The organism is Siccibacter turicensis LMG 23730 (genome assembly GCF_000463155.2).
Taxonomy (GTDB): Bacteria; Pseudomonadota; Gammaproteobacteria; order Enterobacterales; family Enterobacteriaceae; genus Siccibacter; species Siccibacter turicensis.
Map to the genome: position 1 here is coordinate 170,219 of NZ_AWFZ01000050.1, position 57,671 is coordinate 227,889.

Genomic DNA, 57,671 nt, shown 5'->3' on the forward strand with positions numbered 1-57,671 from the left:
GTTTCATCGTCGGCTTCCTCTTCACGGCCCGGCGTTTTCAACTGACGCCATTTGATAAGGAAGCGGAAGGAGAAGTAGTACAGGCAGAACATCACAGCACCGAGCGGAAGCATCAGCAGCCAGTTGGTTTTGGCATTACCCTGAAGAACACCGAACAGCAGGAAGTCGATAAGTCCGCCGGAGAACGTTTGTCCGACTGTGATTTGCAGAATGTGTGTGAGCATGAATGCCACACCGGTGAGCACAATGTGCACGCCGTACAGCAGCGGTGCACAGAACATGAAGGCAAATTCCAGCGGTTCTGTGATACCGGTGACAAACGCAGTCAGCGCAGCGGACAGCATCAGACTGGCCACTTTTTTCTTGTTCTCAGGACGGGCGGAGTGGTAGATGGCCAGGGCTGCACCCGGCAGACCGAACATGAAGTCCGCGAAACGTCCGGCCATGAAACGGGATACCCCAATGTAGTACTGCGTTACCGAGGGGTCGGCCAACTGAGCAAAGAAGATTTTCTGCGTCCCCTGCACCAGATGCCCGTTCACCATCTGCTCACCGCCCACGCTGGTCAGCCAGAAAGGCAGGTAGAACAGGTGATGGAGACCGAGGGGGATGAGGCATTTAAGGATCATGCCGTAGAACAGGGTGCCGATATAACCGGTTTTCTCAACCAGGCCACCCAGATGGGTAATGCCCGTCTGGATATGTGGCCAGACCCAGAACAGAGCGACGCCAAGGAAGATGGCAAAAAAGCAACTAACGATAGGTACGAAACGGGAACCGCTGAAAAAAGCCAGCAGGCTTGGCAGCTCCGTTTTACCGAACCGTTTCTGGACCCAGAAGGCCAGCAGGCCGCTCATTATCCCGCCCATCACACCGGTTTGCAGGGTGGTAATCCCCATCACACTCGCCTGCCCGGCTGCGGCCAGGTTCTCTGTCGCGAGTGTTCCGGACAGTAACAGCGACGCGTTGATCGCCTTGTTCATGACGATAAAACAAAGTACTGCCGCAAGACCGGCCGTTCCTTTGTCGCTGCGGGCCATCCCGACGGCAATACCCACCGCAAACAGCAGAGAGAGGTTATCGAAGACCACGCTGCCGCACAGTTTCATGACGGTAAAAATCGCCTGAATCACGTCACTGTTGAGGGCGGGATAGGTAGAGAGGGTAACCGGATTGGTAAAAACGCCGCCGAATCCCAGAAGCAGGCCTGCAGCAGGCAGAACGGCAATAGGCAGCATAAACGATTTACCCAGGTTTTGTGCTCCGGCAAACAGTTTGCTCATAAAGACCCCTGATGTTGGTGTTATGAAATTTATGTTTCATGTTATATTGTAATTAATGAAAACTATATTTCGATCATTTCCGGTCTAAGTCAAAACACATTGATAAAACAGTGAGCAATATCACTAATCTTCATGTGTTATTTATTCAGGAGCGACCATGAACAAACCTTTCCATCTGATGGCCAAGCCCGTCAGCTATCAGTGCAATATTGCCTGCGATTACTGCTTCTACCTGGAAAAAGAGCAAGGCACGCTGAAACCCCGCAAGCCCGCACGGCATATGGATGATGGCACGCTTGAAGCCTATGTTCGGCAGTACATTGAGGCCAACCCAGGCCCGGAGGTGGAATTCACCTGGCAGGGAGGCGAGCCAACGCTTGCGGGCATTCCGTTTTATGAAAAGGCGCTGCAGCTGCAAAGCAAATATGCCGGGAAGAAGCGTATCAGTAACAGCATGCAGACCAACGGTGTGCTGATTGATGAGGCCTGGGCTGAATTTCTGGCGAAACATCAGTTTCTGGTCGGCCTTTCGATTGATGGCCCGGCCTGGCTACATGACCGTTACCGGAAAACCCGAAGTGAACAGTCGGTGTTTAACAAAGTACTGCGGGCCATGGAATTGCTGAAGAAACACCGTGTTGATGTGAATGTTCTGACGGTCATCAACAATGTTACCGCTGAACATCCGCAGGAGATTTACGCGTATCTGACACAGGAACTGAAGGCTGAATTTGTTCAGTTTATCCCGGCGGTCGAGCAACGTCCGGCTAATGAAAAGTACGGTGAATTACTCTACCCGCAGACACTCGCCGGTTCCGTCACCGAGTGGTCTGTATCAGGGGAGCAATGGGGGAAATTCATGAAAGGGGTATTCGACGTTTGGGTACGCAGGGACGTTGGCCGTGTGTACGTTCAGCTGTTTGACAGCGCGCTGGCGGCCTGGCTGGGAGAGAAGCCATCCCTGTGTGTGATGCAGTCTTCCTGTGGCTTTGGCCTGGTGGTAGAACAAAATGGCGACGTCTACAGCTGCGACCACTATGTATACCCGGAGCACCGACTGGGAAATCTGCGGCGCGACAGTCTGGCGAAGATGGCCGCCAGTAAGCAGCAGCGTAAATTTGGGCTTGCCAAAACAGAGGTGAGTGCAGAATGCATGCGTTGTGAGTGGCGATTTGCCTGCCATGGCGGCTGCCCCAAACACCGTATCCACAAAATGGGCGAGCGCTGGCATAACCACCTGTGTGCGGGCTATAAGGCGATGTTCAGTCATATGGATCCTTACATGCGCTATATGGCCGAGCAAATCCGGATGCAGCGACCCCCCGCAAATGTAATGTATGTGGAGATGCCGGCTGGCTCACCTCTCCGCACGCTAACGCCTTGATCCTGCCAGCCTTTGCGAGCATCATCGCAGTTTACTTATTTAGCTGATGAATGCTGACGTCATGGCCACCTCCGATACGCTCGACGCCTTTGGCAAAAAACTTTCTGAACCGAAAATTTGGCGCAAGGGCGACCAGCGTGCGCCGCATAAGCCTTTGCTGTTGCTTTACGTGCTGTCGAACTACAAGCGCGGCCACGGCAGACTGTTCGATTACGGCACCGAGATCCATGAGCCACTGCTGAGCCTGCTGGAGCGCTACGGGCCGACGCGCCGCCAGCATGAACCGACGATGCCGTTCTGGCGCCTGCGCGGCGACGGGTTCTGGGAACTGGAGAACGCCGAGCGCTGCTCCACCACCGGCAGCAAAGAGCCGCCCAGACGCGAACTGTTTGATAATAAGGTTGCAGGCGGCTTCGACGTGAATCATTTCGCTCTGATCGACGAAAACCGCGCCGTGATTGATGTGCTGGCAACCCAGATCCTTGAAAAGCATTTCCCGGTGGGCATCCAGCAAACCCTCGCCGATGAACTGGGCTTCGATATCGTGTTGTCCCTTAAGCAGCGCGACCCGGCGTTTCGGCTCAACGTGCTGCGCGCTTACAACTACCGCTGCGCCATCTGCGGCTTCGACATGCGCCATGACAACGCCCCAATAGCCCTTGAAGCCGCGCATATTCGCTGGAAACAGTTCAACGGCCCGTGTGAAGTCCCAAACGGGCTGGCGTTATGCTCGATTCACCACAACGCATTCGACCGCGGCGCGATTGGCCTGGACAGCGACATGCGCGTGGTGGTGTCGGAAGGCGTAAACGGCAATGGGATGGTACAGAAGCTGTTCTGGGATTTTGCCGGAGAAGAAATTGAGCTACCGAAAGCGTCGGAAAATTATCCGCGAGAGGCGTTTGTGGAGTGGCATCGGCGGGAAGTGTTTAGAGGGTGAGTGCAAGGGGCTGAGCCTAATTTCAACATTATATGATCAGAACGTTAGCGGACATTCCATTCTGTGACCGCTGAATAAGTTTTAACTATTATCCCCTGACCTGATTATATGAATTAGTACCGGGTCAGACCCAGCGACAGAGTTCCTGACCGATAGAATCTATAACATGCTTGTAGAATCACTGCCTGCCTGTTTCACACTTGATTATTTCATGTGCTTCAGGAGAGTAAAGCTTGCGGATTAGCCAGCAACTAAAAATCACTTCATCACCTTTAAAAGGAGCCTGTCAAAAATAGCTTAATCATTTACCCTCCGGCCAAACACGAAGTAATACCCCATCTTCTTTATCAAGCTTTATTTAAAAAGGACGTGAATCACCTTACCTTTTTAAAAATAATGAGAATAAGCACCATAGCAATAATTGACCCGCTAAAAGAAACAACAAGTAACTGGTCAAAATAGCCTTCGTACAATTCGGCTATAGCTCTGCATGTTTCCGCTGGAACACTCTTATCATAAAACGATCCTTTGTATTTTATCGTGATACCAAAATCCAGAGCGATCAATATTATTTTGCCCAAGTAAACCCCGATCATCAGCAAAATCATAAACCAGCGGATAAAGAATTTCGTATTATTAGTTAACTTCATAAGATTCCTACGATTCCGCCCGTAGTAGTTTTATCACCCAGAGTAATCACTTTAAGCTTTGACATAAGCCTCTTCCTTGAAAGCTACACTCGTCCCTTAAAACGCGCATAGTAGATCCAATTGTTTCTTATGTAAATCCCTGAAAAATCGTAGCGCATAGTCGTTTATAGTTAAGATAGTCTACAAGTCACTTATATATTCATGGCATATTTAAGTTACGCCTGATATGGAATTGAATATTTTTGCGGACCAGACACATATCATTATTTTATTATTAATTATGCTGATATTTGCCTCAAATATTTACCTGGAAAAGAGGTTGCACAGTTTTCCTTTAAGAATAAACAAATTGACCTGTTACTGTTAATTAATAAACACCGATGTTAGTAATGGTTTCATTAACAACGTAAGTGTATTCATATTAAGAGACATGTTTCCGACAAACAGGCCATCAGTTTCCTACGTGAGGCCGGAGCAGTGGTTTCTACACGTTAACTCTGCCACAGACATTCTGTTTTAGACGCTACATTTTATCCCTGTCACAATGCCCGTAGGCTGGCAGGTCCTTCGATTATTCGGTTCAGCGTGCGGCTGCTAACACCAGCTATCTATAAGCATCACTGCGCTGACACTTGAACGCCGCCGTTTTAGTTACCGGCGTAATCTGGCAGCTTGTGGAGTGAAGGTCTTTGCGTTAGACACACGCGCGTGTACCGCCTTTATCATCTCAGCGGTCTGGGCGTGAAACGCGGAGCGGATTTATTGAGACGCTTTCACGATGAATGTTTGAATAAACACTGGTTCAGCGACGTCAGCCGTGCCAGGATAATCATTAATGACTGGCGGCAGGATTACAACGAGCGCCGTCCATATTCTGCACTGAATTATCAGACGCCATCAAAGGTTGCAGTACGGTGGCGGAATGGGAAATGTGAAGGTAAACAAACCGACATTACTAAATGACGGTTGTATCTAATACTTCGGGCAAGTCACAGGCGCAAAAAAAAGATGTCCGTTGAGGTCTATTGATGTTTCCATGGTGCGGAGGCCGGACTCGCCCTCATGAAGTAATTATCTGAATTACAAGAAATAAAAAAACAAAAACATTGACAATGTATACTCATCTGTATACTTAACCGCGCAGCTTCCTAGTTCATCGAATGCACGTAACGGTCAAGTATGTGCCGATTAGAACCTCCACCTTAGGAAAGTTTTGGTAATTTACATTAGTATCCGGATATGTATGTCCATAGGAATCTTAATGAACAGTCTAATCTTATAAATCCTGATCTAATTTATACCTTCTCAATACAATATAACTAAGATCACCACACCACAGTATTGGTTTACCTGTTGTAGCATATGTACAAGTACCAATAATTAGTGCATGGCATCCATCTAATTCATCAAGACTATTTTTAACCTTGAATTGCTCTTTAAATTCAACTGAAATATCACCATTAATACAAATACTTAACCCTGATTTAATGTTACCTGCATTTAACCAAATTTTGCCATCTTTTGTTTGCCCAACATCACTAATGAAGCCCCAAAAAACTCTACGAGCTCCGTCCATCCATTGTGCAACATTACTAAATTCTACAAACAGCTCCCCTCCTCGGTCCGGTAAATCATTAAATAATTGATCTTTAAACCCCACCTTTTTATCGACGTAGCATAGACCTTTTGACTGCACCAACTTGTAGAGTAGGTTTTTTAAAGTAAAATGTGCTGGATATTTTAAACTTCCACCATCAGCCGTTTTTTCACTCGTAAGCTTTTGTCCCTGAGGTGTAGTTTCAGGGTTTTCCCATGCTGTTTTAACATTAATGTCGTAGCCTTGAGTTAAGCTCAAATCTAATACTATGCCAATGTCGGCATCCGAAGCTGGCAATCCTCTATTTTCATCACCCTCGCCTACAGCTTCGTATGTAGTCCCTAATGAGCAGTTTTCTTGGTGATGGGCACAAAAATGCGGTGAGTCATTTCCGTAACTTGAACGTCTAAACCATGCATCACCCTTACATTCGATACAAAGTAAACTCCGTCTCTTTCGTTGGATCTCAGCAACAGGCAACGCATAAAAAGCATCCGCGCCCCATTCCTTTTCATCAATAGTACAGAAAGCTTTTTCCACTACGACTCCCTCCCTCAAGCAACATATCAATCCTACCATTACTCATAAAAAAATTTAATTAGATGGTATGATCCAGTTCAAATTGTTGGAAAAAGCTATCTTCATAATTTCAGATGTCGAATATCACTTTGTAACTTTAACGTGCTGCAGAGAAAACTGCGATTATGTTTAACCTCTCGTCAAAGCCATCCTCTTTCAACAAAAAATAGCACATCACCTGATCTGCTCACCGTTGATTAATACACCGCGATGTTAGTAATGTCTTCATAAGCCACATGAGGACATCCCCATGATGAAGCGTTTTTCCGACGACCAGATCATCAGTATCCTTCGCGAGGCTGAAGCCGGGGTTTCTGCCCGTGAGCTCTGCCGCAAGCACGCCATTTCCGACGCCACCTTTTATACCTGGCGTAAGAAGTATGGCGGTATGGAGGTGCCCGAAGTTAAGCGTCTGAAATCGCTTGAGGAAGAGAACACCAGACTCAAGAAACTGCTTGCCGAAGCCATGCTGGATAAGGAGGCACTTCAGGTGACTCTGGGGCGACCTTTATCATCTGAGTGGGCTGGGCGTAAAACGCAGACGACGTCGTAAAGGGCTGGCAACAGAACGTCTGCCGCTGCTCCGCCCGGCGGCGCCCAACCTGACTTGGTCAATGGATTTTGTCATGGACGCGCTCGCCACCGGTCGCAGGATCAAGTGCCTGACCTGTGCGGACGACTTCACGAAGGAGTGCCTGACAATTACCATCCCATTAGGGATTTCAGGCGTTCAGGTCACGCGTATTCTGGACAGCATTGCACTGTTTCGAGGCTATCCGGCAACGATAAGAACTGACCAAGGGCCGGAGTTCACATGCCGCGCACTGGATCAATGGGCCTTTAAGCATGGTGTTGAGTTGCGCTTAATCCAGCCGGGCAAGCCAACGCAGAACGGATTTATTGAGAGCTTTAACGGACGATTTCACGATGAATGTCTGAATGAGTCCTTGTTCAGCGATATCGTTCCCGCCAGGAAAGTCATTAATGACTGGCGGCAGGATTATAAGGAGTGTCGTCCACATTCAGCACTGAATTATCAGACGCCATCAGAGTTTGCAGCACGGTGGCGAAATGAAAAATGTGAAGGTAAACAAACCGACATTACTAACTGATAGTTGTAACTCATACTGGGGGCAGGTCACGCTTTACGCACCTTGAGCTCCAAGAGCGCTACAACAGATATGTACTATCAGTGCATTCATGGGGGTTAACCTGACTCGTAAGACAAAAACAACTGGGTAAGAGATACCGTCAACAACTAAGAAACAATAAACTAAAATTTTCAAAGGCTTAAAAAATACGTCATAGTGTTATGTACCTAAAAATATCCGATACCTGAAGATTTCTGCTGCTGTTAACAATCTACAGACAAAGATGTTTTCATAATACACAAATAGGTAGTAAAGTATCCATCATGACAACCCAACACCATAATTCCCATGAATAAAGTGACTTGTATGTTTGCTTTTTTGCTTTTAACATACGCAGCACCTCATATTGCATACGCTGAGGCGGCAACACCGGTGGCTGAAGGAGCGACACAGCCAAACATCAGGACCCCAGTTGTAGAATCAGGCAGAATGAAATCAGGCTCAGAAGAAGTCGTCTCACAGAGCTTACAATCTCAAGATATATCAGCATTAAATTCATTGGTTAATGATCAAAGCAAGCAAATTTTATACATGCAAAAAAAAATTGATAACCTAGAAAATAATAGTGGCCTCAATTTTGCTGTATGGACAGGCATTTTATTAACTTCTGTTGCAGTCATTCTTACTATCTTAGGTATTGTAATGGCGCTATTTTCATTTTTGGGCTATAAGAAAATGATTGCAAGCGCTAAAATTGCAGCTGAACGGATTTCTACAAAAAAAGCATCAGAGGTGACGGAGAGATTAGCTCCATCAGTTACTGAAAGCGTATTGCTGAAGTTAATAAATGAAGGTAATTTCGACGCACTAATTTTTGATGCGGTTCAAAAAGTAACCTACCGTGGAACTGCATTCTCTTCTGGTGATTTACTAGAAGAGAATAACAAGGAGATTACTGAATGAAATTTAATAATTCAAGCGAATGGATTTCTCTTACAGAAGAACAAGCCTTGTTAATAAAAAAATATCAATGCCAGTTCCCAATCGCAGTTGGGGCTATAGCTAGGGAATTAGGTATTACTGTAAAAAAATCCACTTTAGCTGCTGGCATTTCAGGAGAGATAAAGGAAGAAAATGGGAACGTCATTATTAGAGTCAATAGGCATGATGTTAAAGAACGCCAGCGATTCACACTTGCACATGAAATAGCTCACTTCTTACTTCATAGGGATCGTATCGGTGATGGAATTACGGATGATATTTTATACCGGTCTAAACTTTCCGATTTTATGGAAGTTCAAGCAAATCGTTTAGCAGCAGATATCCTTATGCCCGGCCACTTAATAAAAAAGGAACTAGATGAATTAAAAGAGTCTGGTGAACTCAGAGATGAAGAAAAATATGAAAAACTTGCTAACGCTGCTGAAGTATCTACAACAGCAATAAAAATTCGTCTTGGTAAAATTTAAGGAGGATAGGAATGTTTCTCTTAGAAGATCGTTTTGATTTTAAATACGCTCCCATTCTCTCATTAAGTCCTTCTGAAATGGAAGCATTAGAGCAACTTCCAGAAAAAGATAAAGATCTAATCTTACCTTTATTTCCATTAAAAGGATGGATGAGTTCACAGTTATTAGAAAACTCTTTAAAAAAAATAAAAAAGACTATCGGAGATAGAAAATGGGTTGCATTTTTTGATAATGAATATTTGTCAGGAAATAAAGACTTCCTGCTAACAGGAACTTATCCAAGAGAGGTTTTTAACCAATTAGCAGCGTTAAAAAAATCAGATCATGGATATAATAACTGGTATAGCTTCTTGAAAGAGATCCCCGAAGCTATCCCTACAGTTTTTCTTGATGATTTATCTGAACTCGAACTTCAATTAACCAAGTTGATTAGTTTAAATAGAGGTTTAGTATTCGTATTTGAAGTAAAAAAACTACCACTAACTTCTTACAATAAAGTTATTGCTGCTGTTGCAAAATTAAAAATATCTGATTTATTATTTGTATATGATCTTGGGACTATTAGTGTTGACTACAATGAATATTATCAGCCTTTGTTAAATCTAATAAATAAGACTAAAGATGTTGTTCCATTTGCAAGAGTTGCAGTATCTGGAACATCTTTTCCTTTTAATTTTGCGGGTTACCATAAAGGTGAAAACTCTATTTATGAAAGGATATTATTTAACAAATTAAAGAATGCAATTAGTGTTTATCCTACTATATACTCTGATCGCGGAAGTGCTAGGATTGATAAACAATCAGGAGGTGGCAACCTTCCACCTCCAAGAATAGATTATGCATTAAAAAACGATTGGCGTTTTATACGACGTGAGTTTGAAGACCCCAAATCGCCAGGTGATGGTGAGAAAGAGCATCTTTACTATCTTTGTGCCAAAGAAATTATGGAGCAAGAATATTGGTCCAAGAGCCTGCACTTATGGGGAACGCAGATGATTGAGTTAACTTCTAAAAAAGAAAAGTTTGGTATAAATACCCCGCAAAAGGCCACTGCTGTTAGAATAAACATTCATCTATATACTCAACTTCATTATGATTATGTGCTTGAAGAAATTGATACTGATGAAGACTGGGAAGACTAGAAGATCTTTAGCCGAAGATTTAACTTTTATTTATAAAAATCTCTTCGGCCATCATCTACTTTAATTGTTCTAACATACTTCCTTTTAAAATAACATTGCTATTTTTTATTTTGCAATAAGGACTAAGGAAATCCAAATCATTAACAGTAACTGTTCCCTTGACTTTTACATTTTCTAGGAAATTATCTGACGTTAGTTTATATCTTTGCGAAATTACATTTATTACAAATGCTTTTAATTTATCATACGAAATCCCATTAATATTATCTGCTAACATTTTTTTTATATCAGCCTTTCTCCCTTTACCCAGCGAAATGTTAAAAACGCTGGCTAACTTCCGCATATCCCGGACCCTTAACAAGTCTAGATAGTCAGACTTATTCTTTATTCTAGAAGCCTTCCCTCTTTTTTTTATCGTCACGTCTTGCTCTATAACCTCCCAAACTTCGATATTATCACTAACCATTCCCAATATGGTTTTAAGATGTTTAGATGTCGTAACAACAATAGTTTTATCGAAATATTGCTGATATTTTACGAGTTGCCCAGATAATCTGTAAAGACTATCGGCGTCACTTTTTATCTCATATGCTATTATTTTTTTATCCGTTAAGACTGCAAGATCTACACGTCTTGCAAATGAATCTATTGTTAACTCGTTAATAACTGTAACATTACCATCTAAATCATGTTTATTCAGCAAATGATTTAGAACGGTTTTTTTTATTTCTTTTTCAAAAACATTAAAATTACTCATACTGCCGCCATTAAACTCTTTTCATTTCGTTTAAATACATATCCGTATAATGCTGCATAATATTTAATCTTCCTTCTACATCGCTCCGCCTAATACTGCCACATCTGCCATTTTCTGACGGGTGGTATGTTATGTATGGGCAACACACTTCAAGCCCCATGCACGCAGTCAGGCAGAGAAAACCGCCCTGATGCCATAATCTGCAGGAGATAGCCTAAAGTAGAGCATTCTTCCGCGAAGATATTTATATACTGTATGTGATATTAAGTCCCACAAAACTCTCTCTTATACATTTGAGCAAGCTACGTTTCAACCTAAGCCGACATTAAAAAATGTTTGATGTAGGAAAAACATTATCGTTTGGAGGGTAGCAAGGGCAGCCCTACTTCCCCGCAACGCCCAATCTGATTAATTCTTTCCTTTGAAATCAAACGCACTTATTCCCTTTTCCTTGCTAACATCTAGAAAATCCGCCCACCATTGCAGCATCAATCGTCGTTCGTCCAAATACTCAGCCTTATGAATGTAAGAAGCTCTTACAGAATTACGCTCCATATGACTTATCTGCCGCTCTTCTGCATCCATCGACCATAACCCTGATTCAATCAGCGAACTACATGCCATGGTCCTGAAGCCATGTCCACAAACTTCTACCTTCGTGTCATACCCCATCACACGCAGCGCTTTGTTTACCGTATTTTCACTTATGGGTTTGCGAGAGTTATGATCTCCAACGAAAACAAAATCACGACTACCACTGATCTTGTGAACTTGTTTAAGGATGTCCAGTGCGTGCCGAGATAAGGGCACAAAATTTGGTGTACGCATTTTCGAGCCACGCTGCGAATGCTTCTCTCCTTCGATAGCTTCTCGTTCTGCCGGTATTGTCCACATTGCCGTATCGAAATCGATCTCAAACCAACGGGCAAAGCGCAATTCACTGGATCGAATGAATATTAACAAGGTGGACTCAACGGCCAAGCGGGTCAAAGGACTTCCCATACAACCGTCAATTATGTGGAGTAGTTCAGGTAGGCGTTACAGCTCAAGCGCTGGACGATGGACACGGTTACTGGAAGCAACTGCTCCAGCCATCTCTTGGGCGGGGTTGTAATCAATCAAGCCACTTTGAACGGCATAACGCATGATGGCTGTTGTGCGTTGTTGAAGACGAGAAGCTACTTCAAAACGGCCTGTAGCTTGTACAGCTTTGATAGGAGCAAGCAGATCGCGAGTTCTCAGCTCCTCAATACTACGTTTACCGGTTGCATGGAACAAATTATCATCCAGACTTTTAAGCACCCGCCGACTATGTTCCTCTGACCATTTCTTGTTAGTTGCATGCCAACCTCTGGCAACAGACTCAAAGGTAATTGCCTCTTTCGCCTGTTCTTCTTTCACAGCACGTTTGTGTTCGCGAGGATCGATTCCTGCAGCAACAAGCTTTCTGGCCTCTTCCCTCTTTTGAGGAGCATCAGCTAATGACGTTTCAGGATAAACTCCAAACGCCATTAGGTGCTGCTTACCACCAAAACGAAAGCGGAACCGCCAGTATTTTGAGTCGTTAGGGTGAACCAGCAAAACAATGCCTTCACCGTCAGTTAGTTTATAGGCTTTAGCTTCAGGCTTAGCCGAACGAACCTCCACATCACTTAGAGCCATGATGAGTATCCTTTCAAGGGTTCTGTGTGGGTACAAACCGAACCGCGATATACCCGCAGGCGTACCCACATCAGTGGGTCGATGTAGATTGATTCAGGTTGATCAAGCCGAGTGAAACGGCGAGTAAAGCACTGTGTCGTCGAATTTCAGGCACAAAAAAAGCCACCCTAAGGTAGCTCATTTTTGCATCACATGGTGCCGAAGGCCGGACTCGAACCGGCACGTATTTCTACGGTTGATTTTGAATCAACTGCGTCTACCGATTTCGCCACTTCGGCACTGAAGGGGATGCGGAAACGTGTGGATTATACCTGTCATCGGCCACCTTGCAAGCTGCGCTGTGGGTAAGTCCCGTTGAGTGCTGAAAATTTCAGCGCCAGGCGGCGTGGTTGCTCTTATCCCCTCCCCCGTTCCCGGCCCGTCTCCACTTCCTCAACGCCCTTATCCCTCTTCCCGCCCCGTCTCCCCTTCCTCACAACATTCACCCATTCCCGGCCCGTTCTGCCCTTCCACGCCCCCACCGCACCAATCGCAACCCGCTCTCGGGTGTGGCATGTTCTACACTGCATGTCAGAGCCACAAAAAAGGAAAGCGTGATGTCCAAAATCAAAAGTTATGCCGCGCCGCAGGCCGGTGCCGAGCTTGAGCTGTACGAGTACGACGCGGGCGACCTGAAGCCGGAAGACGTTGAAATCAAGGTGGAGTACTGCGGTATCTGCCACTCTGACCTGTCGATGATCGACAACGAATGGGGCTTCTCGCAGTATCCGCTGGTGGCGGGCCACGAGGTGATTGGCCGCGTGCATGCACTCGGCAGCAGCGCGCAGGACAAAGGCCTGAAAGTGGGTCAGCGCGTCGGTATCGGCTGGACCGCAAACAGCTGCGGCCATTGCGATGCCTGTATCAGCGGCAACCAGGTGAACTGCGCGGAAGGCAGCGTGCCGACCATCATCAACCGCGGCGGCTTCGCGGATAAGATCCGCGCCAACTGGCAGTGGGCGATCCCGCTCCCGGAATCCATCGACGCGGCGTCCGCCGGTCCGCTGCTGTGCGGCGGTATCACGGTGTTCAAACCGCTGCTGATGCATCATGTCACCGCCACCAGCCGCGTGGGCGTCATCGGTATCGGCGGTCTGGGCCATATCGCCATCAAACTGCTGCGCGCGATGGGCTGCGAGGTGACGGCGTTCAGCTCTAACCCGTCCAAAGAGCAGGAGATCCTCGGCATGGGTGCCGACCGCGTGGTCAACAGCCGCGATCCGGAAGCCCTGAAGGCGCTGGCCGGTCAGTTCGATCTCATCATCAACACCGTGAACGTGTCGCTCGACTGGATGCCGTACTTCCAGGCGCTGGCCTACGGCGGTAACTTCCACACCGTTGGCGCAGTGATGAAGCCGTTCGAAGTCCCGGCGTTCTCGCTGATTGCCGGGGACCGCAGCATCGCCGGTTCCTCAACCGGGTCGCCGCACGAGCTGCGCACGCTGATGAAACTGGCGGGCCGCGCGAAAGTCGCGCCGCAGACCGAAGAGTTCCCGATGTCGCGCATCAACGAGGCGATCCAGCACGTGCGCGACGGCAAAGCCCGTTACCGCGTGGTGCTGAAAGCGGATTTCTAATCCCGCCCTGAAATAACAAAAGGCTCCGTCAGGAGCCTTTTTTGTGGGTGCTTACTTACCTTGCAGAGCGCGCCGTTACTTCGCCAGCGCGGTCAGCACTTCGGCTACCGCCATGGCGCCCGGATCGGTTACGCCGTCGAGGTTCTGGCTGTTGATGTAGGACGAACGCCCCGCGCCCGCCTTCTGCATCTGCGCCGTGCTGTCGGCACCCTTCTGCGCGGCCAGAGCGGCGGCTTTAATGCCCCCTTGCGCCAGCGCGTCCAGCGCCGGTTGCAGGGCGTCGATCAGGGTACGGTCGCCGAGATCGGCCCCGCCGTAGCGCTTCATCTGTTGCAGGCCCACCTGCAGGGCCTGCGGCAGCGCGTCGCCCTCGGCCACACGCTGGCCCGCCGAGGTAAAGAAGATCGACATCAGCACGCCGCTGGAGCCGCCCATCACCGTTGCCAGACGCTCGCCGATAAGCTGCAACAGCTGCCCGGTATTATTGAGCGGCAGTTCCTTGTTCACCAGCAGCAGGGCGATGTCCTGCGCGCCTTTGGCGAAGGTCGAGCCGGTGTCGCCGTCGCCCACTTTGGCATCAAGCGCGTTAAGGCGGCCTTCCAGCTCAATAAGCGTGGAGGTGGCGATGGCCAGCACCGTCTGCACCTGCACGTTCTCCGAGGCGTGATACTCCACCGCGTCGCGCACCATGCTGTGCTTCTGGGATTTCATCGGGGCGAACGCCACGGCGGGCTGCCAGCCGCTGGTCTCCACCGGGGCGGTGAGCGCGGCGATAAACTCGTCGTTCAGGCGCAGGGCGGTGAGCGAGAAGCCCTTCATGTCGAGGGCGCTGACCAGCGTAGCCGGGCCAACCAGATAGTCGACCTGCTCACCCAATGTCGAGTGCGCCAGCTCTTTGGTGAGCAGGGCCATCTCCAGCCCCGAGGTACCGCCGAGGTTGTTGATCAGCACCGCGAGGCGCGCGTCAGGGCCGGCCTGCTGCTGAAGCTGCTCCGCAAGATGCGCGATGAGGTCGCGGCTGTTGTGGCTCTCCACCACGCTGGCGCCCGGTTCGCCGTGGATGCCAAGCCCCAGCTCGACGTGGCCCGGTTTGATGCGGCTCTCCTCGTCGCTGCCCGGCAGGTTACCGGTCTGCATGGCGAGGCCAAGGCTCCAGAGGTTGTCGCACGCCTTCTGCGCCATCTCGCGCACTTCGCTCAGGGATTTCCCCTGTTCGGCGGCGTAACCGGCAATCTTATGCACCAGCACCGTGCCGGCGATACCGCGCGGCTGCTTGTTGTCCGGCAGGGCGATGTCGTCCCCGACGATCACCATCTCCACCTTCAGGCCGTAGCGCTTAGCTTTCTCCGCGGCAAGGCCGAAGTTCAGGCGGTCGCCGGTGTAGTTTTTGACCACCAGCAGGCAGCCGCGATCGCCGGTTAGCGCGACGATGGCGTTAAGCACCGCGTCCACACTGGGTGACGCGTAGAGGTCGCCACACACCGCGGCGGTCAGCATCCCTTTGCCGACAAAGCCTGCGTGCGCCGGTTCATGGCCTGAGCCGCCGCCGGAGATCACCGCGACCTTGCTTTTATCCCAGTCGCTGCGCGCCACTACGCGGATGGCCGGGTCGATATCGAGTTTTGTCAGGTTGCCAAAGCGGCTGCTAAGGATGATGCCTTCGAGGGCATCGTCGACGAGCCGGGTGCGCTCGTTAAAGAAGAATCTGGACATAATTTCCCACTGTTTTTTGAATCGTAGTAACAGCATAGACCCTGAGAGACAGGGCGCGGACAAAGGCAGAATTAGCTGAACGGCGGGTGAACGGAACCGCACCAGACTGACACAGATCCGACACATGCGCTTGTCTCAGCGCTCCCTTGCGGATGACGCGCGTGAGACGTTACGGGAAAATGCAGTGGCCCCACTAACGCAGGGCTGCTGCATCTTCCGGCCCTGAAAGCTAACGTCAATGCCAAAGGGATGGACTTCTCCGGCATCAAAACCGCCGCGCCGCAGGCGTTGAGTCCGGGCTGGCAGTCGGGAACCGCCAGAGGGCACGAGCCCCGGGATGGGGTATCGCGACCGACCGGAGCGAGACGCCGGAGGCAAGGGCAGCCCGCAGGGCCGGTTTTACTGGCCGGGAGCCGGGATGGCAAAGGGGGCGGCGGCGAGCCCCCTTTGCGCGTTCACGGGCGTCAGAGGTTACATGTAAGTGCGGTGTAACGGTGAACGGAACCGCACCAGACTGACATATATTCGACACGTTCGCTTATCTCACCGCTCCCTTGCGGATGACATTGCAGAGCAAATGACGCACAAAAAAAAGAGAGGCCATCGCCTCTCTTTTCTCGTTGCGCTATGCGCGCCGCATCATCAGCCACAAACTTATCAGGAAGAACGATGCGCTTGGCAGCAGCGCCCCGATAATCGGCGGGATGTTGTACACCAGGCTCAGCGGCCCAAAAATCTGATCCAGCACGTAGAACACAAACCCGAAGCTGATCCCGGTGACCACCCGCACACCCATCGGCACGCTACGCAGCGGGCCAAAGATGAACGACAGCGCCATCAGCATCATCACCGCCACCGATAGCGGCTGGAAGATTTTGCTCCACATATTGAGCTGGTAACGGCCCGGATCCTGGCCGCTGGATTTCAGGTAGTTCACGTAGTCGCGTAGGCCGGTAATCGACAGCGCATCCGGGTCCAGCGCCACCACGCCGAGCTTGTCCGGCGTCAGGTTGGTTTTCCAGGTGCCGGTGACGGTCTGGGTGCCGGTGATCTGCTCCGGGTTCTGCAGGTTCGACTCATCCACCTGGGAGAGGTGCCACACCTTCTCTTTGGTATCGAATTTCGCCGAGGCGGCATAGCGCACCGACTGCAGGCGACGCTCGTCGTTAAAGCGGTAGATGCTGATGCCGCCCAGTTCGTTGTCGCCCTTCACGCGTTCGATATAGACGAAGTTGTTGCCGTCTTTCGCCCACAGCCCCTGCTGGGTGGAGAGCAGCGAGCCGCCGTACATCATCTGCGCACGGTAGTTACGCGCCATCTGTTCGCCCTGCGGCGCGACCCATTCACCGATCGCCATGGTCAGCAGCACCAGCGGGATCGCGGTTTTCATCACCGCCAGCGCCACCTGCAAACGGGTGAAGCCGGAGGCCTGCATCACCACCAGCTCGCTGCGCTGCGCCAGCATTCCCAGCCCAAGCAGTGCGCCAAGCAGCGCCGCCATCGGGAAGAAGATCTGAATATCTTTCGGCGCGCTCAGCAGGGTGTACATCCCCGCGCCCAGCGCGCTGTAGTCGCCCTGCCCGGCTTTCTTAAGCTGGTCGACAAACTTGATGATGCCGGAGAGCGACACCAGCATGAACAGCGTCATCATGATGGTGTTGAAAATCGTTTTACCGATGTAGCGGTCAAGTACACCAAACCCAGGCATCACACCGCTCCTTGACGTGCAAATCGGGCACGCAGTTTACGCATGGGCACGGTATCCCACAGGTTAAGGCCTACCGCCAGCGCCAGATAGAGCAGGTTCACCAGCCACATCCAGATAAGCGGATCCAGTCTGCCCTTCGCGCCGTTGGAGCGCAGCGAAGTTTGCAGCAGGAAGAAGACCAGGTAGAGCAGCATCGCCGGCAGCATCGAGAGCACGCGGCCCTGACGCGGGTTGACCACCGAGAGCGGCACCACCATCAGCGCCATCACGAACACGGCGAACACCAGGGTAAAGCGCCAGTGCAGCTCGGCGCGGGCGCCGGGTGAGTCATTGCTGAGCAGGGTGCGCATATTCATCTGCGCGCTGTCGTCCGGATCGAGCGCAACGGACTGGTGCCCGACAATCGCCTGATAGTCCTTGAAGTCGGTAATGCGGAAGTCGCGCAGCATGGCGGTGCCTTCAAAGCGGGTTCCCTTGTTGAGGGTCACCACCTGGGAACCATCGGCGCGCAGGCTCAGTGCGCCGGAATCGGCGACCACCACGGAGGGGCGCGCGCTGCCTTTCGGGCGCAGCTGGGCGAGGAACACGTCGTTAAAGGTGCTGCCGTTCACGCTTTCGATAAACAGCACCGCGTTGCCGTCGGTGGCCTGCTGGAACTGGCCCTGGGCCAGTGCCGCCATACCGGGGTTGGCTTTCGCCTCCGCCAGCACTTCATCCTGATGGCGCGAGGACCAGGGTCCGGCCCACATAACGTTCACTGCCGCGACGATGCTGGTAAGAAGGGCAAGGATCATCGCGGCCTTAATCAGTACCGCTTTACTCAGACCGCAGGCGTGCATGACGGTAATTTCGCTCTCGGTATAGAGTTTACCAAGCGTCATGAGCAGCCCCAGGAACAGGCTTAATGGCAGGATCAGCTGCGCCATTTCAGGCACGCCCAGACCGAGCAGGGAAAGCACCAGATTTGTCGGGATATCGCCGTCAACCGCCGCCCCAAGAATCCTTACCAGCTTCTGACAGAAGAAGATCAGCAGCAGGATAAAAAGGATTGCCAGTTGGCTCTTGAGCGTCTCCCGGACCAGATATCTTATGATTATCACATTAATTACGCCTGTGAAAACGAGTCTTTTTGCAGGAAAATCGCTTGTTTCATGGCTTAAACGTCATTTATGCTCTTGAGTCGTTGAAAAGATCGCTAAGATTGGCTAATCCTGCGATTTCGCGACTCAGAACCTGTTCTGACGTGCCCGAAACGTAAACACGTTAAGATTAACACGAAGTCATCGCAACAGCGGAGTACGCGTTACGAAAGGTTGCAATTCTAACCGTCGCAACCGCCGTTGTCTTTAAGATTCAGGAGCGTAGTGCATGGAGTTCAGTGTAAAAAGCGGTAGCCCGGAGAAACAGCGGAGTGCCTGCATCGTTGTGGGCGTGTTCGAACCGCGACGCCTCTCCCCCATCGCCGAACAACTCGATAAGATCAGCGACGGCTACATCAGCGCCCTGCTTCGTCGCGGTGAGCTTGAGGGAAAACCGGGGCAAACGTTGTTGCTTCATCACGTTCCCAACGTGCTGTCAGAGCGTATTTTGCTGATTGGCTGCGGTAAAGAGCGCGAACTCGACGAGCGCCAGTACAAGCAGGTGATCCAGAAAACCATCAACACCCTGAACGACACCGGGTCGATGGAGGCCGTCTGCTTCCTGACCGAACTGCACGTGAAGGGCCGTAACACCTACTGGAAAGTGCGTCAGGCGGTGGAAACCGCGAAAGAGTCGCTCTACAGCTTCGATCAGCTGAAAACCAACAAGAGCGAGCCGCGCCGTCCGCTGCGTAAGATGGTGTTCAACGTGCCGACCCGTCGCGAACTGACCAGCGGCGAGCGCGCTATCCAGCACGGTCTGGCGATTGCGGCCGGTATCAAAGCGGCGAAAGATCTCGGCAACATGCCGCCGAACATCTGTAACCCGGCCTATCTCGCTTCCCAGGCGCGCCAGCTGGCGGACTCCTGGAGCAAAAACATCATTACCCGCGTTATCGGCGAGCAGCAGATGAAAGAGCTGGGCATGCACTCCTACCTCGCGGTGGGGGCCGGTTCCCAGAACGAGTCGCTGATGTCGGTTATCGAGTACAAAGGCGATCCGACCCCGGATGCGCGCCCGATCGTGCTGGTGGGCAAAGGGCTGACCTTCGACTCCGGCGGTATCTCGCTCAAGCCCGGCGAAGGCATGGACGAGATGAAGTACGACATGTGCGGTGCAGCGGCCGTTTACGGCGTGATGCGCATGGTGGCAGAGCTGCAGCTGCCGCTGAACGTCACCGCGGTGCTGGCAGGCTGTGAAAACATGCCGGGCGGGCGCGCCTATCGTCCGGGCGACGTGCTGACCACCATGTCCGGCCAGACCGTGGAAGTGCTCAACACCGACGCCGAAGGCCGTCTGGTGCTGTGCGACGTGCTGACCTATGTTGAGCGCTTCGAGCCGGAAGTGGTGATTGACGTCGCGACCCTGACCGGTGCCTGCGTGATTGCGCTGGGCCACCACATCACCGGGCTGATGTCGAACCACAACCCGCTGGCCCACGAGCTTATTGGCGCCTCCGAGCAGGCCGGTGACCGCGCGTGGCGTCTGCCGCTCGGCGACGAGTACTACGAGCAGCTGGACTCCAACTTTGCGGATATGGCGAACATCGGCGGTCGTCCGGGCGGGGCTATCACTGCAGGCTGCTTCCTGTCGCGCTTCACCCGCAAGTACAACTGGGCGCACCTCGACATCGCCGGTACCGCATGGCGCTCCGGCAAGGCCAAAGGCGCGACCGGTCGTCCGGTGGCGATGCTCTCTCAGTTCCTGCTGAACCGCGCCGGGTATAACGGCGAAGAGTAACGCGTTGCCCCTCACCCTCTCCCCCTGCGGGAGAGGGAATAAAAATCCCGGAATGCCGGAATGGCAGTGTTACCATACGGGTTTTCTCCCTCCTCCGGGATGAGAAGCCGCCCCGCCTCTGCCGGGCCTTTACATTCATCACCTGAACCCGCATATCATGAAGAACGCAATTTTCTACCTGCTGGAAAACGATACGCATCAGGACGGGCTTAACGCCGTCGAGCAGCTGGTGTGTGACCTTGCCGCAGAGCGGTGGCGCAGCGGGAAACGCGTGCTGATCGCCTGCGAGGATGAAGCCCAGGCGGTGCGCCTGGACGAAGCGCTCTGGCAGCGCGACGCCACCTGTTTTGTTCCGCACAACCTCGCCGGTGAAGGCCCGCGTGCGGGCGCGCCGGTGGAGCTGGCCTGGCCGCAAAAACGCGGCAGCGCGGCGCGGGATGTCCTGATAAGCCTGCTGCCCGAGTTTGCAGCTTTTGCCACCGCTTTCCCGGAAGTGATAGACTTCGTTCCTTACGAAGATTCTCAGAAACAGCTGGCCCGCGAACGCTATAAAGCCTATCGCGTTGCCGGTTTCCACTTGACTACGGCCACCCCGCCGGTGCCCGGAACGACATAGCAGACATGGAAAAGACATATAACCCGCAAGATATCGAACAGCCGCTTTACGAGCACTGGGAAGAGCAGGGCTACTTCAAGCCGAACGGCGACGAGAGCCAGGAAAGTTTCTGCATCATGATCCCGCCGCCGAACGTCACCGGCAGTTTGCATATGGGTCACGCCTTCCAGCAGACCATCATGGACACCATGATCCGCTACCAGCGTATGCAGGGCAAAAACACCCTGTGGCAGGCGGGGACGGACCACGCGGGTATCGCTACCCAGATGGTGGTCGAGCGTAAAATCGCGGCTGAAGAGGGTAAAACCCGCCACGATTACGGTCGCGACGCGTTTATCGAAAAAATCTGGCAGTGGAAGGCCGAATCCGGCGGCACCATCACCCGCCAGATGCGCCGTCTCGGCAACTCCGTGGACTGGACGCGCGAGCGCTTCACCATGGACGAAGGCCTCTCCAACGCGGTGAAAGAAGTGTTCGTGCGCCTGTACAAAGAAGATCTCATCTACCGCGGCAAACGCCTGGTGAACTGGGACCCGAAACTGCGCACGGCTATCTCTGACCTGGAAGTGGAAAACCGCGAGTCGAAAGGCTCAATGTGGCATATCCGCTATCCGCTGGCCGACGGCGCGAAAACCGCCGACGGTAAAGATTACCTGGTGGTTGCCACCACCCGTCCGGAAACCCTGCTCGGCGATACCGGCGTGGCGGTGAACCCGGAAGATCCGCGCTATAAAGATCTGATCGGCAAATTCGTGGTGCTGCCGCTGGTTAACCGCCGCATTCCGATCGTCGGCGATGAACACGCCGACATGGAAAAAGGCACCGGCTGCGTGAAGATCACCCCGGCGCACGACTTCAACGACTACGAAGTTGGCCGTCGTCACGCCCTGCCGATGATCAACATTCTGACCTTCGACGGCGATATCCGTGAAAGCGCGGAAGTCTACGACACCAAAGGCAACGAGTCTGACGTTTACCCAAGCGCGATCCCGGCGCAGTTCCAGAAAATGGAACGCTTCGCGGCGCGAAAAGCGATCGTGGCCGCTGTGGATGAACTCGGCCTGCTGGAAGAGATCAAACCGCACGATCTGACCGTACCCTACGGTGACCGCGGCGGCGTGGTGATCGAGCCGATGCTGACCGACCAGTGGTACGTCCGTGCCGACGTGCTGGCGAAACCGGCAGTGGAAGCGGTTGAGAACGGCAGTATTCAGTTCGTACCGAAGCAGTACGAAAACATGTACTTCTCCTGGATGCGCGACATTCAGGACTGGTGTATCTCCCGCCAGCTGTGGTGGGGTCACCGTATCCCGGCCTGGTACGACAACGAAGGCAACGTCTACGTGGGTCGTACCGAAGAGGAAGTGCGTCAGGAAAACAACCTGTCCGCCGACGTGGCGCTGCGTCAGGACGAAGACGTGCTGGACACCTGGTTCTCCTCCGCGCTCTGGACGTTCTCGACCCTCGGCTGGCCGGAAAACACCGACGCGCTGCGTCAGTTCCACCCGACCAGCGTGATGGTCTCCGGCTTTGACATCATCTTCTTCTGGATTGCGCGCATGATCATGATGACCATGCACTTCATCAAAGATGAAGACGGCAAGCCGCAGGTACCGTTTAAGACCGTCTACATGACCGGTCTGATTCGTGACGACGAAGGGCAGAAGATGTCCAAATCCAAGGGCAACGTGATTGACCCGCTGGATATGGTGGACGGTATCTCTCTGGAAGCGCTGCTGGAAAAACGTACCGGCAACATGATGCAGCCGCAGCTGGCCGAGAAAATCCGCAAGCGCACCGAGAAGCAGTTCCCGGACGGTATCGAGCCGCACGGCACCGACGCCCTGCGCTTCACCCTGGCGGCGCTGGCCTCTACCGGCCGCGACATCAACTGGGACATGAAGCGCCTGGAAGGCTATCGCAACTTCTGTAACAAGCTGTGGAACGCTAGCCGCTTCGTGCTGATGAACACCGAAGATCAGGACTGCGGCTTCAACGGCGGCGAGATGACGCTGTCGCTGGCGGATCGCTGGATCCTCGCCGAGTTCAACCAGACGGTGAAAGCCTACCGCGAGGCGCTGGACAACTTCCGCTTCGATATCGCGGCCGGCATTCTGTACGAGTTCACCTGGAACCAGTTCTGCGACTGGTATCTGGAGCTGACCAAGCCGGTCATGAACGGTGGCACTGAAGCCGAACTGCGCGGCACCCGCAATACGCTGGTGAACGTGCTGGAAGGCCTGCTACGCCTGGCGCACCCGATCATTCCGTTTATCACGGAAACCATCTGGCAGCGCGTGAAGGTGCTGAAAGGCATCGATGCGGATACCATCATGCTGCAGCCGTTCCCGGCCTATGATGCCGCCCAGGTTGACGCGGCCGCGCTGGCCGACACTGAGTGGCTGAAGCAGGCGATCGTTGCGGTGCGTAACATCCGCGCCGAAATGAACATCGCCCCCGGCAAGCCGCTTGAGTTGCTGCTGCGCGGATGCAGCGATGACGCCGTGCGTCGTGTTAACGACAACCGCAGCTTCCTGCAAACCCTGGCGCGTCTGGAGAGCATCATCCTGCTGCCAGCGGATGATAAAGGCCCGGTATCGGTCACCAAGATCATCGACGGTGCCGAGCTGCTGATCCCGATGGCCGGTCTTATCGACAAAGCCGCCGAGCTGGATCGTCTTGCCAAAGAAGTGGCGAAGGTCGAGCAGGAGATTAGCCGCATCGAGAGCAAACTGAGCAACGAAGGCTTTGTGGCGCGCGCGCCGGAAGCGGTCGTGGCAAAAGAGCGCGAGAAAATTCAGGGCTATCAGGACGCGAAAGCGAAGCTTATCGAGCAGCAGGCGGTTATCAGCGCGCTGTAATCGGTGGGATAATAAAAAACCGGGCCATGGCCCGGTTTTTTTATGGGTGTCATTCTATGGGTGTCACGCAACGGCTGCGCTTATCCGCCCGCACGTCACGCCCTTAACCGCCTGACGCCTGCCTGATACGCTCGAGGCGTGCGTCCATGTTGGGGTGCGTGCTGAGCCAGTCGGGCAACGTCAGCCCGTCATCGTCGGCGTGTTCCTCCTTCAGCGCGGAGAAAATCTGCTCCATCGCCGCAAGGGAACGCCCCTGCCGCTTCATTTCGGCAATGGCATACGCGTCGGCCTCGTCCTCCATGCTGCGGGAGTAGCGCATCTCGTTGACGAACAGTGCCGACTGCAACAGCGTGTCGCCGATGCCGTCCACGTCCCCCACCACGACCATCACGGTCAGGGTCACCAGCGATGAGCGCACCAGCATCTGCAACGAATGACGGTGCCGGTAGTGGCCGATTTCATGCAGCATCACCGCCGCCAGCGCATCGTCACTTTTCGCCCGCGCCACCAGCGCATCACTCAGTACCATGGTGCCATCGGGCAGCATCAGCGCATTGGCCTCTTCCGGGAAGCGCATAATGCGCAGCCGTAACCCGGCCTCATGCCGCATCTCCGGCGGAATCACCTGGGTAAACAGCGTCTGCAGCTGCGTCTGGCGCGCGGCACTCAGCTGGCTTGCCTCCAGGCCCTGTTCGTCGAGATAGCGGGCGCTGTACTCCCCGAGGTGCTGCTCCACCGTCACCGGAAGCTGCTGCGCAATCACGCCGCTCAGCCACGGGAGCAGGACCATCACGTACAGCACCACGGCAAGCACGACCCCCACCAACGCCGCCGCGATCCCGCCCTTATGACGCTCAAGGAAATAGACGGGTGACGGCGTACGGTGGCGGAAATACCAGTCGCGGAACCGGGTGTTGTCGGCGGGCATAAAGCGTCCGCCGTCCGGGAAGGTGATGGCGAGGGGGATATTCTCCAGCGGCGGGCTGACCGTCAGGTGATCGACGGTGAACAGCCGATGCCCTGCCTCGAGATGCAGGGTCAGCGACGCCGGGTGTAGCGTGATACGGGCCGCCTCGCGGGCTGCCCGTCCGGGATACTGATAGAACCCGTCACACCGGTAATCAGATGCCGACATTCAGGTCCAGCGCCTGCACCAGCTCTTCCGCTACCGCGCTCTGGGCGGTATCGGTGTGCGCCTGCACGGTGAGGGTATCAATGTCGCCTTCCACTTCCAGCGTGTTCACCAGATAACGCGCGTGACGCACCTGGGCGAACGGCGTCGCCAGACCCAGCGAGAAGAACACGATCAGCGCGTTGACGAACAGCAGCCAGACATACGGCAGCAGCTTCATGGTGGAGTGAAACGCGATCTTGCCCTGGTCGAGGCGGGTGTGGTTGAACATGTAGTTTCGGTGCGCCACGGTCAGCCAGGCGCGCGCCATCATGCCCCATACCAGCATCAGGAAATACACGAGGATGATTTTACTGGTGTTCGCCAGCACCACGCTGCCGATGGCTTCGCCGTCTGCGCCAAACTGGCTCATCAGCGCCATGTCGTAGATAAACGAGCCCAGCGCCATGACGATCAGCACCAGGAACGGCAGCGCCAGCAGCACCGCCACCATCGCGAACTTCACGAAGGCGGCTTTCTTCATCTTGCCGCTGAACGCCGAGTCACCGAAAAACAGGTTGTTAACGTAGAGGTCGTGCTGCACCGCAGAGAGCACGCCGTTGACCGCAATAAAGCCCGGGATCAGCAGTGCCGCAACCACTACCGCCATCATCTGGAAGCCGGAAGCGATGATGCCGTAGCTCATCCCAATCACCATCGCGAGCGCAAGATAGGCCAGCAGCGGCCAGACCAGGAAGGTCATGTAAGCGCGGCCAACGTGGCAGTGGTAGTTAAAGCGCACCCCGCGGTAGCTGCTCATGATCGCCTCGAAGCGCCAGTTGCGCACGATGATCCACGGCAGCAGCGCAACGAAAGCCAGCACCAGCAGCGTCGCCAGCGTCGGTGCCGTTCCCACCGCGAAATAGAAGACCATCAGGCCCATAATCACCAGCACGCGCCCCAGCAGCAGCTGCGTCGGTTTTGCGTGGTAATCGAAACGGTCGCCCGCCAGTTCGGTATTACCGTAGAAATAACGGCGGGTGCGCACTTTCGCCCACGCGGAATAAATGCCAAAGGTCACCACCGTCAGCAGAATATTGACCAGCCAGATGCCAAGCCAGGTTTCACCCGAGCCATGAAATTTGAGTTTATGACGCTGTGGAGTCGTGTTAGTTGATAAAGAATTCATCCGCTTTCATCCTGAAAGAAATAAATAAAAAACCCTGTTACCAGGGGAGTTATTAACGCGCAGGGCGTGCCTGCGCGATTACAGTCTGCCGCGTGAACGCAGCAGCAATTGTCTTTTTACGCGCGTCGGGTTTTATTTTTCATCTGCCGCGCGTTTGTTTTATATTGGGAACTCGCGTATTTCTTAGCTACTACATCAGGTCAGATCATGCAGAGCAGTCCCTCAGCCAGCGGCGATTTACAGCTTCGCCTGCTTACCGCACACGATAATTCCGCTATTGCGACGGTTATTCGCACCGTATCCGCAGAGTTTGGCTTAACGGCAGATAAAGGCTATACCGTGGCCGATCCGCATCTCGATCGTCTTTATGATATTTACAGCCAGCCGCGCCACGCTTACTGGGTAGTGGAGCTAAACGGCACGGTGGTCGGCGGCGGCGGTGTTGCCCCGCTGGCCTGTAGCGAGCCGGATATCTGTGAACTGCAAAAAATGTATTTCCTGCCCGCCGCGCGCGGTAAAGGAATGGCGCGTCGGCTGGCGCAGCAGGCGCTGGCCTTTGCCCGCGAGCAGCAGTTCACCCGCTGCTACCTGGAGACCACCGCGTTTCTCCACCAGGCCATCGCGCTCTATGAAAGCCTGGGCTTCGACCACATCAGCGAGCCGCTCGGCTGCACCGGGCACGTTGACTGCGAAGTGCGCATGTTGAAAAGCCTGTAACGCAGCGCATCGGGCCAGATTACTGGCCCGTCATCTCCATCGACAGACGAATAATGCCCGCCGCGCGATCGTCCGGCAGCTGCAGCACCTGACGCCACAGATCCTGCACGATATTACACACCTGCTGCTCTTTCCCCACCGCCTGCTGCGGGGTTGCCATCAGTGAGAAATCGCTTCCGTAGTGGTCGGTCAGCTTTTGCAGAATCGGCTGTACGTCCTGCTGCGCGCGCTGGCGCTCGGCGTCGGTGACGGTATGTTTATTAGCACCCCACGCGGCGCGCATCATCTCAGCATCCACTTCCATACGGTGACGCGTGACGTCCTGCGGCAGCAGGCGGGCGGCGTTCACGCCCCCCTTCACTTCCGGGAACAGGAAGCGGAAGCAGGCATCGTCGCTCTGCTTTTGCATCAGCGCGGTCTGCTGCATGTTGGCCTGCATAAAGGCCACCACGTTGGCATCCGGCGCGGCCTGAAGCCGTTTGATCTGCAGGCTCATAACCTCAGGCTGGATGGCATCAATAATCTGCTGTTCCGGTTTGCCCTCTTTACGCATTGCCAGCGTGCGGTCGCGCAGATGGGCCATAAACTGCGGGTCCTGCTCATTGAGCACGCTGTAGATCGGCAGTTTTTCGAACGCCGCGTCAAACTTTTCTGCTTCGGTCTGCTGCGCGTCCTGCCGGGGCATAAAGTAGTGCACGTCCACCACGTTCCAGACGACGATAGCGGCCAGTGCCAGCGCGACGGCACCCGCCTTGCTCACCCAGCCTTTTTTGCGCATCAGCGCCACCAGCGTGGCAATAACCGCGCCGACGTAGCCTGCGAGAATAATGTGCGTCCAGTTCATACCCTTCCTTATTAATCGATGCCGCGATACGTTTTACCAGCCTGAGGAAATATTGCACCTCATCAGGCTGATAACTACCAATATTAGGAGAGTCAGACGGGAACACCGCTGTGAAAGCGAAACTCGCTGTCCGGGCTGAGAATCAGGTCGGCTTCGACTTCACCGAAATGGCGCACCCGGGGGGTGATGTCCTCGTCGGAAATCGCCTGTGCCAGCGCGAGATAGTCCTGATAGTGGCGCGCTTCCGAGCGCAGCAGCGAGAGATAGAACGCCCGCAGCTCGTCATCCACGTGGGGCGCCAGCGCCGCAAAACGCTCGCAGGAGCGCGCTTCAATGTAGGCCCCGCAGATAAGCTTATCGATAAGCTTTTGCGGCTCCCAGGTGCGGATATCGCGGATCAGCCCGCGCGCATAGCGGCTGGCGGTGATCTTCACATAGGGGATATTGCGCGTCAGCATCACTTCACGCACCTGCCAGAAGTGGTGCAGCTCCTCTTTAATCAGCAGCACCATGCTGTCGAGCAGCCGCTGGCCCCACGGATCGTCGGTCTTCGGCATCACGCTCTTGCCGATACGCTTGTGCAGGGCGACAAAATCCGGCTCCGGGCCGCCGCCAAAGGTGAAGGACTCGTAGGGTTTCAGCCAGCCCAGCAGCGCGTCGGAACCGCTTTTGTCGGCGACGTATTTGCGGATCAGCAGCATCGCGGTCTGGGCGGCTTTCAGTTCGCACACCATGTGATCGGTCAGCAGCAGCGGCAGGTTCTCAGGAGCTTTGGCGCGGTCTATCCAGGCGTCTGGGGTCGGGCAGGGGAGAAAGTCGAGTACCGGGGCGAGCAGTTGCGGGTAATTCATGTCCAGTCCTTGCAATGCGGCAGCAGGCGCTGCCGCACGGTTACTCAGTGACGAATACCGTCGTCCTCGTCGTCGACGTACTCTTCGTCATCATCGCCCTCTTCGCCGTTCGGATCTTCGAAGTAGGTGCCCCAGCCGTCGTACTCCACGCCCATCTTCTCGGCCAGGTTCAGCAGTTGCTCAACCTGGGCGTCGATCAGTTCCGCGTTCAGCGCGCACTCGCTCACCACGTCGCAGCAGATGACGGTATCGCCCTCTTCCACTTCCAGCTCTTCCGGATCGGTCACTTCATAACCGAGTTTGAAGGCTTCAACGGCGGCTTTTTCCAGGGTTTCAAAGTCGTCAGCCGACAGGTGGTGTTCGATGGTGTACAGCGCGTCCGGATCGCTGCCATCTTCCAGTAATTCTTCAATAATCAAACGCGTTTCTTCGCGCTGCTCTTCCAGGTGTTCCGGGTTTGCCATGTTTCGTTCCTCATAGGTGGCAGATACTCTTATTTTCACACACCCAGGTGAATGCCTCCACCTTTCCCGGCAAAGATTTCTCCGTCGGGGTTGCAAATGAATATTCATACATATAAATTGAATTTTAATTCAATAAGTGGCATCAGCCCTGAGAGGGAAACCATGTCTGATTTTAGCGGTAAGCACTTCCTTAAGCTGCTCGATTTCACCCCTGCACATATCACGCACCTGCTCGACCTGGCCGCCACGCTCAAGCGCGACAAACAGAACGGCTGCGAAACCCCGCGTCTGACCGGCAAAAACATTGCGCTCATCTTCGAAAAAGACTCGACCCGTACCCGTTGCTCTTTCGAAGTTGCCGCTTTTGACCAGGGCGCGCGCGTGACCTACCTCGGCCCCTCCGGCAGCCAGATCGGCCATAAAGAGTCGATAAAAGATACCGCCCGGGTGCTGGGCCGCATGTATGACGGGATCCAGTATCGCGGCCACGGCCAGGAGATTGTCGACACCCTCGCGGAGTACGCAGGTGTACCGGTGTGGAACGGGCTGACCAACGAGTTTCATCCCACCCAGCTGCTGGCGGATCTGCTGACGATGCGCGAGCACGCCCCGGATAAAAGCTTCAGCGACATGACCCTCGCCTACGCGGGCGATGCGCGCAATAACATGGGCAATTCATTGCTGGAGGCCGCTGCGCTGATGGGCTTTGACCTGCGGCTGGTGGCCCCGAAAGCCTGCTGGCCGGATGCCAGCCTGGTGACAGAGTGCCAGGCGCTGGCGGCGCATACCGGCGGGCGCATTACGCTGACCGAAGACGTGGCCCTGGGCGTGAAGGGTGCCGACTTTATTTATACCGACGTCTGGGTTTCCATGGGCGAGCCGAAAGCGAAGTGGGCGGAGCGCATCGCCCTGCTGCGGCCTTACCAGGTGAACAGCGCGATGCTGGCGCTGACCGGCAACCCGCAGGTGAAGTTCCTGCACTGCCTGCCCGCGTTCCACGATGACCAGACCACGCTGGGCCAGCAGATGGCGCAGGAGTACGGGTTGCACGGTGGGATGGAGGTGACGGACGAGGTGTTCGAATCGCCCCACAGCATCGTATTCGACCAGGCGGAGAACCGGATGCACACCATCAAAGCGGTGATGGTGGCGACGCTGGAGTAACGGATTTTAAGGTGGGTACGCGATGCTTACCCACCTCGCCTACACTGGCTTACGCCACCAGCATTTTCACCACCACCTTGCGCACCGTGGCCGGCTGCCCGACCGCGCACAGCGGTTTATGCACTTCCCCCGGCCAGAACACCACAAAGTCCCCTTCCTGCATCACAAAGGTCGTTTCCTGCTCGCCTGACGGCAGAAACGCAATGTCTTTGTCCGCCAGCCAGTCGGTATCCGGCGTTCCCGCTGGCAGCGTGCTGAAGGTCATCCCTTCGGTGCCGCGCATCACGATTTGAATATCAAGATAGCGGGCGTGGTACTCGGCGCGCCGCTCGGTGATGGGCTGGGTGCTGTCTTCCGAGACCAGGAAAAACAGCGCGTTGCCGTCGATATCGTGTTTGCCCAGCGGCGTGTCAGGCGTCACGTGCTGCTTAACATACTCGATAGCGTCACGCAGCCTGGCGTCAAGCCACGGCTGGAGGTGGTGGATGTTCCCTGCGATCATAGCAATACCCTCATATAAAACAGCGTTTCATTTTTATGTTTTATACAAACATTGCTGCCGCCATGCCAGCGCTTTATGAGGAAAAACTGCGTTAGCGCATGTTTATCCCCAGAAGGGTTTCCGGATTGTTAACGCCCCGCCGCAGGTTATGCACCCGACACGCATAATCCCTTCTTTCCGTGTAGCATCCAGCTCTTAACTCACTGCTTTATAAAACCTTTAAAGAAAAAATAGCGCGGCATCACAGTTTGTGAAACGCTGATTTATCGCACTTCGCGCCATAAATATCCAAAAAATAAAGGCGACTCGCAAATAAATAATGGCCGCTCACGCATAACTATTATTGCTGCACTCAGCAGCCGTTGAATAGTCGCCAATTAATATTATCTTACAACCCGGCGGGCCAACATAAAAATAACATTGCCCGATAATAAACGCGGCTCGTGCGTATTTAAGCATTTATCAGTTCAATCTAAATAATGCTTTCCTGAATAAAATCATATTTGATGCCGATTATTAATGATTGGCAGCGTCGTTTGATGTCAGTCACTTTTCCAGCGGTGAAGTTAATTACGCTTAATCGCGAACCTGATGAAAAAAACGGTGCGTCGGGGCGGTTATCCGACATGCCAGCCGCGGTTATTTGTCTGGAAAGGAATAAATATGGAAAAGCATTATGTGGGTTCTGAAATTGGGCAGTTGCGCAGCGTTATGCTGCATCGCCCCCATTTAAGTCTGCAACGGTTAACCCCGTCAAACTGCCAGTCGCTATTATTTGATGATGTCCTGTCGGTGGAGCGGGCCGGGCAGGAGCACGATGTCTTCGCCACCACCCTGCGCGCGCAGGGCGTGGAGGTACTGCTTCTGACCGATCTGCTGACCGGCACGCTTGATGTGGCGGACGCCAAAGCCTGGCTGCTGAAAAGCCAGGTCTCCGATTACCATATCGGCCCGGCGTTCGCCGGCGAGCTGCGCGGCTGGCTGGCGGAGATGTCGCACCGCGAACTGGCGCGCCGGTTAAGCGGCGGCCTCACCTGGGGAGAAATTCCTGCCGAGGTGAAGGGGTTATCGGTAGAAAATCATGGCGACAATGATTTTATTATGGAGCCGCTGCCTAATCATCTTTTTACCCGCGATACCTCCTGCTGGATATACAACGGCGTATCAATTAATCCGATGGCGAAACAGGCCCGGCAGCGTGAGACGAATAATCTGCGCGCAATATACCGCTGGCATCCGACATTTACTGACAGCGACTTTATTACCTATTTCGGCGACGAGGATATTAATTATCAGCAGGCCACGCTGGAGGGCGGCGATGTATTAGTCCTCGGGCGTGGAACGGTATTAATAGGTCTGTCAGAACGCACGACGCCCCAGGGGCTGGAATTTCTTGCCGCATCGCTGTTCCATCACCATCAGGCCAAAAAGGTGATTGCCGTTGAGCTGCCGAAGCATCGCGCCTGCATGCACCTGGACACGGTGATGACCCATATCCATCTCGATACCTTCTCCGTCTACCCCGACGTGGTTCACCCGGACGTCACCTGCTGGACGCTCACCCCCGATGCCCACGGTGGCCTGAAGCGCACCGAAGCGCGAAGCCTGACGCATGCCATTGGCGATGCCCTGGATCTGGGCAGCGTGCAGTTCATCACCACCGGCGGCGACGCGTTCGAGGCCGAACGCGAGCAGTGGAACGACGCCAATAACGTCCTCGCCGTGCGCCCGGGAGTCGTCATCGGCTACGAACGTAATACCTGGACCAACGAAAAATATGACAAAGCGGGTATCACCGTCCTGCCCATTCCGGGCGATGAGCTGGGCCGGGGGCGTGGCGGTGCGCGCTGCATGAGCTGCCCTCTCGAACGCGACGCGATCTGAGGAGACGACATGAACACGAAACCCACGCTGGTGGTGGCCCTCGGCGGCAACGCGCTACTCAAACGCGGTGAACCGCTGGAAGCGGCGGTGCAGCGCAAGAATATCGCTGTGGCGGCCCGGACTATTGCCCTGCTTACCCGCCAGTGGCGAGTGGTGCTGGTGCACGGCAATGGCCCGCAGGTTGGCCTGCTGGCGCTGCAAAACAGCGCTTACGCACCGGTTACGCCCTATCCGCTTGATGTGCTGGGAGCGGAAAGCCAGGGAATGATCGGCTACATGCTGCAACAGGCGCTGAAGAATGCCCTGCCGGAGCGCGAGGTCAGCGTGCTGCTGACCCAGGTGGAAGTGGACCCCCACGACCCGGCGTTCATGCATCCCACCAAGTACATCGGCCCGGTTTACACCGCCGAGGAGGCGCGTGTGCTGGGCGAGCAGAAGGGCTGGACCCTGAAAGCCGACGGCGCCTGCTGGCGGCGCGTGGTTCCGTCCCCGCAGCCGAAACGCATCATCGAGTCGGACGCCATCCGCACCCTGATTGCGCGCGATCACCTGGTCATCTGTAACGGCGGCGGCGGCGTGCCGGTGGTGGAAAACGCCGATGGCTACCACGGCATCGAAGCCGTTATCGACAAGGATCTTTCTGCCGCGCTGCTGGCGCAGTCGTTACAGGCCCGCGCCCTGCTGATCCTCACCGATGCCGACGCGGTCTACCTCGACTGGGGGAAACCTACGCAGCGCCCGCTCACCCACACCACTCCCGATGCGCTTAGCGCGCTGCATTTTGACGCCGGTTCAATGGGGCCAAAAATCGCCGCCTGCTGCGCGTTCGTCAACCAGAGCCACGGCATCGCGGGCATTGGCGCGCTGGAGGATGGCCTGGAGATTCTGTCAGGCAACAGGGGCACGCTCATCGCCCTCGCGCCTTCCCATGCATAGCGTTTACGCGTGTCGCGTTTCAACAAGGAAAACAGCATGACCATTTCACTGAAAAATAAACACTTTCTGAAACTTCTCGATTTCACACCGGCGCAAATCCATTTTCTCCTCGACCTGGCGGGAGCGCTGAAAGCGGCGAAGCACGCCGGACGCGAGCAAAAAACGCTGGTCGGCAAAAACATTGCGCTGATCTTTGAAAAGAACTCCACCCGTACCCGCTGCGCGTTTGAGGTCGCCGCCTTCGACCAGGGCGCGCAGGTCACCTGGATTGGGCCAAGCGGCTCGCAGATTGGCCATAAGGAGTCAATGAAGGATACCGCCAGGGTGCTGGGCCGCATGTATGACGGTATTGAATACCGCGGCTACGGTCAGGCCATCGTCGAGGAGCTGGCCGAATTTGCCGGCGTCCCGGTGTGGAACGGGCTGACCGACGAGTTTCACCCCACCCAGATCCTCGCCGATCTGATGACCATGCAGGAGCACTCACCGGGTAAGACGCTGGCGGATCTCAGCTTTGCCTTCCTCGGTGACGCCCGCAACAACATGGGCAACTCCCTGATGGTCGGTGCGGCAAAAATGGGCATGGATATTCGCCTCGTCGCGCCGGAGGCCTTCTGGCCGGATAAAGACCTGGTGGCCACGTGCCGCGCCATCGCCGCAGAAACCGGGGCGCGTATCCATCTCACCTCCGACGTGGCAGAGGGCGTGGCCGGCGTGGACTTTGTCTACACCGACGTCTGGGTGTCGATGGGCGAACCCAAAGAAGCCTGGGCGGAGCGCGTCGCGCTGATGACGCCCTACCAGGTTAATGGGGCGCTGCTTGCCGCCACCGGCAACCCGAACGTGAAGTTTATGCACTGCCTGCCCGCGTTCCATAACGAACACACCACCGTGGGGCGCGAAATCGAAGCCGCCTGGGGGCTGAAAGGGCTGGAGGTCACGGAAGAGGTCTTCGAGTCGCCGCATTCCATTGTCTTCGACGAAGCCGAAAACCGTCTGCACACCATCAAAGCGGTGATGGTGGCCACGCTCGGGCACTAAACCGCAGCAGGCGCGTTGCGGCGCGCCTGCGCTCAAGGAGAGCATCCTATGCGTAAATTCACGTTTCCTGGCGCCTACACCATTTTATTTGTGCTCATCATCCTGGTCGCGGCGCTCACCTGGGTCATTCCCGCCGGGAAGTACCAGATGGTGATGAACCCGGCACTTGGCAAAGCGGTGCCGGTGGCGGGCACCTGGGCGCCGGTCGACGCCCATCCGCAGGGTATTACCGCGGTCCTGCTGGCCCCCATCGACGGGTTATACAACCATGTGACCTACACCGCCGGGGCGATTGATGTGGCGCTGTTCGTACTGATCATCGGCGGTTTTCTTGGCGTGGTGAATAAGACCGGTGCCATCGATGCGGGCATTGCGCGCGTCATGGCCCGGCTGCGCGGCAAAGAGGAGCGCATGATCCCCATTCTGATGGCGCTGTTTGCGGCGGGCGGCACGATCTACGGCATGGCCGAGGAGTCGCTGCCGTTCTACACCCTGCTGGTGCCGGTCATGATGGCGGCACGCTTCGACCCGCTGGTGGCCGCTGCAACCGTGCTGCTCGGGGCCGGTATCGGTACCCTGGGCTCGACGATTAACCCGTTCGCGACCGTTATCGCGGCCAACGCCGCGGGCATCCCGTTTACGCAGGGGATGCTGCTGCGCGTCCTGCTGCTGGTTATCGGCTGGCTGCTGTGCGTGGTGTGGGTGATGCGCTACGCCCGGCGCGTGCGGCAGGACCCCGCCGCCTCGGTGGTGGCCGATATGTGGGAAAGCAACCGCGCACATTTTCTCGGCGCGCGCAGCGGTGAGATCCTCGATTTTACCCGCACCCGCAAGCTTATCCTGGTAGTGTTCGCCGCCGCCTTTGCGGTGATGATCTACGGCGTAGCGGTGCGCGGCTGGTGGATGGGCGAGATCTCCGCGCTGTTTCTGGCCGCCTCAATCGTGGTCGGGTTCATCAGCCGCATGCGCGAAGCGGACTTTACCGCCACCTTTATCGACGGCGCGCGGGATCTGCTGGGCGTGGCGCTGATTATCGGCATCGCCCGCGGCATTGTCGTGGTGATGGATAACGGTGAAATCACCCACACCATCCTTCACAGCGCAGAAAACCTGGTCACCGGGCTGTCCACCACGCTGTTCATCAACGTCACCTACTGGCTGGAAGTGCTGCTGTCGTTTCTGGTGCCGTCGTCGTCCGGTCTGGCGGTGCTCACCATGCCGATTATGGCGCCGCTGGCGGATTTCGCCCATGTCGGGCGCGACCTGGTGGTGTCGGCGTATCAGTCCGCCTCCGGGATCGTCAATCTGGTGACCCCCACCTCCGCGGTGGTGATGGGCGGCCTGGCCATCGCCCGCGTGCCCTACGTGCGCTATCTGAAATGGGTGGCGCCGCTTATCGCCATGCTGACGGTGCTGAATATGCTGGTGCTCAGCCTCGGCGCCCTGCTGTAAAGCGAGAGGCCGCTCCCGTTCCCACAAAATCTTACGTTTTGAAGGGAAACGCCGGTTTCTCCGCGCACGGTACGGCGGAACACTGATGTCTTTCTACCACCACGAAGGAGAAGGAACATGATGAAGGATCAGCGCGGCTATTCAGAGAAAGAGCAGCGCCAGATAACGCTCTGCCAACGGCTCATCAGCAAAAAAAGCTATCTGTGTCAGGAGGAGATACGTCGCGACCTGCAGCGTCACGGCTTCGCGGGCATCAGCCAGTCGTCGGTTTCACGGCTGCTGAAAATTCTTGGCGCGATTAAAATTCGCAATGCCAGGGGGCAAAAAATCTATGCCCTGAACCCGCAGAGCCAGCCGGTTCCGAACGCGGCGCGGTCGCTCAATGAGATGGTGGTGAGCGTGGAGCATAACGGCGAATTTATTCTTATCCATACCGTTGCAGGCTATGGCCGGGCCGTGGCTCGCGTGCTGGATTACCATAGCCTGCCGGATATCCTCGGTGCCATCGCCGGCAGCAGCATTGTCTGGGTAGCCCCGCGCAGCGCTGGACGTATCGACGCCCTGTGCAGACGCATTAATTATCTACTTTGTATGCATGAATATTCATAGTAATCGATTTCTATGACTAAAGTGCGCATTACGCGCTTGCTCCTGTTTCCGACAGGCGTATAATGCCGGGCAATTTGCCGGGAGGAAGCATGGTTCTGCTGACTGCACATTTCGTCTTACCGCGTCGCCGCAACGCTGGCGCAGCAGCCCTGTTTTTCTTTCCGTCGCATTACCCCATGACTGAAGCCCCTCGTTGAGGGGCTTTTTTTTGCCCGGCGTTCAGGAGATAACCATGACGAATCCGCTTTATCAGAAACATATCATTTCCATAAACGATCTCAGTCGTGAAGAACTTGAACTGGTGCTGGCGACCGCCGCGACGCTGAAAGCGAACCCGCAGCCGGAGCTGCTGAAACACAAGGTGATCGCCAGTTGCTTCTTCGAAGCCTCGACCCGCACCCGTTTGTCGTTTGAAACCTCGATTCATCGCCTGGGCGCATCGGTGGTGGGCTTCTCCGACAGCAGCAACACCTCGCTGGGCAAAAAGGGCGAAACCCTGGCGGACACCATCTCGGTCATCGGCACCTACGTGGATGCCATCGTGATGCGCCATCCGCAGGAGGGCGCCGCGCGTCTGGCCACCGAGTTTTCCGGCGGCGTGCCGGTGCTGAACGCCGGTGACGGTGCCAACCAGCATCCGACCCAGACGCTGCTTGATCTGTTCACCATTCAGGAAACCCAGGGGCGGCTGGACAATCTCAACATCGCGATGGTCGGCGACCTGAAATATGGCCGCACCGTGCACTCCCTCACCCAGGCGCTGGCGAAGTTTACCGGCAACCGCTTCTGGTTTATTGCCCCCGGCGCGCTGGCGATGCCGCAGTACATTCTCGATATGCTCGACGAGAAGGGCATCGCCTGGAGCCTGCACGACACCATTGATGAGGTGATGCCCGAGGTGGACATCCTGTATATGACCCGCGTGCAGAAAGAGCGTCTCGACCCGTCGGAATACGCCAACGTGAAAGCGCAGTTTGTGCTGCGCGCCGCCGACCTGCGCGATGCACGCAGCAACATGAAGGTGCTGCACCCGCTGCCGCGGGTGGATGAGATCACCACCGATGTGGATAAAACACCGCACGCCTGGTATTTCCAGCAGGCGGGCAACGGTATTTTCGCGCGCCAGGCACTGCTGGCGCTGGTTCTGAATCGCGATCTGGCGCTGTAAGGGGAGAGAGACATGACTCACGATAATAAACTTCAGGTAGAAGCCATCAAACGCGGCACGGTAATCGATCATATTCCCGCCCAGGTGGGCTTTACCTTACTGACCCTGTTCCGGCTGACCCAGACCGATCAGCGCATCACCATCGGCCTGAACCTGCCGTCCGGCGAGATGGGCCGCAAGGATTTGATCAAAATTGAGAACACCTTTCTTACCGACGAGCAGGTAAACCAGCTGTCGCTCTACGCGCCGCAGGCGACCGTTAACCGCATCGACGAGTATGAAGTGGTGGGCAAAAGCCGCCCGAGCCTGCCGGAGCGTATCGACGGGGTGCTGACCTGCCCCAACGGCAACTGCATCAGCCGCAACGAACCGGTGGCCTCCAGCTTTGCAGTAAAAAAACGCGCGCACGATATCGCGCTCAAGTGCAAATACTGCGAGAAAGAGTTCTCGCACAACGTGGTGCTGGCCGACTGATACCGGCCCCGTTCCGGCGGCGGCAGCGGTTTTTACCAGCCGTGCAGCCGGAAAACGGACGTGTATAATGAGTCGACTCTTACCCACTGCAGCTAACTTCAGGAGAAACTATGTCCCGCACTCTCGCGACGGAAAATGCACCCGCAGCTATCGGCCCGTATGTTCAGGGCGTCGATCTGGGCAATATGATTATCACCTCCGGCCAGATCCCGGTCGATCCGAAAACCGGCGCGGTGCCGGACGATATCGCCGCCCAGGCGCGTCAGTCGCTGGATAACGTGAAAGCGATCGTCGAAGCGGCTGGCCTGAAAGTGGGCGACATTGTGAAAACCACGGTTTTCGTGAAGGATCTTAACGATTTCGCCACCGTTAACGCCACCTACGAAGCGTTCTTCACCGAGCATAACGCCACCTTCCCGGCGCGCTCCTGCGTAGAAGTGGCCCGTCTGCCGAAAGACGTGAAAATTGAAATCGAAGCCATCGCGGTGCGTCGCTAAGCGCATGTGCTGCAACCGAAAAGGCCACCTCCGGTGGCCTTTTTTATTGGACTCGTTCACCCGATAAATGCGAAGCCGGTTACGCGGCGCTCGATAAACCACCGTTAAAGCGTACATTGCCCCTTGTTTTCCCGAGCAAAGGGTTTACCTTCGTGGCTCATCCCCTAAACAGAGGAGACGCAGCTACTTATGCAAACCCGCCTGACTATCAAAGATATCGCGCGACTGAGCGGGGTCGGTAAATCCACCGTCTCCCGCGTGTTAAACAATGAAAGCGGCGTTAGCGAACGTACCCGGGAGCGGGTAGAAGCAGTCATGGCTCAGTATGGTTTCTCACCTTCCCGTTCAGCGCGCGCCATGCGCGGGCAGAGCGATAAAGTGGTCGCCATTATCGTTACACGTCTTGATTCACTGTCGGAGAACCTTGCAGTCCAGACCATGCTGCCGGCGTTTTACGCCGAGGGTTACGATCCGATCATGATGGAAAGCCAGTTCTCACCGGAACTGGTTGCAGAGCAGCTCGGGATGCTGCGCCGCCGCAATATCGACGGTGTGGTGCTCTTCGGTTTTACCGGCGTGACGCCGGAGATGCTGCAGCCCTGGCAGTCGTCACTGGTGATTATCGCCCGCGATGCCCCAGGTTTTGCCTCGGTCTGCTATGACGATGACGGGGCGGTACAGCTGCTGTTGCAGCGCCTTTATGAGTTGGGCCATCGGCATATCGGTTTTCTCGGCGTGCCGGACAGCGACACCACCAGCGGCATGCGACGGCGCGAGGCCTACATGGCGTTCTGCCAGCGCAACGGGGTGACGCCGCGAATAGCCCAGCCGGGAGTCACGATGGTTAAAGGCTATGAGCACTTCACCGACGTGCTGACGCCAGAAACCACCGCCGTGGTGTGCGCCACCGACACGCTGGCGCTGGGGGCAGGGAAATACCTGCAGGAGCATCCTGAGATGCACATTCAGCTGGCAAGCATCGGCTATACACCACTGATGGCGTTTCTGCATCCGGAGATTGTCGGCGCGTCACTGGGTTATGCCGAAGCCGGACGCCGGGCCGCCGCGCAGCTGATGGGGCAGATTACTCGCCAGGCCGAGTTGAAACAAATAGTGATCCCCGTCACGTTAAACTGAGCCTCTCACGCAGGCTTACCCCGCGTCATCCGCACACGGGAACGATCCCCCCTCTGTACGACGATCCCAACCCTCTTCTCTCACGCATGCCGATCCACATCCCAACACAGCCGATCCCGTAGCTAACCCTGTCGATTTTATCCCCTTTCGCACCCCGGCATTTCGCGCGTCTCTTCAGGCTTTCTTACCCGCGACGGATGCTCATCCACGCGAAACGACTACGCTTGCTAGTGGCAGGCAGTAAATCCAGCGCCGATGCGGCGACCGGTCACTCAGCAATACGGGAAATGATGATGAAAAACGTTCCGCCCTGGTGGCAGCACGGCGTGATTTACCAGATCTACCCGAAGAGCTTTCAGGACACCACCGGCACCGGTACCGGCGACCTGCCCGGGGTGATTGCGCGCCTCGACTATCTGCATACCCTGGGCGTGGACGCCATCTGGCTGACGCCGGTGTATATCTCGCCTCAGGTGGATAATGGCTATGACGTGGCCAACTACACGGCCATCGACCCCACCTACGGTACGCTCGATGACTTCGACCGGCTGGTTGCCAGAGCGCACGAGCGCGGCATCCGCGTTATTCTCGATATGGTGTTCAACCACACCTCGACCCAGCACGCCTGGTTTCACGAGGCGGTAAACCGCGACAGCCCGTATCGCGCGTTCTATATCTGGCGTGAAGGCACGCCGGACCAGCCGCCCAACAACTGGCGCTCGAAGTTTGGCGGCAGCGCCTGGCGCTGGCATGCGCCGAGCGGAGAGTACTATCTGCACCTGTTTGCCCCTGAGCAGGCCGATCTCAACTGGGAAAACCCGGCGGTGCGCGCTGAATTAAAGAAGGTGTGCGGGTTCTGGGCGGATCGCGGCGTGGACGGCCTGCGGCTGGATGTGATCAACCTGGTCTCAAAAGATCAGGCCTTTGCCTCGGACATAGCGGGCGACGGGCGGCTGTTCTACACCGACGGGCCGCGCATCCACGAATACCTTCAGGAGTTCAGCCGGGACGTGTTCACGCCGCGCGGTCTGATGACGGTGGGCGAAATGTCCTCCACCACCCTTGAGCACTGCCAGCGCTATGCCGCGCTCGACGGCAGCGAGCTGTCGATGACCTTTAATTTCCATCACCTGAAAGTGGACTACCCCAACGGACAAAAATGGACGCTGTTCGCCCCGGATTACGTGGCGCTGAAGGCGATCTTCAACCACTGGCAGCAGGGGATGCACAACCGCGCCTGGAACGCGCTGTTCTGGTGTAATCACGATCAGCCACGCATCGTGTCGCGCTTTGGCGATGAAGGCGCGCTGCGGGTGCCCGCCGCGAAGATGCTGGCGATGGCGCTGCACGGTATGCAGGGCACGCCCTATATTTTCCAGGGCGAAGAGCTGGGGATGACCAATCCGCACTTTACGCGCATCGTCGACTACCGCGACGTGGAGAGCCACAACATGTTCGCCGAGCTGCGCGGCCACGGCCGACGCCCGGAAGAGCTGCTGGTGATCCTCGCCCACAAATCCCGCGACAACGGGCGCACGCCGATGCAGTGGAGCGCCGCCGACAACGCCTGCTTCACCACCGGTACGCCGTGGATAGGCCTGTGCGACAACTATCACACCATCAATGCCGAGGCGGCGATGAACGACCCCGACTCGGTGTTTTATGCCTACCAGCAGCTGATTCGCCTGCGCAAAGCCCAGCCCGTATTTACCCAGGGCGACTACCGGGATCTGCTCCCCGAGCATCCGCATCTCTGGTGTTACCGTCGCGAATGGCAGGGCCAGGCGTTGATGGTGGTCGCCAACCTGAGCCGCGACAGCCAGTGGTGGGTGCCGGGAGCATGTGACGGCGACTGGCAGTTGCTGATGAGCAACTATCCCGATGCCGCCCCCTGCCCCGCCGAGCGGACCCTGCGCCCGTATGAAGCGGCGTACTGGCTGTCCGCCCCGCGCAGCGCGGAAGATTAACCCTGAGCGTCCGTGGTGTGCCACGGGCGTGAGCCACCTCGCGAATGAGAAATCCATTCCAGAATCCGAAAAAAAGTCCGCCTCCGCAGCGCCCATTCTGAATGACGTCCGGGAAAAACTTTGTCTCAGGTCAAAAAAGGTCGAAACATCTTTAGTGAAAAGCACTACATATAGACCTTAGAATGCGCCCCGGCCCTACATATGGTATTTATCGTCTAAAATAGCATCAGCATCTCGCCGGATAACGCAGCGCGGATGTGGATAAGCGCGGGCCGATTGCGGAAAGCGTACTGGAAAGTAAAAAGAAATCGCTTCCCGCCCTCTCTCCACCTTTGTGGATAACCTGTTTGATAAAAAGGGAGTGATCATGACACCGCATGTGATGAAACGCGACGGGTGCAAAGTGCCTTTCAATTCAGCGCGCATCGAGGAAGCCATTCTACGTGCCGCCAACGCAGCGGGAGTCGATGACGCAGACTATTGCGCCACCGTCGCAGACATTGTGTGTCGTCAGATGGCCGGTCGCCAGCAGGTCGATATTAACGAGATCCAGACCGCCGTTGAGAACCAGCTGATGGCCGGGGAGTACAAGCAGCTGGCGCGCGCCTACATTGAGTACCGCCACGATCGCGATCTTGCCCGGGAAAAACGCGGCCGCCTTAACCAGGAGATCCGTGGCCTGGTGGAGCAGACCAACCCGGCGCTGCTTAACGAAAACGCCAACAAAGACAGCAAGGTGATCCCAACCCAGCGCGACCTGCTGGCAGGGATCGTCGCCAAACACTATGCGCGTCAGCATCTGCTGCCCCGCGATGTGGTGCTTGCCCACGAACGCGGTGAGATCCACTATCACGATCTCGACTATTCACCGTTTTTCCCAATGTTTAACTGCATGCTGATCGATCTGAAAGGCATGCTGACCCGCGGCTTTAAGATGGGCAACGCCGAGATCGAACCGCCGAAGTCTATCTCCACCGCTACCGCCGTGACGGCGCAGATCATCGCTCAGGTGGCAAGCCACATCTATGGCGGCACCACCATCAACCGCATTGACGAAGTGCTGGCTCCGTTTGTCACCGCCAGCTTTGAGAAACATCGCCGCATCGCCGTGGAGTGGGATATCCCTGACGTGGAGGGCTATGCCCGCTCGCGCACCGAAAAAGAGTGCTACGACGCGTTTCAGTCGCTGGAGTACGAGGTCAACACGCTGCACACCGCGAACGGCCAGACGCCGTTCGTGACCTTCGGCTTCGGCCTCGGCACAAGCTGGGAGTCGCGCCTGATCCAGCAGTCGATCCTGCGTAACCGCATCGCTGGACTTGGAAAAAATCGCAAAACCGCCGTGTTCCCGAAACTGGTGTTGGCTATCCGCGACGGGCTGAACCACAAGCCGGGCGATGCCAACTACGACATCAAGCAGCTGGCGCTGGAGTGCGCCAGCAAACGCATGTACCCGGATATTCTCAACTACGACCAGGTGGTGAAGGTCACCGGATCGTTCAAAACGCCGATGGGCTGTCGCAGCTTCCTGGGCGTCTATGAAGACGAGAACGGCGAGCAGATCCACGATGGGCGTAACAATCTGGGGGTAATCAGCCTCAACCTGCCGCGCATCGCGCTGGAAGCCAGGGGCGACGAAGCCGCGTTCTGGTCACTGCTCGACAGCCGGCTGGCGCTGGCCCGCAAGGCGCTGATGACGCGCATCGCCCGCCTCGAAGGGGTGAAAGCGCGGGTGGCACCGATTCTCTATATGGAAGGGGCGTGCGGCGTGCGCCTGAAAGCCGACGATGACGTGTCGCAGATCTTCAAAGAGGGACGCGCATCCATTTCGCTCGGCTATATCGGCGTGCATGAGACCATCAACGCGCTGTATGGCAATCAGCACGTCTATGACAGCGCGGCGCTGCGCGAGAAGGCGTTGGCCATCGTCGCGCGTCTGCGTCAGGCGGTGGATCGCTGGAAGGACGAAACCGGCTACGGTTTCAGCCTCTACAGCACGCCCAGCGAGAACCTGTGCGACCGCTTCTGCCGCCTCGACACCGCCGAGTTTGGCGTGGTGGATGGCGTGACCGATAAGGGGTACTACACCAACAGCTTCCATCTCGACGTGGAGAAAAAGGTGAACCCTTACGACAAAATCGATTTTGAAGCGCCCTATCCGTCGGTGGCAAACGGCGGTTTCATCTGTTACGGCGAGTACCCCAACATCCAGCACAACCTGAAGGCGCTGGAGGACGTGTGGGATTACAGCTATCAGCACGTGCCCTACTACGGGACCAACACGCCGATCGACGAGTGCTACGAGTGCGGGTTTACCGGCGAGTTCGAATGCACCAGCAAAGGCTTCACCTGCCCGAAATGCGGTAATCACGACGCGTCGCGCGTGTCGGTTACCCGCCGCGTCTGCGGCTATCTCGGCAGCCCCGACGCACGCCCGTTCAACGCCGGCAAGCAGGAAGAGGTGAAGCGCCGGGTGAAGCATCTCGGTAATGGGCAGATCGGTTGATCGATTCTGCTCAGGTAAGTGGCAGGTGCGTGGCGCTTGTCCTCCTGTAAAGCTGCGGTGCTTTTCGCAAAGCAATTGACGCCAGGACAAGGCGGCAAATGCGCGAATCCCGGGGAGCTTACACCAGTAAGTGACCGGGGTGAGTGAGCGCAGCCAACGCCGCTACGGCATCACAGCGACGAGGTTCCTCTAAGCAGTTGGTGTTGTAGCAAGGCGGCAAATGCGCGAATCCCGGGGAGCTTACACCAGTAAGTGACCGGGGTGAGTGAGCGCAGCCAACGCCGCTACGGCATCACGACGACGAGGTTCCTCTAAGCAGTTGATGTTGTAGCAAGGCGGCAAACGAGCGAATCCCCGGGAGCTTACATCAGTAAGTGACCGGGGTGAGGGAGCGCAGCCAACGCCGCTACGGCATCACAACGACGAGGTTCCTCTAAGCAGTTGATGTTGTAGCAAGGCGGCAAACGAGCGAATCCCCGGGAGCTTACATCAGTAAGTGACCGGGGTGAGGGAGCGCAGCCAACGCCGCTACGGCATCAACTGCGACGAGGAAAAGAATGAATTATCACCAATACTACCCTGTCGACATCGTCAACGGCCCCGGCACGCGCTGCACGCTGTTTGTCTCCGGGTGCGTCCACGAGTGCCGCGGCTGCTATAACAAAAGCACCTGGCGGCTGGACTCCGGGGTGCCGTTCACCCAGGCGATGGAGGATCGCATCATCGCCGATCTGAACGATACGCGCATTAAACGCCAGGGACTGTCGCTCTCCGGCGGCGATCCGCTTCATCCTGGCAACGTGCCGGAGATCCTGCGATTAATCACGCGGGTGCGCGCCGAATGTCAGGGCAAGGATATCTGGCTGTGGACCGGCTACCGGATCGATGAGCTGACCGCCGCGCAACGTGAGGTGGTGGATCGGATCAACGTGCTGATCGACGGCAAGTTTGTGCAGGATCTGAAAGACCCGGCGCTGATCTGGCGCGGCAGCAGCAATCAGGTGGTGCACCACCTGCGTTAATGATAAAGGCGGACGCCATGTCCGCCTTTGGTGCTTTCACGGCAATGGATGTGGCGTCCAGCCACATCGCGATCCCTTTACGCATAACTCGCTTCGCTACGGCGTAACGCCTGCGGCAGCCCCTCCGTTACCGCATCAATCAATGCCTGGTCCGTCACCTGCTGCGGGTAGACGCCTATCGACTGGCTGTAGAGCGGCGGCAGCGTCTGGCACCAGGCGGTCAGTTCGCTTTGCGGAATGGAGGGCACCACGTATTGCAGCGAGTACGGGTTCTCAGCGGGCAGCGCCTCTTCCATGGTGGAGCCATAGGCGCCTAAATCCATCAGGCTGGCGGCGGAGGTATCATGCCCGAGGGTCAGCACAAAGGTGCCAAATTTCGGGTGCCCGAGGTACTGCAGCGTGCGCTCCCCCTCCTGCTGGAAAAGCTGGTGACGCAGCTGCGCCCAGGCGCGGGTCGTGAGCATAAACGGCGTGTGCGCCGGCGAATGGGCCTGGTTGCCGGGTAAGCAGAGCATCAGGTTGCCGAAGGCGTCCAGAAACGCCACCGAACTGCCCTTCCCACCCTGCTCCACATCGCGCGTGGCCGCCTCCAGCAGCAACGAGGCCAGCCCGACGTCAGGGGTGCCGGGAGACGGCGCTTTATAGCTCAGGGCCTGGGGATAGACCGCTTTGAGGGCGACAACAATCGGATCGTCGGGGGCAAGGGTCGCCGGGTCGAGCAGTTCGTCGAGGGGCAGATCGTGATTCACGGTATCCTGAACCGTCCCCAGGGTGGCTTCAAAGACCGACAGGCACAGCGCCTGGGTGTTCTGGTCGATAACCGTCTGGCTGAAAAAATCCGCTACCGGTGCCGAGGTGGCTGGCCGGGCAAAGCAGCTGTCACCGTTGACTTCCGGGTAGCTGAACGTCGTTTGCGCCATCGCTCTGAGCGCCGGGGGGAGCGACGGAAAATCGGCCTGGGTGGTGTAGTTGATGCCGGAAAAGGTGTCGAAGGCGGCGGACACCACGTTAAACCCGCTGCCCAGGATCGCGCCGGAACACATGCAGCACGGATCCAGCGAGGTGAAGATGGTGATCGCTTCCGGCGGCGGTAACAGCGCGCCCTGCGACAGCTGATCGTAGTACCAGTCAATTAACTGGCGCTCACCGTGCGCGGTTGGGTCAAACGTCATCCCCGCTTCCACGACGTTATTGTGCAGCGCGTTCAGCACATACCCGGTATTGTCGAGCATCACGCCGCCGACGCTGAACGTGCCCTGACAGCAGGCGTGAACCGCCTGATTCGCTGCCTCATTTACCGCGTCTTCTACCGTTTCATAATTCTGAGAGAGCGGCGTGCCGCCCTGGAAAGAACCGTGTCGAATATCCATTTTCATCACCTTACGAATAAGATCACATCGAATAAACCTGACGCAGGCTTATTTCCTGACGCGCTATCGCGCCGGGGTAGTATTCGAATACGTGCGGAATGAATTCTGTCGCGGCCTTCACAGAGCAGGCGTGAAATATAATTGGTTACGCTTCCTTATGGCTTACCAAGTAATATTTAATATGCCTCAAACGCAATTAATAATTAGAGAATATTATTCTGACGCCGCCAGGGTGGAAATAAACTGCTGAACCATCGGCGGCTGTTCGTCGCCATACCACAGGGCGTAGAGATCCGCCGGAATCGCCTCCTGCAGCGGAACGAATGTCACGCCGGGCCAGTGGATCAACCCGCAGCTTGCGGGCAGCAGGGAGACCCCCACGCCGGCACTGACCAGCGCCAGCGCGGTCTGAGGCTCCTGAACCTGATGGGTGATATGCGGATAAAATCCGGCACTGACGCAGCGCGCGTAGATCTGTGCAGGGAAATCGCTGTGGTCAAAGGAGAGCGAAATAAACGGGTGACGGGCCAGCGCGGTGAGCGCCAGACGCGGCCGCTGGCTCAGGGCATCCTGCTGCGGCACCGCGACCTGCAGCGTCTCGCGGGTAATGCGCCGGGCGTGAATATCCCGCTCAACGTGCGGCGACAGGCTGCGCTGAATGGCGATATCAATAGTGCGGGCCTTCAACGCCTCGATTTGGGTGAACTGAGACAGCTCGCGCAGCTGCCAGATCACCTGCGGATAGTGCGCTTTAAAGGCGCTCAGCCGGGGAAGCAGCGCGCCCCACAGGGCGCTGCCGATGATGCCAATCTGGATCTGCTGATGCGCATGCCGGCCAATCTGGCGCACGTAGTTCAGCGACTGCTCGGTGGCGCTTAACAGCCTGTCCACCTCCGCTTTCAGCGCGCTACCCGCCGATGAGAGCACGACCTTGCGGCTGGTGCGCTCAAACAGCGCGGTGCCGATGCACTCCTCCAGCTCTTTTATCTGCACGCTCAGGGGCGGCTGGGAGATATTCAGGCGCTGGGCGGCGCGCCCAAAATGCAGCTCCTCCGCCAGCACCTGGAAATAGCGCAGCATGCGCAGGCTGATACGGCTGTTGGCGTTCAGTTCTGTCATCGTCATTCGCCCCGCAGAAAAGATGCCGCATCATGCGCGTCTGGTTTACCCGGCGTCAATCTTCCGCGACCGCAGGCTGATGCAGCCGTTCCGCACGGCTACAGGCTACCGCGGCAATCAGCGCGATAAGCAGTACGCCATAGGCCACGGTAGAGGTGTTGACCGCCGCATGCAGACCGTAGTGCTGATTCACCAGCGACGAGACGCTGGCAAACACCAGCGTGCCTACCGTTCCGCACGTCAGAAGGGCCGATAGCAGGGTCGGTGAACTCTGGCTGATCTGCAGCGAACCGTAGCTCATCAATCCAGAAAACAGCCCGGAGTTGAAGAAGCCGAACACGCCGCAGGCCACGAGGATTAGCGGGGTATGCGCGCTGTTGCCGATAATGCCGATAGCGGCGAGGCCAGCCAGGGTACAGATCAGCAGGAAGGTGCGCAGCCGCATCCACTTGACGGTGAACTGGTTCAGAAACAGGCCAATCGCTTTGCTCACCCAGTAAACGGTGGTAAACAGCGCCGCCTCTTCCGCCGGTAGCGCAAAGCGAGCCTGGAGATAGCCCGGCGTCCACATGGTGAAGATGGGTTCCGCCAGTAAAAAGGCGAACAGCGCAAAGCAGAGCAGGTAAACGGCAGGCCCCCAGGCGTGCGCCACCGGTTTTTCCACGTCGGTTGCGGGGGGTTCCGGCTGAGCGGTGGGAAAGCGGCAGCGCAGGCTTAGCGCGAGCATCAGCGCGCCCAGGGCGCCCATGATGCCGTACATGGCAATCCAGGTAGCGCCCAGCGTAAACAGCCAGGCCAGCAGAAACGACAGCGTTGCCCCGGCGAGGCTAAAGAAAAAGTCGGTGAAAATCAGGCTGGCGGAGCGGCGCTTTTCATCCGGGTTGATGCGCACCACCAGATAGCTGCCGAGGGTCATGAATATCCCGCCACAGGCGCCGATAACCAGCACCGCGATGCTGAACGTGGTCAGCGTTGGCGAGATAAACAGCACCAGGCTCATCACGATGGTCAGGGCCGCCGCGCTCACCAGCGGTGACTTGAGGCCCCATTTTTTCATCAGGATGCCGCCCAGCATGATCGGCACAAACATGCCGAGGTTCATCAGGGTGAATACCTGGCCGATAAAGGCCGGCTCTTTGTTAAATGCCTGGCACAACGGACCAAGCACGATCCCGAGGGTAGAGACAAGCGCCCCAACGAAGTAGTAGCTGAGGTAGGAAATGGCATTCAGATTAGCGCGAGAAACGTTCTGCTGTGTCATGGTGCGGCTCCTGAGAACGGGCAGCGCCCTGCCCGTTGCGCGAGAATTAACGTCCGTAAGATGCAATGAACTGCCCGATAAGGCGGATAACGTCGTCGGTCACCGTGGCGGCGCACTTCAGGGTTTGCTCATGGGAGAGCGCCACATCGCTTAGCCCTTCCGCCATGTTGGTGATGGCCGAGACCGCCAGCACCTTCAGCCCGCAGTGGCGCGCGGCTATCACCTCCGGCACCACCGACATCCCGACCACGTCCCCGCCCATGCGCTGCATCATGCGGATTTCGGCCGGGGTTTCGAAGTTTGGCCCGGTGTAGGAGACGAACACGCCGTCATGCAGCGTGATGTTCTGTGCCGCCGCGGCGCGGTGCAGCTGCGCACGCAGCGCGGCGTCATAGGCGTTGGCGAGGCTGAAAAAGCGCGGCCCGAAACGTTCGTCGTTCGGCCCCTCCAGCGGCGAGGTGGGCATGGTGTTGATATGATCGCTGAGCGCCACCAGGCTCCCCGCCGGAATGGCAGGATTGAGCGAACCGGCCGCGTTGGTGCAGAGCAGCAGCTCGCAGCCAAGCAGTTTGAAGGTGCGTACCGCGGAGGTCATCACGCTCATCCCGCGCCCCTCGTAAAAATGCCCGCGCCCCTTCATGCAGATTGCATCGATACCGTGCAGCGACCCCATCACTACCTCGCCGGCATGGCCGACCACGGTGCTGACCGGGAATCCCGGCAGCGCGTCACAGGTCAGCGTGGTGGCGTTATGCATCTGGTCGGCAAGCGCGCCGAGGCCGGAGCCAAGAATTAAGGCGATGCGCGGCTGGAAACCCGGCTTTGCGGCCCGCAGAAGATCCGCGGCGTGGAAAGGTGAATTGGCGCAGTGTGAAAATGTCATGGTAACCCCGAAATAGTGAACGTTCCGCCATTGTGCGAAGCCGCTATCGGGTACACCAATTCATTAAACGGCGCGATTAATACGATTTGCGAATCGATTACGCCCGTCGGGAAATTTACTATTTGCTGTCAGAGGGTTAACGCCAGGCCACAGCCGCGCCATGCGCCCGCGCCCGTCGAAGGAGTAGTCAAAATCGTGACCCTCTTCACGTGCTCTCCCTCCCGTAAACGCATGATAGATCAAGCCGTTACGGGTTTACCTCAGAAGCGAGTGACGCACTCGGTGGCGACCGCGAGAAAGCCGTCAAAATCGCGACACTCCCTGAGCCGCGGCATAGCGCGCTCGCGCAGGAAGGTGACGAACAGATCGTAAATCGCCATCGCCTCTTCGTACTCGCTTTTGCTGATGGCGAGCAGGAAGATAACGTGCGCCGTCTCATCGCCCCAGGCGATGCCCTGAGGGGCCAGCACGGTATAGACCGCGGTCTTGTGGGCCAGCAGCCCCAGGGAGTGTGGCAGCGCAATGCCGTCGCCCAGCATGGTGCTGACAATCGCTTCACGTTCCACCACCGAGCCGAGAAACTGCGCGTCAACGAAGCCCTCCTGCTCAAGCTGGGCGCACAGCGTCCGGAACAGGGTGTGCTGGTCCATCGGCTGGTCGATAACCGTGAAATGGGCGGCGGAAAAATACTTCTCCAGCATCCACGGGCGGGTGCGATCCACCAGCACCAACTTGCCAATCTGCTCCAGCTGATAGTCCGTCGGGAACGGGGACATCACCACCACCGGCTTGTCCTTATCGCCGATGCGGGCGGTAGAGATAACAAAATCTTCGTCCACAGCGGCGAGGCGCTCGTAGTCGCGCAGGGAGATAATGCGCGTCACCTGAAGCTGGGGGTATTTGCGCAGCAGCATCGCCTGAATCATGCGCACCGTGGAGTTGCCGGTATCACAGACCAGCAGCACGTGCGGCTGACGCTGATAGCCGATGTTGTAGTGCCGCTCCAGCCCAACGCCGATATGCAGCACCAGGAAGCCCACTTCGTTCTCGTTGATGGCGTACGGGGTATATTTTCCCCAGCTCGATACCGCCGCCAGCGTCATATCCCACGCCAGCGGATAGTGCTGCTTGATGTTTCCCAGCAGCGGGTTCGGCAGGGTGATCTGGTAGCGCACCCGGGTGATCATGGTTTTGATATGGGTGAGCAGGTCGGCATGGAGCTGCGCATCGGTCAGCAGGTTGTAGTTAAACTGGGTGTTGATGTAGCGCAGGATGTAGTTGACCAGCGCTTCCGCATCGTCGGCGCTGATGGCGCTGGGCGCCAGATCCTCAACCTGACGCGCGGCGATATGCACCCGCAGCCAGTGCTCCTCGGCATCCGACAGCGTTTTCCCGGTCAGGCTCTGGATCAGCCCGGCGATATCCCGCGCCGCGCCGCGCACGCTCGCGCCCACGTCATCCGCGGCGAAGTCGCTGAGCGGGAATCCTTCGCTGATGCGCCGCACCGCCACGGCGCAGTAGAGACGCAGAAACTGCTCGCCCTCATCGGTCAGGCGAATACGGTGCTGGCTGAAGCAGGCGTGCAGCCCCTGCTCAAGCTGCTGCGGCACGCCGGCGTTGAGCGCTTCCTTGTTTACCAGCGGGTTGTCGCCGTCCTCCTGGGCAAGCTGCGAAAGCAGGTCGGTCAGGCAGGCGCGGATCGACATCTCGCTGCCAAACAGCTTCATGCCGTGGCGCGGACGCGTCTCGATTGACAGGTTGTAGCGGTTGAAACGGTCGCGCACTTCCGCCATGTCGCCCTGCAGCGTGGCCCGGCTGACAAACCACTCTTCGGCCAGATCCTCCAGCTTCAGCGACCAGGCCGAGGTCAGAAAACGAACCAGCAGATAGTTGATGCGCTCCTGTCCGGTGCGGGGAATGCGTAGCGGTCGGGGATGGGCAGTTTGCAGCGCCGCAAAGCGTTCGGCATCGCTGATGGTCAACTGATAGCCCGCGCCGCGGCTGAGCACGAACTGGGCACCGTGATGCAGCAGCAATTCATTCAACGCAGTGATATCCGCGCGCACGGTACGCGTGGAGACGGTGAGGCGGCGCGCCAGCTCGTCCTGCGGCAGCGGTTCATTTTGCAACAGCGAGAACAGTTGGGCCAGACGTTGATTCGGGAATCGCACAAGCAGTTTCCTCTCGTTACACGAGCGCGCCATCGCGCCCGGGGACAGCCGGTAGCCAGAGCAATAGTTACGGATTACGTCTCAGGATGCAAAATGCGTTTGGCCCTGCACGGCGGCAGGGCCGGACACGCTTAACCGAGCAGCGTTTTGGTGATAGCCAGCAGCTGGCGCACGTCCTCAGGACGGGTATCGCCGCTGGCGCTGTCGATGATAGAACTATAGATGTGCGGAATGATTCGGCTCACCCCGGCTTCCAGCGCAATACGCAGGATGGCCTCAACGTTATCGAGATCGATGCCGCCGGTCGGCTCCAGCCAGAAGTCATGCTCGGCGCAGGCCGTCGCCACCGCCCGGTACTCGGCTTCGCTTTTCAGACCGCCCATCGGGAAATACTTAATTGAGCTACCGCCCATGTCCTTGAGCAGCGCTATCGCGGTTGCCACCGGGACGATGCCGTCCGGCGCCGCGCTGCTGAGCGGCCCGGTAGAGATTTTCACTATGCCCGGCGTGCCGGTCGGGGAGACCAGACCGTTGACCACGGTCTGATTCTGGCCCAGCAGCGCGCGGCTGGTGCCGACCCCGGTAAACACCTGGTTGACGTGCTGTGGCTGCACCTGGCGTGAGATCTCGCTGACCATCGCCGACTGTTTCGGATCGCCCGCGCCCAGTCCCACCGACAGCGCATTGTCGATCAGCGCCGCGTAGTCGCGCATGTCTGCCACCGCGCTGTCGATATCGGCATAGTTCTTCGACAGCACGCCCACCAGCACGTGGCCCTCGGCCGCCTCATAGATGGCCTGGGCGTTGGCTTTCGAGCCGGCCAGCACGTTCAGACAGATACGGTCGCGGTAAAAATTGGGGGTCAGAGTCATGCCTGGTTCTCCTTGAGTAAAGCCGCAATGCTGCGCGCAATAATCGCGAGCTGATCTTCGGTGACGCTGCGCACATCGGCTTCGATAATGCCTTCATTTGCCTTGTAGCCGCGGAAATAGATAGCGTATTCGCCGCGCTTGAGCGCGCTGACCAGATCGCCGGTCGCGATGCCGGTGACCTGCTCGTCAAAAGCGATTTCGGTGCGGGCGATATCGCGCCCTGCCGCATCCCAGACCACCCGGGCAGTCACGCCGCTCAGCTGGTTCAGCGTCTCAATAAACGGCGTCATGCGCGCCACCATTTCCGCCCCGGTAGTGCCGGTGGTGCTGAGGTAGTGTTCGATGGCGCAGGTCAGGCCGAGAATGCCCTCTTTACCTACCTTCATGGCGCGACCAATCCCGCCGGACTGGCGCTTTACCCATTCCACGTACGGCTGTTTGCCGATCACCAGCCCGCTGGTCGGCCCTTCAATGGCTTTTGCGCCGCTGTAGATCACCAGATCCGCCCCGGCGCGGTGATAGACGTGCAGATCCTCTTCGGCCGCCGCATCGACAATCAGCGGCAGGCTATGCGCGCGCGCCACGGCGACCGCCTGCTCTACGCTGAGCATGCTTTTCTGCACGCAGTGGTGGGATTTGATGTACATGATCGCCGCCGTGCGCGGGGTAATGGCGGCGGCCAGCTGGTCGGCGCTGCACTCGTTGGCATAGCCGGCTTCCACCACGCGTCCACCGCCCAGCGCCACCATGGTGCCAACCGGTGCGCCGAAGTTGACGTTATGCCCCTTCGGCAGCACGATTTCATTTTTCTCAATCGGCGTGGTGTGGAGGTTCTCCAGCAGCCACTGGCTGTCCTGCACCAGGATAGCCGCCACCGACTGGGCGATCCCCGCCGAGGCGCAGGAGACCACAGTTGCCGCCTCCACCTCAAGCAGCTGCGCAATGTACGCCCCGGTCTTATCCACCAGGTCTTTCATCTCGAAGTAGTGGTTCATCCCGGTCATCACCGCCTCGACCACTTCCGGCCGCGGGGTGGAGACGCCCAGCGCCGTCATGCGGCCAGAAGCGTTAATCACCGGTTTGAGCTGATATTTTTCATAAATCGAAGGCATGTTCCGCGCTCCCTTGTTCGGTGGTAAACCACTTGCCAGCGCGCACGGCGGCAAGCGGAAGCAGCTGCAGCTCGGCTGCAAGGCTGTGCTGGTCTGAATCGGTAAACAGGACGGGCTGGCGACGCAGGGCGAAGACCGTAAAGTCAGCGTCGGCACCGGCGGCGATAACCCCTTTGTGGCCCAGGCGCAGTCCCTGCGCGGCGTGCCGCGTCACGCAATCAATCACCTGGGGCAGCGACAGGCCGATGGCGAGAAACTTCGACATCACGTGGGCCAGGCTGCGCACCGGGCCGTTGATCCGGTTGCGGCAGTAAATGTCCGAGCTGATGGTGTGCGGCACAATCCCGAGCGCAATGGCGCGCTGCGCCACCTCAAAGCTGAAGCTGGCGCTGCCGTGCCCGACGTCGAGGCGCACGCCGCGCTTCAGGGCATCGGTAATGGAGGCGCGCAGGGTGCCGTCCGGGGTGAGAATACGATTGGGTTTGCCGTTATAGCAGTGGGTGATGATGTCGCCCGCCTCAAGCAGCGGGGCGATATCATCGATCTCCGGCGGCGTGTTGCCGATATGCACCATCAGCGGCAGGTTGTCGTGCGCCTGCTGCATCGCTTTGGCGCGCTCCAGCGGCTTCAGGCCGTTGTCGCCGATGACGCTGCTGCTCATGCGCGCCTTCAGGCCGACGATGAAGTCAGGATGCCGGCTAATCGCGTCCCGTACCGCCGCAGGGTCAATGTTCGCCATGTCCGCCAGTTCGTTCTGGGCGATAAGCCCTACCCGCGAGATGTTGAGCAGGGCGTAGACCTCGGTTTCCACCTGGCGGGTGAGCTGATAAAAGTCGTCGATGTCGTCGGCGCCGGTGCTGCCCGCGTCTACCACGGTGGTCACCCCGGTGGCGATGCCGACGCTGTCCGGCTGGTCGTGGTAAATCGGCGAGTTGGGATAGCAGTGCACGTGGGAGTCGATCCAGCCGGCGCTGAGGTAGTAGTCCCCGGAGAGCAGGCGCTCCTCGCGGGCGGCACCGGTGATATCGCCCAGTGCGGCAATTTTGCCGTCCTGAATCGCAATGTCGATGATAGTGTCGTCCACCAGACGGGCGCGGCGCAGGATTAGGTCATACATAAGGTGCTCCTGTTGGCCCGCACGCCGTTGAGCGCGCATGCGGGCGTACGTCTTAGAGGGCAACCGGGAAGATTGACCCGAGGATCATGGCGCCGAGGATCGCACCGCCGGTGATCGGCTTCTGCCAGAGGTAGAAGGCCAGCGCGCCAAGCAGAGAGCCGATACCGATAGGAATCGACGCGGCCATGGCGCTGAGGATAATCAGCGGCCCAAGGAAGCGGCCCGAGGCGTTGCCTGCCCCCATCATGACGTCGGCACCGTAGGTGGAGTCGCTCTGATTGATGGTGAACTTGCGCGCCAGGATAATCAGGTAGCCAATCGCCAGGCCAATGACCAGGCCGGTCACCAGCGAGGCACCGAAGTTCGCCACCGGGAACACGAAGCCCGCACCCAGCAGCAGCGCCGGTACCCCGAGGCCAACGCCGGTCTGGATGGCGCCGCCGATATCCAGAATGCCCACCAGCGAGCCTTCAATGATGCGGGCAAACAGGAAGCTGGCACCAAAGGCCGCCACCGCGCCGTACACGCCGGTGTCGATACCCGCTTTCAGCATCGCCACAAACGCCACTTCGTTAAACGCGCCGATACCGTAGAGGTAGTACATGTGCGTCCCGGCAAACACGCCGGAGGAGAGCAGGCCCACCAGAATCGGGAACGACCAGTCGGCATACCAGAAACCTTTATTCTCTTCCATCATCAGCCCCTTATTTGCCGCTCACCGCGTTGTGGATCATCTCAAGCCAGTTCGGCACGCCCATCTGGAAAGATTCGATCATCTTGATGTCGAAGCCGCGGAAGAAGGCGCTCAGCACGAACAGCGCAACGATGGCGGTCATCATCACTTTGGTGACGCGGTTCCAGCCGCTCTCTTCCACGCCTTTACCGATCAGAATGCCCAGCACCAGACCCGGTACGGCGTTACCCATGATCAGCTGCGCCGCGCCGCCAAAGACCGTGGCCCAGAAGCCCGACTTCTTACCGGCATCAATCGCCGCCAGCCAGAAAATCACCGGCATCACGGTATTGACCAGCAGGTTAGCGGCAGGCACCAGCACTTTTACCGCCGTGACCTGCAGTGCCGCCGGGACCGCCGAGGCGGTGGTGTTGAGGAACGCCACCACGATCATACCGATGACCCCGCAGGCGATGGCCATCTTCTTCGGATCGTGCAGGGTTTCCGCCACGTTGCGGTTTTTCATCATCAGCGCGGCAGCACCCCAGTTCGGGATAATGCGGTGATCGACATCCTGGGTGAACGAGCCTGCCGCAACCGACGAGGCCCAGGCGTTGAAGAAGAAGCCCAGCCCGAAGGAGAAATGCGAGGCGGGATCCCCTTCGCAGGAGTTAAGCTCCCCCAGCGTACGAAATGCGCCCATCCCCTGTGTGGTCGGCGCGTGGAACATGCGTGCAGCCCCGGCACCCACACCTACGCCAACCAGCGCGCCGATGATGAGCGATTTTATTAGTATTATTAAGAACATCACTCTGTCCTTCTGTTGTGTTGTATCCCGCCTGCGCGCACCCGGCGCCGTCGCAAAAACGCGGCGTTATTCGGGCAAACCGGGGGGAGAGTGGATTACTGCGTGACGAAATCGACCTTGTCGGGATTAATTGCGGTCACGTTGACGGTCACCTCCAGCTCCACGCTGAAGGTGCGTCGTTCACGGCGCAGAAAGAAGAACAAAAAGGCCTCTTTCCGCACCGTTTCCCGCGCATGAACGACCTGCACATCCTGTGGCTCTATACGCAGCAAAACCTGGCCCGAGGACTTCAGCATCGCCCCCTGGACGTGGCTCAGGGCGTCAGAGAAGGCGCGCGCCTTGCTCTCCCCTTTGCCTTTCACGCTCACCGTTGTGGTGAATTTTTCTTTCATGTCAGTTGCCGTACTTCTTCTTCCAGGCCTCGACCAGGCGCTCGCCCAGTTCTTCTTTGTCCATAAAGCCGAAGCCCAGCACGTTGCAGCCTTCATTGATGGCCGTGACGCCCTCTTCCACCGAGCGCATACCGTATTTTGCTTTGTAACCGTGTTTTGTCTGGGCGGTAATCGCCCCCGCGCCACCGCTGCCGCAGAAGGAGATGCCAAAGGTGGCGTTTTCCGCTTTCATCACGTCACCAAGCTTCATGTCTGCCGCCACGCCAGGGACGACCACCGCACGACCACCGGCCTTCTCCACGCCGGCACCCACTTTCTGGCCTTTTCCCAGACGATCGCCAATAACTACTGTGATTTGTTCCATATTCTGCTCCGTTATGCTTAGAGATTGTCTTTCGCCACTTCGAAGT

48 protein-coding genes, 1 tRNA gene and 4 pseudogenes (2 of these 53 running past the window's edge) are annotated in these 57,671 nt (G+C 56.8%); 25 read left to right on the forward strand and 28 right to left on the reverse strand.

What is annotated here, in order from left to right:
- Nucleotides 1–1,283, reverse strand: the 5' portion of a protein-coding gene (locus DW58_RS16710; RefSeq protein WP_024548874.1) for a PTS transporter subunit EIIC. The gene continues 259 nt to the left of window position 1, outside the view; the window shows 1,283 of its 1,542 coding nt (coding positions 1–1,283); it begins with the start codon at nt 1,281–1,283; its stop codon lies off the left edge, out of view.
- A gap of 157 nt (nt 1,284–1,440) precedes the next feature.
- Here DW58_RS16710 and DW58_RS16715 point away from each other — a divergent pair, with 157 nt between their 5' ends.
- Nucleotides 1,441–2,667, forward strand: coding sequence for an anaerobic sulfatase maturase (locus DW58_RS16715; RefSeq protein ID WP_024548875.1), 1,227 nt, complete (start codon nt 1,441–1,443; stop codon nt 2,665–2,667).
- A gap of 61 nt (nt 2,668–2,728) precedes the next feature.
- On the forward strand, nt 2,729–3,607 hold the full coding sequence (locus DW58_RS16720) for a phosphorothioated DNA-binding restriction endonuclease (RefSeq protein ID WP_024548876.1): 879 nt from the start codon (nt 2,729–2,731) through the stop codon (nt 3,605–3,607).
- A gap of 374 nt (nt 3,608–3,981) precedes the next feature.
- Here the strand turns inward: DW58_RS16720 and DW58_RS16725 are convergent, their stop codons facing one another.
- The gene (locus DW58_RS16725; RefSeq protein WP_024548877.1) at nt 3,982–4,257 is read right to left on the reverse strand and encodes a hypothetical protein; all 276 of its coding nucleotides are present in this window, start codon (nt 4,255–4,257) and stop codon (nt 3,982–3,984) included.
- 572 nt (nt 4,258–4,829) lie between these two features.
- Between DW58_RS16725 and DW58_RS21030 the strand changes: the two are divergent.
- Nucleotides 4,830–5,220, forward strand: a pseudogene (locus DW58_RS21030) (integrase core domain-containing protein); the annotation flags it as partial.
- 313 nt (nt 5,221–5,533) lie between these two features.
- On the opposite strand, the gene DW58_RS20395 reads toward DW58_RS21030, so the two are convergent.
- The gene (locus DW58_RS20395) at nt 5,534–6,394 is read right to left on the reverse strand and encodes a hypothetical protein (protein ID WP_071789246.1); all 861 of its coding nucleotides are present in this window, start codon (nt 6,392–6,394) and stop codon (nt 5,534–5,536) included.
- A gap of 289 nt (nt 6,395–6,683) precedes the next feature.
- Between DW58_RS20395 and DW58_RS20715 the strand changes: the two are divergent.
- From DW58_RS20715 to DW58_RS16750, 4 genes and pseudogenes are all read left to right on the forward strand, one after another.
- Nucleotides 6,684–7,545, forward strand: a pseudogene (locus DW58_RS20715) (IS3 family transposase).
- Between the two features lie 345 nt (nt 7,546–7,890).
- The gene (locus tag DW58_RS16740; protein WP_235810702.1) at nt 7,891–8,487 is read left to right on the forward strand and encodes a hypothetical protein; all 597 of its coding nucleotides are present in this window, start codon (nt 7,891–7,893) and stop codon (nt 8,485–8,487) included.
- On the forward strand, nt 8,484–8,993 hold the full coding sequence (locus DW58_RS16745) for an ImmA/IrrE family metallo-endopeptidase (protein WP_024548881.1): 510 nt from the start codon (nt 8,484–8,486) through the stop codon (nt 8,991–8,993). The genes DW58_RS16740 and DW58_RS16745 overlap by 4 nt, the downstream gene beginning before the upstream one ends.
- Nucleotides 8,994–9,004: 11 nt before the next feature.
- Nucleotides 9,005–10,135, forward strand: coding sequence for a beta family protein (locus DW58_RS16750; RefSeq protein WP_024548882.1), 1,131 nt, complete (start codon nt 9,005–9,007; stop codon nt 10,133–10,135).
- Nucleotides 10,136–10,190: 55 nt separating this feature from the next.
- On the opposite strand, the gene DW58_RS16755 is transcribed toward DW58_RS16750, so the two are convergent.
- The 3 genes and pseudogenes from DW58_RS16755 to DW58_RS16765 form a co-directional block, all read right to left on the reverse strand.
- On the reverse strand, nt 10,191–10,892 hold the full coding sequence (locus DW58_RS16755; protein WP_024548883.1) for a sce7726 family protein: 702 nt from the start codon (nt 10,890–10,892) through the stop codon (nt 10,191–10,193).
- A 408-nt stretch (nt 10,893–11,300) separates the two neighbouring features.
- Nucleotides 11,301–12,554 (reverse strand): annotated as a pseudogene (locus DW58_RS16760) (tyrosine-type recombinase/integrase).
- Between the two features lie 193 nt (nt 12,555–12,747).
- Nucleotides 12,748–12,832: transfer RNA gene (locus tag DW58_RS16765), tRNA-Leu, on the reverse strand.
- Nucleotides 12,833–13,150: 318 nt separating this feature from the next.
- On the opposite strand from DW58_RS16765, the gene ahr reads away from it, so the two are divergent.
- On the forward strand, nt 13,151–14,170 hold the full coding sequence (gene ahr, locus DW58_RS16770) for an NADPH-dependent aldehyde reductase Ahr (protein ID WP_024548884.1): 1,020 nt from the start codon (nt 13,151–13,153) through the stop codon (nt 14,168–14,170).
- 75 nt (nt 14,171–14,245) lie between these two features.
- Here the strand turns inward: ahr and DW58_RS16775 are convergent, their stop codons facing one another.
- The 3 genes from DW58_RS16775 to lptF all read right to left on the reverse strand — a co-directional run bounded on the left by DW58_RS16775 (nt 14,246) and on the right by lptF (nt 18,691).
- Nucleotides 14,246–15,883, reverse strand: a complete 1,638-nt coding sequence (locus tag DW58_RS16775) for a dihydroxyacetone kinase subunit DhaK (protein WP_024548885.1) — start codon at nt 15,881–15,883, stop codon at nt 14,246–14,248.
- A gap of 625 nt (nt 15,884–16,508) precedes the next feature.
- A complete protein-coding gene (lptG, locus tag DW58_RS16780; RefSeq protein WP_024548886.1) occupies nt 16,509–17,591 on the reverse strand; it encodes an LPS export ABC transporter permease LptG in 1,083 nt (360 codons plus the stop codon).
- The gene (lptF, locus tag DW58_RS16785) at nt 17,591–18,691 is read right to left on the reverse strand and encodes an LPS export ABC transporter permease LptF (protein WP_024548887.1); all 1,101 of its coding nucleotides are present in this window, start codon (nt 18,689–18,691) and stop codon (nt 17,591–17,593) included. The genes lptG and lptF overlap by 1 nt, the downstream gene beginning before the upstream one ends.
- 268 nt (nt 18,692–18,959) lie before the next feature.
- On the opposite strand from lptF, the gene pepA reads away from it, so the two are divergent.
- The 3 genes from pepA to DW58_RS16800 all read left to right on the forward strand — a co-directional run bounded on the left by pepA (nt 18,960) and on the right by DW58_RS16800 (nt 23,948).
- Nucleotides 18,960–20,471 carry a leucyl aminopeptidase gene (gene pepA, locus DW58_RS16790; RefSeq protein ID WP_024548888.1) on the forward strand — a complete coding sequence of 504 codons (1,512 nt, stop codon included), beginning with the start codon at nt 18,960–18,962 and terminating at the stop codon, nt 20,469–20,471.
- Nucleotides 20,472–20,628: 157 nt separating this feature from the next.
- The gene (locus tag DW58_RS16795; RefSeq protein WP_024548889.1) at nt 20,629–21,087 is read left to right on the forward strand and encodes a DNA polymerase III subunit chi; all 459 of its coding nucleotides are present in this window, start codon (nt 20,629–20,631) and stop codon (nt 21,085–21,087) included.
- A gap of 5 nt (nt 21,088–21,092) precedes the next feature.
- Complete coding sequence (locus DW58_RS16800) at nt 21,093–23,948, forward strand: valine--tRNA ligase (RefSeq protein WP_024548890.1); 2,856 nt, start codon at nt 21,093–21,095, stop codon at nt 23,946–23,948.
- Nucleotides 23,949–24,051: 103 nt separating this feature from the next.
- Here DW58_RS16800 and DW58_RS16805 read toward each other — a convergent pair whose 3' ends face one another.
- Nucleotides 24,052–25,083 carry a M48 family metallopeptidase gene (locus DW58_RS16805; protein WP_024548891.1) on the reverse strand — a complete coding sequence of 344 codons (1,032 nt, stop codon included), beginning with the start codon at nt 25,081–25,083 and terminating at the stop codon, nt 24,052–24,054.
- Entirely contained in the window at nt 25,070–26,248 is a 1,179-nt protein-coding gene (locus tag DW58_RS16810) for a YjgN family protein (RefSeq protein WP_024548892.1), read from the reverse strand. The genes DW58_RS16805 and DW58_RS16810 overlap by 14 nt, the downstream gene beginning before the upstream one ends.
- A gap of 207 nt (nt 26,249–26,455) precedes the next feature.
- On the opposite strand from DW58_RS16810, the gene DW58_RS16815 reads away from it, so the two are divergent.
- On the forward strand, nt 26,456–26,965 hold the full coding sequence (locus DW58_RS16815; RefSeq protein ID WP_024548893.1) for a GNAT family N-acetyltransferase: 510 nt from the start codon (nt 26,456–26,458) through the stop codon (nt 26,963–26,965).
- 19 nt (nt 26,966–26,984) lie between these two features.
- Here DW58_RS16815 and DW58_RS16820 read toward each other — a convergent pair whose 3' ends face one another.
- The 3 genes and pseudogenes from DW58_RS16820 to rraB form a co-directional block, all read right to left on the reverse strand.
- Nucleotides 26,985–27,809, reverse strand: coding sequence for a hypothetical protein (locus tag DW58_RS16820; RefSeq protein WP_024548894.1), 825 nt, complete (start codon nt 27,807–27,809; stop codon nt 26,985–26,987).
- A 92-nt stretch (nt 27,810–27,901) separates the two neighbouring features.
- Nucleotides 27,902–28,698: pseudogene (gene miaE, locus DW58_RS16825) on the reverse strand (tRNA isopentenyl-2-thiomethyl-A-37 hydroxylase MiaE).
- A 6-nt stretch (nt 28,699–28,704) separates the two neighbouring features.
- Nucleotides 28,705–29,124: a ribonuclease E inhibitor RraB gene (gene rraB / locus DW58_RS16830; protein WP_024548896.1), complete on the reverse strand. Its 420-nt coding sequence runs from the start codon at nt 29,122–29,124 to the stop codon at nt 28,705–28,707.
- A 162-nt stretch (nt 29,125–29,286) separates the two neighbouring features.
- Between rraB and argF (DW58_RS16835) the strand changes: the two genes are divergently transcribed.
- The gene (argF, locus tag DW58_RS16835; RefSeq protein WP_024548897.1) at nt 29,287–30,288 is read left to right on the forward strand and encodes an ornithine carbamoyltransferase; all 1,002 of its coding nucleotides are present in this window, start codon (nt 29,287–29,289) and stop codon (nt 30,286–30,288) included.
- Between the two features lie 49 nt (nt 30,289–30,337).
- Here argF (DW58_RS16835) and DW58_RS16840 read toward each other — a convergent pair whose 3' ends face one another.
- On the reverse strand, nt 30,338–30,790 hold the full coding sequence (locus DW58_RS16840; protein ID WP_024548898.1) for a NanQ anomerase/TabA/YiaL family protein: 453 nt from the start codon (nt 30,788–30,790) through the stop codon (nt 30,338–30,340).
- A 663-nt stretch (nt 30,791–31,453) separates the two neighbouring features.
- Here DW58_RS16840 and arcA point away from each other — a divergent pair.
- The 12 genes from arcA (at nt 31,454) to nrdG (ending at nt 45,483) form a co-directional block, all read left to right on the forward strand.
- On the forward strand, nt 31,454–32,674 hold the full coding sequence (arcA, locus tag DW58_RS16845; protein WP_029593175.1) for an arginine deiminase: 1,221 nt from the start codon (nt 31,454–31,456) through the stop codon (nt 32,672–32,674).
- 9 nt (nt 32,675–32,683) lie between these two features.
- Nucleotides 32,684–33,610: a carbamate kinase gene (gene arcC / locus DW58_RS16850; RefSeq protein ID WP_024547632.1), complete on the forward strand. Its 927-nt coding sequence runs from the start codon at nt 32,684–32,686 to the stop codon at nt 33,608–33,610.
- 36 nt (nt 33,611–33,646) lie between these two features.
- Nucleotides 33,647–34,651 (forward strand): ornithine carbamoyltransferase, encoded by a 1,005-nt coding sequence (gene argF, locus DW58_RS16855; RefSeq protein ID WP_024547633.1) that lies wholly within the window; start codon nt 33,647–33,649, stop codon nt 34,649–34,651.
- 48 nt (nt 34,652–34,699) lie between these two features.
- A complete protein-coding gene (locus tag DW58_RS16860) occupies nt 34,700–36,103 on the forward strand; it encodes a YfcC family protein (protein ID WP_024547634.1) in 1,404 nt (467 codons plus the stop codon).
- A 120-nt stretch (nt 36,104–36,223) separates the two neighbouring features.
- Nucleotides 36,224–36,712, forward strand: a complete 489-nt coding sequence (locus tag DW58_RS16865) for an arginine repressor (RefSeq protein WP_024547635.1) — start codon at nt 36,224–36,226, stop codon at nt 36,710–36,712.
- Nucleotides 36,713–36,944: 232 nt separating this feature from the next.
- Complete coding sequence (gene pyrB, locus DW58_RS16870) at nt 36,945–37,880, forward strand: aspartate carbamoyltransferase (RefSeq protein WP_024547636.1); 936 nt, start codon at nt 36,945–36,947, stop codon at nt 37,878–37,880.
- Nucleotides 37,881–37,892: 12 nt separating this feature from the next.
- Complete coding sequence (gene pyrI, locus DW58_RS16875; protein ID WP_024547637.1) at nt 37,893–38,354, forward strand: aspartate carbamoyltransferase regulatory subunit; 462 nt, start codon at nt 37,893–37,895, stop codon at nt 38,352–38,354.
- Nucleotides 38,355–38,464: 110 nt separating this feature from the next.
- A complete protein-coding gene (gene ridA / locus DW58_RS16880) occupies nt 38,465–38,851 on the forward strand; it encodes a 2-iminobutanoate/2-iminopropanoate deaminase (RefSeq protein ID WP_024547638.1) in 387 nt (128 codons plus the stop codon).
- 189 nt (nt 38,852–39,040) lie between these two features.
- Nucleotides 39,041–39,988, forward strand: coding sequence for a trehalose operon repressor TreR (gene treR / locus DW58_RS16885; RefSeq protein WP_024547639.1), 948 nt, complete (start codon nt 39,041–39,043; stop codon nt 39,986–39,988).
- A 293-nt stretch (nt 39,989–40,281) separates the two neighbouring features.
- Nucleotides 40,282–41,955, forward strand: a complete 1,674-nt coding sequence (gene treC / locus DW58_RS16890) for an alpha,alpha-phosphotrehalase (RefSeq protein WP_024547640.1) — start codon at nt 40,282–40,284, stop codon at nt 41,953–41,955.
- A gap of 367 nt (nt 41,956–42,322) precedes the next feature.
- A complete protein-coding gene (gene nrdD / locus DW58_RS16895; protein ID WP_024547641.1) occupies nt 42,323–44,461 on the forward strand; it encodes an anaerobic ribonucleoside-triphosphate reductase in 2,139 nt (712 codons plus the stop codon).
- A gap of 557 nt (nt 44,462–45,018) precedes the next feature.
- Nucleotides 45,019–45,483 carry an anaerobic ribonucleoside-triphosphate reductase-activating protein gene (gene nrdG / locus DW58_RS16900; RefSeq protein ID WP_024547642.1) on the forward strand — a complete coding sequence of 155 codons (465 nt, stop codon included), beginning with the start codon at nt 45,019–45,021 and terminating at the stop codon, nt 45,481–45,483.
- Between the two features lie 77 nt (nt 45,484–45,560).
- Here the strand turns inward: nrdG and DW58_RS16905 are convergent, their stop codons facing one another.
- The 13 genes from DW58_RS16905 to DW58_RS16965 form a co-directional block, all read right to left on the reverse strand.
- Nucleotides 45,561–46,853 (reverse strand): nucleoside deaminase, encoded by a 1,293-nt coding sequence (locus DW58_RS16905; RefSeq protein ID WP_024547643.1) that lies wholly within the window; start codon nt 46,851–46,853, stop codon nt 45,561–45,563.
- A 213-nt stretch (nt 46,854–47,066) separates the two neighbouring features.
- Nucleotides 47,067–47,972, reverse strand: coding sequence for a LysR family transcriptional regulator (locus DW58_RS16910; RefSeq protein ID WP_024547644.1), 906 nt, complete (start codon nt 47,970–47,972; stop codon nt 47,067–47,069).
- Between the two features lie 55 nt (nt 47,973–48,027).
- Nucleotides 48,028–49,233 carry an MFS transporter TsgA gene (tsgA, locus tag DW58_RS16915; protein ID WP_024547645.1) on the reverse strand — a complete coding sequence of 402 codons (1,206 nt, stop codon included), beginning with the start codon at nt 49,231–49,233 and terminating at the stop codon, nt 48,028–48,030.
- Nucleotides 49,234–49,279: 46 nt separating this feature from the next.
- Nucleotides 49,280–50,116: a xanthosine phosphorylase gene (gene xapA, locus DW58_RS16920; protein WP_024547646.1), complete on the reverse strand. Its 837-nt coding sequence runs from the start codon at nt 50,114–50,116 to the stop codon at nt 49,280–49,282.
- Between the two features lie 260 nt (nt 50,117–50,376).
- Entirely contained in the window at nt 50,377–52,287 is a 1,911-nt protein-coding gene (locus DW58_RS16925) for a BglG family transcription antiterminator (protein ID WP_024547647.1), read from the reverse strand.
- Between the two features lie 131 nt (nt 52,288–52,418).
- A complete protein-coding gene (dagF, locus tag DW58_RS16930) occupies nt 52,419–53,159 on the reverse strand; it encodes a 2-dehydro-3-deoxy-phosphogluconate aldolase (RefSeq protein ID WP_024547648.1) in 741 nt (246 codons plus the stop codon).
- On the reverse strand, nt 53,156–54,271 hold the full coding sequence (locus tag DW58_RS16935; protein ID WP_024547649.1) for a DgaE family pyridoxal phosphate-dependent ammonia lyase: 1,116 nt from the start codon (nt 54,269–54,271) through the stop codon (nt 53,156–53,158). The genes dagF and DW58_RS16935 overlap by 4 nt, the downstream gene beginning before the upstream one ends.
- Nucleotides 54,255–55,388, reverse strand: a complete 1,134-nt coding sequence (locus DW58_RS16940) for an amidohydrolase/deacetylase family metallohydrolase (RefSeq protein WP_024547650.1) — start codon at nt 55,386–55,388, stop codon at nt 54,255–54,257. Before DW58_RS16940 ends, DW58_RS16935 begins: the two co-directional genes overlap by 17 nt.
- Nucleotides 55,389–55,440: 52 nt before the next feature.
- The gene (locus DW58_RS16945; RefSeq protein ID WP_024547651.1) at nt 55,441–56,082 is read right to left on the reverse strand and encodes a DUF4310 family protein; all 642 of its coding nucleotides are present in this window, start codon (nt 56,080–56,082) and stop codon (nt 55,441–55,443) included.
- A 10-nt stretch (nt 56,083–56,092) separates the two neighbouring features.
- Nucleotides 56,093–56,869, reverse strand: coding sequence for a DUF4311 domain-containing protein (locus tag DW58_RS16950; RefSeq protein WP_024547652.1), 777 nt, complete (start codon nt 56,867–56,869; stop codon nt 56,093–56,095).
- Between the two features lie 95 nt (nt 56,870–56,964).
- Nucleotides 56,965–57,261, reverse strand: a complete 297-nt coding sequence (locus tag DW58_RS16955) for a DUF4312 family protein (protein WP_024547653.1) — start codon at nt 57,259–57,261, stop codon at nt 56,965–56,967.
- A gap of 1 nt (nt 57,262) precedes the next feature.
- Nucleotides 57,263–57,625 carry an SFCGS family glycine-rich protein gene (locus DW58_RS16960; RefSeq protein ID WP_024547654.1) on the reverse strand — a complete coding sequence of 121 codons (363 nt, stop codon included), beginning with the start codon at nt 57,623–57,625 and terminating at the stop codon, nt 57,263–57,265.
- 17 nt (nt 57,626–57,642) lie between these two features.
- Nucleotides 57,643–57,671, reverse strand: the end of a protein-coding gene (locus DW58_RS16965; RefSeq protein WP_024547655.1) for a glycine dehydrogenase. It continues 295 nt past the right edge of the window; 29 of the gene's 324 nt are visible here — the last part of the coding sequence; its start codon lies off the right edge, out of view; its stop codon occupies nt 57,643–57,645.

Coding starts and splice junctions, on each gene's coding strand:
- rraB (WP_024548896.1), bottom strand. CDS start 29,124: ATGGCAAACCCGGAACACCTGGAAGAGCAGCGCGAAGAAACGCGTTTG.
- treC (WP_024547640.1), top strand. CDS start 40,282: ATGAAAAACGTTCCGCCCTGGTGGCAGCACGGCGTGATTTACCAGATC.
- DW58_RS16750 (WP_024548882.1), top strand. CDS start 9,005: ATGTTTCTCTTAGAAGATCGTTTTGATTTTAAATACGCTCCCATTCTC.
- DW58_RS16960 (WP_024547654.1), bottom strand. CDS start 57,625: ATGGAACAAATCACAGTAGTTATTGGCGATCGTCTGGGAAAAGGCCAG.
- nrdG (WP_024547642.1), top strand. CDS start 45,019: ATGAATTATCACCAATACTACCCTGTCGACATCGTCAACGGCCCCGGC.
- DW58_RS16865 (WP_024547635.1), top strand. CDS start 36,224: ATGAAGGATCAGCGCGGCTATTCAGAGAAAGAGCAGCGCCAGATAACG.
- arcC (WP_024547632.1), top strand. CDS start 32,684: ATGAACACGAAACCCACGCTGGTGGTGGCCCTCGGCGGCAACGCGCTA.
- DW58_RS16740 (WP_235810702.1), top strand. CDS start 7,891: ATGTTTGCTTTTTTGCTTTTAACATACGCAGCACCTCATATTGCATAC.
- DW58_RS16860 (WP_024547634.1), top strand. CDS start 34,700: ATGCGTAAATTCACGTTTCCTGGCGCCTACACCATTTTATTTGTGCTC.
- DW58_RS16725 (WP_024548877.1), bottom strand. CDS start 4,257: ATGAAGTTAACTAATAATACGAAATTCTTTATCCGCTGGTTTATGATT.
- pyrB (WP_024547636.1), top strand. CDS start 36,945: ATGACGAATCCGCTTTATCAGAAACATATCATTTCCATAAACGATCTC.
- ridA (WP_024547638.1), top strand. CDS start 38,465: ATGTCCCGCACTCTCGCGACGGAAAATGCACCCGCAGCTATCGGCCCG.
- DW58_RS16955 (WP_024547653.1), bottom strand. CDS start 57,261: ATGAAAGAAAAATTCACCACAACGGTGAGCGTGAAAGGCAAAGGGGAG.
- DW58_RS16815 (WP_024548893.1), top strand. CDS start 26,456: ATGCAGAGCAGTCCCTCAGCCAGCGGCGATTTACAGCTTCGCCTGCTT.
- DW58_RS16910 (WP_024547644.1), bottom strand. CDS start 47,972: ATGACAGAACTGAACGCCAACAGCCGTATCAGCCTGCGCATGCTGCGC.
- argF (WP_024547633.1), top strand. CDS start 33,647: ATGACCATTTCACTGAAAAATAAACACTTTCTGAAACTTCTCGATTTC.
- DW58_RS16755 (WP_024548883.1), bottom strand. CDS start 10,892: ATGAGTAATTTTAATGTTTTTGAAAAAGAAATAAAAAAAACCGTTCTA.
- pepA (WP_024548888.1), top strand. CDS start 18,960: ATGGAGTTCAGTGTAAAAAGCGGTAGCCCGGAGAAACAGCGGAGTGCC.
- DW58_RS16775 (WP_024548885.1), bottom strand. CDS start 15,883: ATGTCCAGATTCTTCTTTAACGAGCGCACCCGGCTCGTCGACGATGCC.
- DW58_RS16810 (WP_024548892.1), bottom strand. CDS start 26,248: ATGAATTCTTTATCAACTAACACGACTCCACAGCGTCATAAACTCAAA.
- DW58_RS16805 (WP_024548891.1), bottom strand. CDS start 25,083: ATGTCGGCATCTGATTACCGGTGTGACGGGTTCTATCAGTATCCCGGA.
- DW58_RS16715 (WP_024548875.1), top strand. CDS start 1,441: ATGAACAAACCTTTCCATCTGATGGCCAAGCCCGTCAGCTATCAGTGC.
- xapA (WP_024547646.1), bottom strand. CDS start 50,116: ATGACATTTTCACACTGCGCCAATTCACCTTTCCACGCCGCGGATCTT.
- DW58_RS16840 (WP_024548898.1), bottom strand. CDS start 30,790: ATGATCGCAGGGAACATCCACCACCTCCAGCCGTGGCTTGACGCCAGG.
- lptG (WP_024548886.1), bottom strand. CDS start 17,591: ATGCCTGGGTTTGGTGTACTTGACCGCTACATCGGTAAAACGATTTTC.
- nrdD (WP_024547641.1), top strand. CDS start 42,323: ATGACACCGCATGTGATGAAACGCGACGGGTGCAAAGTGCCTTTCAAT.
- DW58_RS16720 (WP_024548876.1), top strand. CDS start 2,729: ATGGCCACCTCCGATACGCTCGACGCCTTTGGCAAAAAACTTTCTGAA.
- DW58_RS16745 (WP_024548881.1), top strand. CDS start 8,484: ATGAAATTTAATAATTCAAGCGAATGGATTTCTCTTACAGAAGAACAA.
- DW58_RS16950 (WP_024547652.1), bottom strand. CDS start 56,869: ATGTTCTTAATAATACTAATAAAATCGCTCATCATCGGCGCGCTGGTT.
- treR (WP_024547639.1), top strand. CDS start 39,041: ATGCAAACCCGCCTGACTATCAAAGATATCGCGCGACTGAGCGGGGTC.
- argF (WP_024548897.1), top strand. CDS start 29,287: ATGTCTGATTTTAGCGGTAAGCACTTCCTTAAGCTGCTCGATTTCACC.
- DW58_RS16820 (WP_024548894.1), bottom strand. CDS start 27,809: ATGAACTGGACGCACATTATTCTCGCAGGCTACGTCGGCGCGGTTATT.
- dagF (WP_024547648.1), bottom strand. CDS start 53,159: ATGACTCTGACCCCCAATTTTTACCGCGACCGTATCTGTCTGAACGTG.
- DW58_RS16940 (WP_024547650.1), bottom strand. CDS start 55,388: ATGTATGACCTAATCCTGCGCCGCGCCCGTCTGGTGGACGACACTATC.
- DW58_RS16945 (WP_024547651.1), bottom strand. CDS start 56,082: ATGGAAGAGAATAAAGGTTTCTGGTATGCCGACTGGTCGTTCCCGATT.
- arcA (WP_029593175.1), top strand. CDS start 31,454: ATGGAAAAGCATTATGTGGGTTCTGAAATTGGGCAGTTGCGCAGCGTT.
- DW58_RS16935 (WP_024547649.1), bottom strand. CDS start 54,271: ATGCCTTCGATTTATGAAAAATATCAGCTCAAACCGGTGATTAACGCT.
- pyrI (WP_024547637.1), top strand. CDS start 37,893: ATGACTCACGATAATAAACTTCAGGTAGAAGCCATCAAACGCGGCACG.
- DW58_RS16795 (WP_024548889.1), top strand. CDS start 20,629: ATGAAGAACGCAATTTTCTACCTGCTGGAAAACGATACGCATCAGGAC.
- tsgA (WP_024547645.1), bottom strand. CDS start 49,233: ATGACACAGCAGAACGTTTCTCGCGCTAATCTGAATGCCATTTCCTAC.
- ahr (WP_024548884.1), top strand. CDS start 13,151: ATGTCCAAAATCAAAAGTTATGCCGCGCCGCAGGCCGGTGCCGAGCTT.
- DW58_RS16905 (WP_024547643.1), bottom strand. CDS start 46,853: ATGGATATTCGACACGGTTCTTTCCAGGGCGGCACGCCGCTCTCTCAG.
- DW58_RS16800 (WP_024548890.1), top strand. CDS start 21,093: ATGGAAAAGACATATAACCCGCAAGATATCGAACAGCCGCTTTACGAG.